This window comes from Roseinatronobacter bogoriensis DSM 18756, from assembly GCF_004366635.1.
Taxonomy (GTDB): Bacteria; Pseudomonadota; Alphaproteobacteria; order Rhodobacterales; family Rhodobacteraceae; genus Roseinatronobacter; species Roseinatronobacter bogoriensis.
In genome coordinates, this window is the sequence record NZ_SORN01000004.1 from 1 (window position 1) to 57,421 (window position 57,421).

The 57,421-nt window shown below is 58.3% G+C and carries 52 protein-coding genes, 1 tRNA gene and 1 riboswitch (1 of these 54 cut by a window edge); of the genes, 36 read left to right on the plus strand and 17 right to left on the minus strand.

The features are described 5' to 3' along the window. Positions 1–23: 23 nt before the first annotated feature. Both EV660_RS10185 and EV660_RS10190 read right to left on the minus strand, forming a co-directional pair. Positions 24–781, minus strand: a protein-coding gene (locus EV660_RS10185; protein ID WP_100319131.1) for an IS5 family transposase whose coding sequence is annotated in 2 segments (ribosomal slippage) — positions 24–460 and positions 460–781 — 759 coding nt in all. Because the reading frame shifts where the segments join, the coding sequence is not laid out codon by codon here. Positions 782–875: 94 nt separating this feature from the next. Then, on the minus strand, positions 876–1,781 hold the full coding sequence (locus tag EV660_RS10190) for a LysR family transcriptional regulator (protein ID WP_071482016.1): 906 nt from the start codon (positions 1,779–1,781) through the stop codon (positions 876–878). A gap of 88 nt (positions 1,782–1,869) precedes the next feature. Between EV660_RS10190 and metF the strand changes: the two genes are divergently transcribed. The 6 genes from metF to EV660_RS10220 all read left to right on the plus strand — a co-directional run bounded on the left by metF (position 1,870) and on the right by EV660_RS10220 (position 8,546). Further along, entirely contained in the window at positions 1,870–2,736 is an 867-nt protein-coding gene (gene metF / locus EV660_RS10195; RefSeq protein WP_071480386.1) for a methylenetetrahydrofolate reductase [NAD(P)H], read from the plus strand. Between the two features lie 56 nt (positions 2,737–2,792). Further along, positions 2,793–2,870, plus strand: a riboswitch (SAM riboswitch). Positions 2,871–2,930: 60 nt separating this feature from the next. Then, entirely contained in the window at positions 2,931–4,112 is a 1,182-nt protein-coding gene (gene metZ / locus EV660_RS10200; RefSeq protein WP_071480387.1) for an O-succinylhomoserine sulfhydrylase, read from the plus strand. Positions 4,113–4,194: 82 nt separating this feature from the next. Next, the gene (gene folE2, locus EV660_RS10205; RefSeq protein ID WP_071480388.1) at positions 4,195–5,286 is read left to right on the plus strand and encodes a GTP cyclohydrolase FolE2; all 1,092 of its coding nucleotides are present in this window, start codon (positions 4,195–4,197) and stop codon (positions 5,284–5,286) included. Positions 5,287–5,322: 36 nt separating this feature from the next. Further along, complete coding sequence (locus EV660_RS10210) at positions 5,323–6,279, plus strand: 1-phosphofructokinase family hexose kinase (RefSeq protein ID WP_071480389.1); 957 nt, start codon at positions 5,323–5,325, stop codon at positions 6,277–6,279. 33 nt (positions 6,280–6,312) lie between these two features. Further along, positions 6,313–7,761 carry a TrkH family potassium uptake protein gene (locus tag EV660_RS10215; protein ID WP_071480390.1) on the plus strand — a complete coding sequence of 483 codons (1,449 nt, stop codon included), beginning with the start codon at positions 6,313–6,315 and terminating at the stop codon, positions 7,759–7,761. Between the two features lie 44 nt (positions 7,762–7,805). Further along, a complete protein-coding gene (locus tag EV660_RS10220) occupies positions 7,806–8,546 on the plus strand; it encodes a glutamine amidotransferase (RefSeq protein ID WP_071480391.1) in 741 nt (246 codons plus the stop codon). Between the two features lie 54 nt (positions 8,547–8,600). Here EV660_RS10220 and EV660_RS10225 read toward each other — a convergent pair whose 3' ends face one another. Next, entirely contained in the window at positions 8,601–10,388 is a 1,788-nt protein-coding gene (locus tag EV660_RS10225; RefSeq protein ID WP_168800304.1) for a trypsin-like peptidase domain-containing protein, read from the minus strand. A gap of 138 nt (positions 10,389–10,526) precedes the next feature. Here EV660_RS10225 and EV660_RS10230 point away from each other — a divergent pair, with 138 nt between their 5' ends. The 8 genes from EV660_RS10230 to glmM all read left to right on the plus strand — a co-directional run bounded on the left by EV660_RS10230 (position 10,527) and on the right by glmM (position 21,804). Further along, entirely contained in the window at positions 10,527–11,468 is a 942-nt protein-coding gene (locus tag EV660_RS10230; RefSeq protein ID WP_071480392.1) for a glycine--tRNA ligase subunit alpha, read from the plus strand. Next, entirely contained in the window at positions 11,468–11,974 is a 507-nt protein-coding gene (locus EV660_RS10235; protein ID WP_071480393.1) for a DUF6446 family protein, read from the plus strand. Before EV660_RS10230 ends, EV660_RS10235 begins: the two co-directional genes overlap by 1 nt. Before the next feature lie 3 nt (positions 11,975–11,977). Further along, entirely contained in the window at positions 11,978–14,224 is a 2,247-nt protein-coding gene (glyS, locus tag EV660_RS10240; RefSeq protein WP_071480394.1) for a glycine--tRNA ligase subunit beta, read from the plus strand. 416 nt (positions 14,225–14,640) lie between these two features. Next, complete coding sequence (locus tag EV660_RS10245; protein ID WP_071482018.1) at positions 14,641–17,181, plus strand: putative PEP-binding protein; 2,541 nt, start codon at positions 14,641–14,643, stop codon at positions 17,179–17,181. A gap of 170 nt (positions 17,182–17,351) precedes the next feature. Continuing rightward, entirely contained in the window at positions 17,352–18,386 is a 1,035-nt protein-coding gene (locus EV660_RS10250; protein WP_071480395.1) for a cell wall hydrolase, read from the plus strand. Between the two features lie 102 nt (positions 18,387–18,488). Continuing rightward, the gene (locus EV660_RS10255) at positions 18,489–19,409 is read left to right on the plus strand and encodes a dihydroneopterin aldolase (protein ID WP_071480396.1); all 921 of its coding nucleotides are present in this window, start codon (positions 18,489–18,491) and stop codon (positions 19,407–19,409) included. Positions 19,410–19,447: 38 nt separating this feature from the next. Continuing rightward, positions 19,448–20,461 (plus strand): dihydropteroate synthase, encoded by a 1,014-nt coding sequence (folP, locus tag EV660_RS10260; RefSeq protein WP_071480397.1) that lies wholly within the window; start codon positions 19,448–19,450, stop codon positions 20,459–20,461. Beyond that, positions 20,461–21,804: a phosphoglucosamine mutase gene (glmM, locus tag EV660_RS10265; protein ID WP_071480398.1), complete on the plus strand. Its 1,344-nt coding sequence runs from the start codon at positions 20,461–20,463 to the stop codon at positions 21,802–21,804. The genes folP and glmM overlap by 1 nt, the downstream gene beginning before the upstream one ends. Positions 21,805–21,849: 45 nt before the next feature. On the opposite strand, the gene EV660_RS10270 is transcribed toward glmM, so the two are convergent. From EV660_RS10270 to puuE, 3 genes are all read right to left on the minus strand, one after another. After that, a complete protein-coding gene (locus EV660_RS10270; protein WP_071480399.1) occupies positions 21,850–23,268 on the minus strand; it encodes a uracil-xanthine permease family protein in 1,419 nt (472 codons plus the stop codon). Positions 23,269–23,356: 88 nt separating this feature from the next. Continuing rightward, the gene (locus EV660_RS10275; RefSeq protein ID WP_071482019.1) at positions 23,357–23,848 is read right to left on the minus strand and encodes an ureidoglycolate lyase; all 492 of its coding nucleotides are present in this window, start codon (positions 23,846–23,848) and stop codon (positions 23,357–23,359) included. A 61-nt stretch (positions 23,849–23,909) separates the two neighbouring features. After that, complete coding sequence (gene puuE, locus EV660_RS10280; protein ID WP_071482020.1) at positions 23,910–25,325, minus strand: allantoinase PuuE; 1,416 nt, start codon at positions 25,323–25,325, stop codon at positions 23,910–23,912. A 164-nt stretch (positions 25,326–25,489) separates the two neighbouring features. Between puuE and uraH the strand changes: the two genes are divergently transcribed. Continuing rightward, positions 25,490–25,846 carry a hydroxyisourate hydrolase gene (uraH, locus tag EV660_RS10285; RefSeq protein WP_071480400.1) on the plus strand — a complete coding sequence of 119 codons (357 nt, stop codon included), beginning with the start codon at positions 25,490–25,492 and terminating at the stop codon, positions 25,844–25,846. Here the strand turns inward: uraH and EV660_RS10290 are convergent. Continuing rightward, positions 25,831–26,766 (minus strand): LysR family transcriptional regulator, encoded by a 936-nt coding sequence (locus EV660_RS10290; RefSeq protein WP_071482021.1) that lies wholly within the window; start codon positions 26,764–26,766, stop codon positions 25,831–25,833. The genes uraH and EV660_RS10290 overlap by 16 nt on opposite strands. 107 nt (positions 26,767–26,873) lie before the next feature. Here EV660_RS10290 and EV660_RS10295 point away from each other — a divergent pair, with 107 nt between their 5' ends. Next, complete coding sequence (locus EV660_RS10295; RefSeq protein ID WP_071480401.1) at positions 26,874–28,103, plus strand: urate hydroxylase PuuD; 1,230 nt, start codon at positions 26,874–26,876, stop codon at positions 28,101–28,103. 126 nt (positions 28,104–28,229) lie between these two features. Here the strand turns inward: EV660_RS10295 and EV660_RS10300 are convergent, their stop codons facing one another. Continuing rightward, positions 28,230–29,828, minus strand: coding sequence for a phosphoenolpyruvate carboxykinase (locus tag EV660_RS10300; RefSeq protein WP_071480402.1), 1,599 nt, complete (start codon positions 29,826–29,828; stop codon positions 28,230–28,232). A gap of 347 nt (positions 29,829–30,175) precedes the next feature. Here EV660_RS10300 and EV660_RS10305 point away from each other — a divergent pair, with 347 nt between their 5' ends. From EV660_RS10305 to EV660_RS10335, 7 genes are all read left to right on the plus strand, one after another. Then, positions 30,176–30,874 (plus strand): response regulator transcription factor, encoded by a 699-nt coding sequence (locus EV660_RS10305; RefSeq protein ID WP_071480403.1) that lies wholly within the window; start codon positions 30,176–30,178, stop codon positions 30,872–30,874. A gap of 46 nt (positions 30,875–30,920) precedes the next feature. Further along, positions 30,921–32,585 (plus strand): sensor histidine kinase, encoded by a 1,665-nt coding sequence (locus tag EV660_RS10310; protein ID WP_232727390.1) that lies wholly within the window; start codon positions 30,921–30,923, stop codon positions 32,583–32,585. Further along, the gene (locus EV660_RS10315; protein ID WP_232727391.1) at positions 32,582–33,046 is read left to right on the plus strand and encodes an HPr kinase/phosphorylase; all 465 of its coding nucleotides are present in this window, start codon (positions 32,582–32,584) and stop codon (positions 33,044–33,046) included. The genes EV660_RS10310 and EV660_RS10315 overlap by 4 nt, the downstream gene beginning before the upstream one ends. Beyond that, positions 33,043–33,951: an RNase adapter RapZ gene (gene rapZ / locus EV660_RS10320; RefSeq protein WP_071480404.1), complete on the plus strand. Its 909-nt coding sequence runs from the start codon at positions 33,043–33,045 to the stop codon at positions 33,949–33,951. The genes EV660_RS10315 and rapZ overlap by 4 nt, the downstream gene beginning before the upstream one ends. Positions 33,952–33,960: 9 nt before the next feature. Next, positions 33,961–34,350: a PTS sugar transporter subunit IIA gene (locus tag EV660_RS10325; RefSeq protein WP_071480405.1), complete on the plus strand. Its 390-nt coding sequence runs from the start codon at positions 33,961–33,963 to the stop codon at positions 34,348–34,350. Between the two features lie 27 nt (positions 34,351–34,377). Further along, positions 34,378–34,647 carry an HPr family phosphocarrier protein gene (locus EV660_RS10330; protein ID WP_071480406.1) on the plus strand — a complete coding sequence of 90 codons (270 nt, stop codon included), beginning with the start codon at positions 34,378–34,380 and terminating at the stop codon, positions 34,645–34,647. Positions 34,648–34,865: 218 nt separating this feature from the next. Beyond that, positions 34,866–35,495, plus strand: coding sequence for an outer membrane protein (locus EV660_RS10335; RefSeq protein ID WP_100319132.1), 630 nt, complete (start codon positions 34,866–34,868; stop codon positions 35,493–35,495). A 76-nt stretch (positions 35,496–35,571) separates the two neighbouring features. Here the strand turns inward: EV660_RS10335 and EV660_RS10340 are convergent, their stop codons facing one another. The 3 genes from EV660_RS10340 to EV660_RS10350 are packed head-to-tail and all read right to left on the minus strand — an operon-like array spanning position 35,572 to position 37,885. Further along, the gene (locus tag EV660_RS10340) at positions 35,572–36,684 is read right to left on the minus strand and encodes a CaiB/BaiF CoA transferase family protein (RefSeq protein ID WP_071480408.1); all 1,113 of its coding nucleotides are present in this window, start codon (positions 36,682–36,684) and stop codon (positions 35,572–35,574) included. A 5-nt stretch (positions 36,685–36,689) separates the two neighbouring features. After that, positions 36,690–37,343 (minus strand): DsbA family protein, encoded by a 654-nt coding sequence (locus EV660_RS10345; RefSeq protein WP_071480409.1) that lies wholly within the window; start codon positions 37,341–37,343, stop codon positions 36,690–36,692. Further along, positions 37,340–37,885, minus strand: coding sequence for a DUF721 domain-containing protein (locus tag EV660_RS10350; protein ID WP_071480410.1), 546 nt, complete (start codon positions 37,883–37,885; stop codon positions 37,340–37,342). Before EV660_RS10350 ends, EV660_RS10345 begins: the two co-directional genes overlap by 4 nt. Positions 37,886–37,986: 101 nt before the next feature. Between EV660_RS10350 and mutY the strand changes: the two genes are divergently transcribed. From mutY to EV660_RS10370, 4 genes are all read left to right on the plus strand, one after another. Next, on the plus strand, positions 37,987–39,042 hold the full coding sequence (gene mutY / locus EV660_RS10355) for an A/G-specific adenine glycosylase (protein ID WP_071480411.1): 1,056 nt from the start codon (positions 37,987–37,989) through the stop codon (positions 39,040–39,042). Then, positions 39,039–39,539, plus strand: a complete 501-nt coding sequence (gene gloA / locus EV660_RS10360; protein WP_071480412.1) for a lactoylglutathione lyase — start codon at positions 39,039–39,041, stop codon at positions 39,537–39,539. Before mutY ends, gloA begins: the two co-directional genes overlap by 4 nt. A gap of 146 nt (positions 39,540–39,685) precedes the next feature. Then, positions 39,686–40,762 (plus strand): alkane 1-monooxygenase, encoded by a 1,077-nt coding sequence (locus tag EV660_RS10365; RefSeq protein ID WP_246028975.1) that lies wholly within the window; start codon positions 39,686–39,688, stop codon positions 40,760–40,762. A gap of 31 nt (positions 40,763–40,793) precedes the next feature. Then, a complete protein-coding gene (locus EV660_RS10370; protein WP_071480414.1) occupies positions 40,794–41,168 on the plus strand; it encodes a thiol-disulfide oxidoreductase DCC family protein in 375 nt (124 codons plus the stop codon). Between the two features lie 13 nt (positions 41,169–41,181). On the opposite strand, the gene EV660_RS10375 is transcribed toward EV660_RS10370, so the two are convergent. After that, positions 41,182–41,943 (minus strand): NAD kinase, encoded by a 762-nt coding sequence (locus tag EV660_RS10375; protein WP_071480415.1) that lies wholly within the window; start codon positions 41,941–41,943, stop codon positions 41,182–41,184. A gap of 209 nt (positions 41,944–42,152) precedes the next feature. On the opposite strand from EV660_RS10375, the gene glyA reads away from it, so the two are divergent. Beyond that, a complete protein-coding gene (gene glyA, locus EV660_RS10380) occupies positions 42,153–43,448 on the plus strand; it encodes a serine hydroxymethyltransferase (RefSeq protein ID WP_071480416.1) in 1,296 nt (431 codons plus the stop codon). Between the two features lie 162 nt (positions 43,449–43,610). Continuing rightward, a complete protein-coding gene (locus tag EV660_RS10385) occupies positions 43,611–44,375 on the plus strand; it encodes an alpha/beta fold hydrolase (RefSeq protein WP_071480417.1) in 765 nt (254 codons plus the stop codon). Positions 44,376–44,399: 24 nt separating this feature from the next. On the opposite strand, the gene EV660_RS10390 is transcribed toward EV660_RS10385, so the two are convergent. Then, a complete protein-coding gene (locus EV660_RS10390) occupies positions 44,400–44,582 on the minus strand; it encodes a hypothetical protein (RefSeq protein ID WP_071480418.1) in 183 nt (60 codons plus the stop codon). Between the two features lie 231 nt (positions 44,583–44,813). Here EV660_RS10390 and EV660_RS10395 point away from each other — a divergent pair, with 231 nt between their 5' ends. The 7 genes from EV660_RS10395 to EV660_RS10425 all read left to right on the plus strand — a co-directional run bounded on the left by EV660_RS10395 (position 44,814) and on the right by EV660_RS10425 (position 51,559). Then, on the plus strand, positions 44,814–45,041 hold the full coding sequence (locus EV660_RS10395; RefSeq protein WP_134013934.1) for a hypothetical protein: 228 nt from the start codon (positions 44,814–44,816) through the stop codon (positions 45,039–45,041). Between the two features lie 35 nt (positions 45,042–45,076). Continuing rightward, positions 45,077–45,152, plus strand: a tRNA-Val gene (locus tag EV660_RS10400). Between the two features lie 221 nt (positions 45,153–45,373). Further along, on the plus strand, positions 45,374–47,884 hold the full coding sequence (locus tag EV660_RS10405) for an ATP-binding protein (RefSeq protein WP_071480420.1): 2,511 nt from the start codon (positions 45,374–45,376) through the stop codon (positions 47,882–47,884). 214 nt (positions 47,885–48,098) lie between these two features. Further along, positions 48,099–49,502, plus strand: a complete 1,404-nt coding sequence (locus EV660_RS10410; protein WP_071480421.1) for a TadE/TadG family type IV pilus assembly protein — start codon at positions 48,099–48,101, stop codon at positions 49,500–49,502. An 8-nt stretch (positions 49,503–49,510) separates the two neighbouring features. Beyond that, positions 49,511–50,017: a TadE/TadG family type IV pilus assembly protein gene (locus EV660_RS10415; protein WP_157798922.1), complete on the plus strand. Its 507-nt coding sequence runs from the start codon at positions 49,511–49,513 to the stop codon at positions 50,015–50,017. Next, a complete protein-coding gene (locus EV660_RS10420) occupies positions 50,014–50,658 on the plus strand; it encodes a TadE/TadG family type IV pilus assembly protein (protein WP_071480423.1) in 645 nt (214 codons plus the stop codon). The genes EV660_RS10415 and EV660_RS10420 overlap by 4 nt, the downstream gene beginning before the upstream one ends. Positions 50,659–50,773: 115 nt before the next feature. Then, on the plus strand, positions 50,774–51,559 hold the full coding sequence (locus EV660_RS10425) for a Flp family type IVb pilin (RefSeq protein ID WP_071480424.1): 786 nt from the start codon (positions 50,774–50,776) through the stop codon (positions 51,557–51,559). 357 nt (positions 51,560–51,916) lie between these two features. Here EV660_RS10425 and EV660_RS10430 read toward each other — a convergent pair whose 3' ends face one another. The 4 genes in view from EV660_RS10430 to EV660_RS10445 are tightly spaced (each overlapping or abutting the next) and all read right to left on the minus strand, a layout consistent with a single transcriptional unit that may run on beyond the window. Further along, positions 51,917–53,779, minus strand: coding sequence for an acetyl-CoA hydrolase/transferase C-terminal domain-containing protein (locus EV660_RS10430; protein WP_084635090.1), 1,863 nt, complete (start codon positions 53,777–53,779; stop codon positions 51,917–51,919). Further along, on the minus strand, positions 53,772–55,850 hold the full coding sequence (locus EV660_RS10435) for a 3-hydroxyacyl-CoA dehydrogenase NAD-binding domain-containing protein (RefSeq protein WP_071480425.1): 2,079 nt from the start codon (positions 55,848–55,850) through the stop codon (positions 53,772–53,774). The genes EV660_RS10430 and EV660_RS10435 overlap by 8 nt, the downstream gene beginning before the upstream one ends. Continuing rightward, entirely contained in the window at positions 55,850–57,139 is a 1,290-nt protein-coding gene (locus tag EV660_RS10440) for an acetyl-CoA C-acetyltransferase (RefSeq protein ID WP_071480426.1), read from the minus strand. Before EV660_RS10440 ends, EV660_RS10435 begins: the two co-directional genes overlap by 1 nt. Further along, on the minus strand, positions 57,136–57,421 hold the end of the coding sequence (locus EV660_RS10445; protein WP_071480427.1) for an acyl-CoA dehydrogenase. Its footprint extends 1,979 nt past the window's final position; the window shows 286 of its 2,265 coding nt (coding positions 1,980–2,265); its start codon lies off the right edge, out of view — the gene reads right to left on this strand; the stop codon is at positions 57,136–57,138. Before EV660_RS10445 ends, EV660_RS10440 begins: the two co-directional genes overlap by 4 nt.

Consider the following 57,421-nt stretch of genomic DNA (forward strand, 5'->3'; position numbering starts at 1 on the left):
CTAGGCTCCAGACTCATTGATATTCAAAGCCAGAACAGCACGGTTGCGGCCAGCGCGACGGCTGAGAGGAACACCTTTGGGCATCTGTCATAGCGGGTTGCGATACGCCGCCAATCCTTGAGCCGCCCGAACATGATCTCGATCCGGTTGCGCCGCTTGTAGCGCCGTTTGTCGTATTTCACGGTCGTCTTTCGCGCTTTGCGGCCAGGGATGCAGGGTTTTATCTCCTTGTCTTTCAACGCATCTCTGAACCAATCAGCGTCATATCCTCGGTCTGCGATCAGCCAGTCGGCTTCTGGTAGGCTCCTGAGCAACGCCGCCGCGCCAGTGTAATCGCTGACTTGTCCGGCGGACAGGAAGAAGGTGATGGGGCGGCCAATCGCATCTGTCACAGCATGCAGCTTGGTGTTCATACCACCCTTGGTTCGCCCGATCAGGCGACCACGCCCCCCTTTTTTACCCGCAGGCTCGAAGCCGTGCGATGTGCCTTCAGATAGGTGGCGTCGATCATGATCGTCTTGGTCTCGGTCCCCTCTGCCGCCAGGCCCGCCATGATCCGGGCGAACACGCCCATATCGCTCCACCGCTTCCAACGGTTGTATAAGGTCTTGTGGGGGCCATATTCCTTGGGTGCATCACACCACCGCAACCCATTGCGATTGATGAAGATTATGCCGCTGAGCACGCGCCTGTCATCGACGCGCGGCTTGCCATGGCTCTTGGGGAAGAAGGGTTTCAGACGCTCCATTTGCGCGTCAGTCAGCCAGAAAAGATTGCTCATTGATCGGTCTCCTTGCGGAGCGTGAATCACGCCGCAAGGCTGAAATCAATGGGTCCTGAGCCTAGGGTAGCGGCACTACTCGGATACATGATGTTTACCCCCGCTGCAACTTCACCGGCTCTGTCCGCGCCAGCCGCAGCACATGGGCCATGAAGGGCTTGGACGAATCCTCATCCCGCACGGCCGCATATAGCCGCCGGGTCAGGCCGCCCTCGGTCAGTGGTTTGGTCACATAGTCGGAATGATAGCGGATATCGCGCAGCACCCAGTCGGGCAGAACCGCCACCCCGCGCCCGGAGGCCACCAGCAGCAGGATCACGGCGGTCAGTTCCACCTGCCGGATCGCGCGGGGTTCAACCTTGGCAGGGGTCAGCAGTTGGGTAAACACATCCAGCCGCGTGCGCTCCACCGGATAGGTGATCAGGGTCTGGTCGCGGAAATCAGTCGCCTCGATAAAAGGTTTTTGCGCCAAGGGGTTGGTGGCGGCAGCGACAAAGACCGGCTCATAGTCAAAAAGCGGCAGGAAGCTGACGCCATCCATTTCCTCCGGGTCGGATGAGATGACAAGGTCCACTTCCTCGCGGCGCAGGGCGGGCAGGGCATCAAAGGCCAGCCCAGGGCGGATATCGACATCCACATCGGGCCATGCCTTGCGAAACTGCTCCAACACCGGAAACAGCCAGTCAAAACAGGCGTGGCATTCAATGGCGATATGCAACCGGCCCGAACTGCCCTTGACCAGCCCGGTAAACTCTTCCTCCAGTGCTGCCACACGCGGCAGGATATCTTCAGCGGCGCGTAGCATTTTCAACCCGGCGGCTGAGAGTTTCAGGGGCTTTGAGCGGCGCACGAACAATTCCACCCCTGCCTGTTCCTCGATCCCCTTGACCTGATGCGACAGCGCCGATTGCGTCATGTTCAGCAAATCAGCCGCACGGGCAAGGCCGCCAGCTTCGTGTATCGCCTTGATTGTGCGCAGGTGGCGGAATTCGATATGCATGTCGCGCTCATAATGGTGTTGAAGATAATGAATTGGTTTCACATTCGCAGGCATGGCACAAGGGGCTATCAGAAATGGAGTCTGTTCAATGCCTGCACCGCGCGTGTCTTTCGAATTCTTCCCGCCCAAAACGTTGGAGGCCAGCTTTCGGCTATGGGACACAGTGCGTATGCTGGCGCCGCTCTCGCCGTCTTTTGTGTCGGTGACCTATGGGGCCGGGGGCACCACGCGGCAGTTGACGCATGAGGCGGTCACCACCATCGGCGCGCAATTCGGCCTGAATGTGGCCGCGCATCTGACCTGCGTGGACGCTACGCGCGACGAGACATTGGCGATTGCCGACAGCTATGCACAAGCGGGCGTGCGCGAGATTGTGGCTTTGCGTGGCGATGCACCGAAAGGGCAGGCAAGGTTCACGGCTAATGCGGATGGGTTTGCCAATTCCATAGAATTGATCGAGGCATTGTCCGCGACAGGTCATTTCAATCTGCGTGTGGGTGCCTATCCCGAACCGCACCCCGAAGCGGCTGATACTCTGGCCGATGTGCGCTGGCTCAAGCGCAAGTTTGCAGCAGGGGCCGATAGCGCGATCACACAGTTTTTCTTCGAAGCGGAGACGTTCTTGCGCTTCCGCGACACTTGCGCGCGCGAAGGGATTACCGGCCGGATCATCCCCGGTATCATTCCGATCGAAAACTGGTCGGGTATCCGCAAATTCGCCAAGGCCACAGGTGCAAGCGTGCCCGCATGGCTGGATGAAGCGTTCGAGAAAGCCACCCGCGACGGGCGCGAAGACTTGCTTGCCACAGCCTTGTGCACCGAGTTGTGTGACAAGCTGGTGCGTGAAGGGGTGGAAGATTTGCATTTCTACACCCTCAACCGCCCGCATCTGACCCGTGATGTGTGTCATGCTTTGGGGGTTGTGCCGCAAGTTTCGCTGGAGAAGGTCGCCTGAGCATCCTGCCCATTGACCAGCGGAAGAAAAAGCCTTAGCGCAATTCCTGTCGGTCAGATTTGACCCGTGGCGCTTTGTTACCGGATTGCGGGCCACGTTAAACACTCCGCTAAAGAGGTCAGGGCGCAACCCCCGGCCTCTCAGGAATGGTCCGGGGGTTTTCTTTTGGTCGGATGGACCGGGGCAGGGCAGACATGACGCAAGATTGGGGCAAGCGCACCAAAATGGTGCACCACGGCGCGCGGCGCAGCCAGTTTGGCGAAGTGGCCGAAGCAATTTATCTGACACAGGGCTTTGTCTATCCCGATGCTGAAGCTGCCGAGGCGCGGTTTCTCAAATCCGGCGCGGATGAATTCATCTATGCCCGCTATGGAAATCCGACAGTAGCAGTGTTCGAGGATCGTATTGCCGCGCTGGAAGGGACCGAAGATGCCTTCGCCACAGCCTCTGGCATGGCGGCGGTGTCTGGTGCGCTGACCGCGATGTTGCGGGCAGGCGATCACGTCGTCTCCTCGCGCGCGTTGTTCGGGTCGTGCCTGTATATTCTGGAAGAGGTTCTGAACCGCTATGGCGTCGAGGTCAGCTTTGTCGATGGGCTGGACCTCGATCAGTGGCGCGCGGCAATCCGGCCAGAGACAAGAGTGGTGTTCATGGAAACAGTCTCGAACCCCACTTTGGAAGTGATCGACCTGCGGTCTGTTGCCGCACTGGCCCACGACGTTGGCGCAACGGTCGTTGTTGACAATGTCTTTGCCACGCCGGTTTTCAGCCGCGCTGTCGAATTGGGCGCAGATGTCGTGATCTATTCCGCGACCAAGCATATCGACGGGCAGGGGCGGGCGCTGGGCGGTGTGATCTGCGGCACGCGCGAGTTTATTCGCGGCACGATAGAGCCCTATATGAAGCATACAGGCGGCGCGCTGTCGCCCTTCAACGCTTGGGTCATGCTGAACGGTATGACGACGCTGGATTTGCGTGTGCGCGCGCAGGCCGCGACAGCACAGGCCATCGCAGAAGCCTTTGAATCCGATCCACGGCTTGCCCGCGTTATCTATCCGGGGCTGCCTAATCATCCGCAACATGACATTGCCGCAACGCAAATGGACGGGTTTGGCACTGTTCTTGCGCTGGACATCAAGGCAGGCAAGGAGGCTGCGTTTCGGTTTCTGAACGCGCTGCAAGTGGCCGTGATTTCCAACAATCTGGGCGATGCGCGCAGCATTGTGACGCATCCGGCCACCACCACGCATCAGCGTTTGCCGGACGATCAGAAATTGGCGTTGGGCATAACGCCGGGTTTGATCCGCATGTCGGTTGGGTTGGAAGATGTGGCGGATCTGATTGATGACATTCGCGCGGCGCTCGATATGATCTGACCACGCGAGTCGCGCGTATAGATGTGGAAAAGCAAACACCTCTGCCTATATTCTTTTTGGCAGACAGGAAGGAAATCCCACAATGAATTTGCATGTCTCCAGCCTCGAGAAAACGCCAAGCCGTGAAGAGGCAGAGGCGGCGCTTGATGTGTTGCGCCGCTTCACCGATGCCGCACCAGTCACCGAGCGTGTGGAGATGGAGGCCGCAGTCACCAGTCTGATGCCCGCCGCAGGCTATCCGGTATTGAACCGTGACTACCCGTCTGAATTCGAGGTGGACAGCGCCTATAAGGATGGCTTGCCGGATTTGCAGAATGGCCCCGCAAGCCTGATTGTGGGGGCAAAAGCGCCCATCCAACATGTTGGCATTTCGAATTTCCGCCTGCCGATCCGCTATCATACGCGCGATAACGGCGATCTGACGCTGGAAACGTCCGTAACCGGGACGGTCAGTCTGGAAGCCGAGAAAAAAGGCATCAACATGAGCCGGATCATGCGCAGCTTCTACGCGCATGCTGAACGCACCTTCAGCGCGGATGTAATCCGCGCCGCGCTTGATAACTACAAGACTGATCTGGAAAGTTTTGATGCGCGCATCATGATGCGCTTCAGCTTCCCGATGAAAGTGCAGTCGCTGCGCTCTGGCCTGTCGGGCTATCAATATTACGATATCGCGCTGGAACTGGTGGATCAGGGCGGCGTGCGGCAGATGTTCATGCATCTTGATTACGTCTACTCCTCGACCTGTCCCTGTTCGCTGGAACTTAGCGAACATGCGCGCGCGACCCGTGGGCAATTGGCAACGCCGCATTCGCAGCGTTCGGTCGCGCGTATCTCTGTAGAAGTGCTTGAAGGCGAAAAACTGTGGTTTGAAGATTTGATTGATCTGTGCCGCATTGCCGTACCGACAGAGACGCAGGTGATGGTGAAACGCGAAGATGAACAGGCGTTTGCAGAATTGAACGCAGCCAATCCGATCTTTGTCGAAGATGCCGCGCGCAGCTTCTGTGCGCAGCTAGACGGCGACGTGCGTATTGGCGATTTCCGTGTCGTGGCCAGCCATCAGGAAAGCCTGCACAGCCATGATGCAGTCAGTGTACTGACGCGCGGCGCCAGTTTCGAGGCCGCATCGCTGGACCCGCGCCTGTTCAGCACCCTGTTTCACGTTGGCTGATCTTGCATCTGGCGCGGCCCTTGGTAGGGTCGCGCCATGACGTCGTCGCAAAGCCCTATTCTGACTGTCACGCTTAACCCCGCGCTGGATTTATCCGCGCGTATCCCGCGTATGGAGGCTGGTCCCAAACTGCGGTTGGCCGAGCCTGACTGGGAACCCGGCGGTGGTGGGGTCAATGTCGCAAGGGCCATTCATGCGCTAGGTGGCGATGTTCTGGCCTGGGTTGCCCTTGGTGGGGGCAGTGGGGAACAGCATTTACGCTTGCTTCATGACCAGCGTATTGCAACGCATGTTTTCGATGCGCCCTGTGATACGCGGCAAAGCTGGGCGATTACCGATGACAGTGGCCAGCAATACCGCCTGCAATTGCCCGGTGGCGTCTGGCCAGAAGCGGTGGTCGATGACGCGCGCGCAAGTATTGTGGCGCATGCCAAGGGGCTTGTAGTGGTATCAGGCAGCCAACCACCCGGAATGGATGCAGGTTTTGTGCAGGCTCTGGCGCAGGATCTGGGCGCAGCGCGGCTGATCGTGGACACATCCGGCCCCGCGCTTGCGCAACTGATCGAGCGGCCCTTACCCCATGCGCGGCCCCTTGTCTTGCGGCTGGATCAGGCCGAGGCGGAAGGGCTGGCCGGCCGCCCGCTGACAGATGCCACGGATACAACCGCTTTCGCGCGGCAACTGGTCCGTCGCGGCGTGGCGGAACATGTGTGTCTGGCGCGTGGCGCGGATGGGTCGGTCCTGGCAAGTGAGGGCGGGGCGATTCATTGCCGACCGCCAAAAGTCGAGGTGCAAAGCAAGGTGGGCGCGGGGGACAGTTTCACTGGTGTATTCACGCTGGCGCTGGCCCGCAGCGACGGCTTTTCCGAGGCATTGCGCCTTGGAACAGCAGCGGCGGCGGCAGCGGTGATGACAGCGGGTACGCAGCTTTGCCGCAAGGAAGATGTCACGCAACTGCGCGCGGCATGCACCCTGCATCAGATGGGCGCTTGACAGCCAACAAGTCACGGGCAAAGGCTGCAAGTCATGCTGGATATTCGACCCGTTGTACATCTGATCGGTTTGCTTGGCCTTGCGCTGGGTGTCTTGATGCTGGTCCCCGCCGCTGTCGACTGGCAGGCTGGCAATGCAAACTGGCACGCCTTTGCACGCACCAGTTTTGTCGTATGCATGATTGGCGGTCTGGCCGCGTTGACAACCCGCAACGGTCTGGATGCTGGTCTGGGGCGGCGTCAGTCCTTTTTGCTGACGGCCAGCCTTTGGGCCGTTCTGCCTGCGCTTGGGGCGGTTCCCTTCGCCTTGGGCGCGCCCAATGCAAACCTGACAAACGCCTATTTCGAGGCCATGTCCGGCATGACCACCACAGGCACGACGGTCTTCGTTGGGCTGGATGATCTGCCGCCCGGCGTTCTGATCTGGCGATCAATGCTGCAATGGCTGGGGGGGTTGGGGATTGTTATTGTGGCTCTGGTGTTTCTGCCGGTATTGCGTGTCGGCGGTATGCAGCATTTTCAGGCCGAAGCATTTGACACGATGGGCAAGGTTTTGCCGCGCGTCTATGACATTTCGGCCGGGTTGTTGCAGGTCTATTTCGGGCTGACCTTTGCAGCCATCGCAGCCTATATGGCGTTTGGCATGAGCGGCTTTGACGCAGTCAACCATGCCATGACGACCATCGCGACAGGCGGTTTTTCCACATCAGACCAGTCATTTGTCAAGTTTACGGGGCCGCTGGAATATGTCTCGGTGCTGTTTATGGTGCTGGCAGGCCTGCCTTTCATTCGGTTCATCCAGCTTCTGGGCGGGTCATGGGCTGCGGTGTGGAAGGATGTACAGGTCCGCGCCTTTCTGCGCTGGATTGGCTATTCGGTCGGCGCGGTGATTGCGTATCGTCTGATGACCAGTGATGCACATGTTCTCGATGTGCTGCGCGGGACGCTTTTCAATGTGGTGACGCTGTTCACCGGCACAGGCTATGGCAGCGACGATGTCGCGGCATGGGGGGATTTCCCCTTGCTTGTGGTTATTCTTGTGGGGTTTATCGGGGCCTGCACGGCCTCTACCGGGTGTTCGCTCAAGATATTTCGCTATCTTGTGTTGTTTGAAGCGATCCGCGCGCAGATGCAGCGTTTGCGCCGCCCGAATGAAGTGGTGGCTTTGCGCCTTGGGGGCAAGCGCCTTCAGCCGGATGTGATTTCTTCGGTTATCGTCATGTTCACGGTGTTTGTTGCAAGTTTCATCCTGCTTGCCGTTTCGCTTTCGCTGACCGGGCTGGAATTGCGCACCGCTATCACAGCCGCCTGGACCGCGATCTGCAATGTTGGTCCGGTATTCGGGCAGGAAGTGGGAGAAACCGGCGCGGTCGATGGCTTTCCAGTGGCCGCCAAATGGCTGATGATCTTTGGCATGTATCTGGGACGGCTGGAAATTCTGGCGGTGCTGGTGCTGCTGCTGCCGCGTTTCTGGCGGGGCTAAGCGCGTGCTTGCAGTTTTTGCTCTATTGATGGAGAGATTTTGAGATGAAACCATTTCTCGTGTTGCAATTGCGCCCCGAAATCGAGGCCGCAGACGAGGAATATGCAGCGATCCTGCGCCGGGCCAAGCTGGACGCAAGCAATGTGCAGCGTATGCGCTTGGATCAGGTGAATCTGCCGGATGATCTTGACCTCTCTGCACTGTCCGGGGTCATCGTAGGCGGCGGTCCGGGTTGTGTCAGTGATCCGCCCGAGACAAAAGACCCGACAGAGGCCCGCATCGAGGCGCAGATCCTGCGCCTTATGCCGCGCATTATTGCGCAAGGCGTGCCGTTTCTGGGTTGCTGCTATGGTATCGGTATCCTTGGGCGTCATCTGGATGCGCCCGTCTCGAAAGATGCTTATGGCGAAGCGATCGGTCCGATAACCTGTCAGCGCCGCCCCGAAAGCGCAGGGGATCCGTTGTTGGAGGGGGTGCCAGACAGGTTTACCGCGCTTGTCGGCCACAAAGAAGCGTTGGACGCACTGCCACAGGGGGCGACACATCTGCTTGAAGGGGCTCAGTGCCCGATCCAGATGCTGCGATACGGCGCGCGTGCCTATGCAACGCAGTTTCACCCCGAGGCCGACGGCGCAAGTTTTGCCCTGCGAATACGGGTTTACCGCGACAAAGGGTATTTTCACCCTGACGAGGCTGACGCCCTGACGTCGCTTTGTGCTGATGTACAGACCGAGATTTCAGGGCGGATTCTGGAAAATTTCACCCGCCATTTCGCGTCAGACTAAGGTTTTGGGGGGGCCGGGACAGGCCCGGCACCGCTTGATTAATGGCCGCTATGGTCAGTTCCAGCAGGATACAAGCACAGTCAGATCCCCGGCCATGCGTGTCAGCATTTCAGGCCCAACGATGACATCATCGCGCAACGTCCCGCTGGAGATATTGCTGGCGCGCAGAAATTCCTGAATGACCGCTGCGTTGACGGCAAAGTTCACATCCGATGGCAATTGCCGTGCATCATCTTGTGGCTGGCCCTGCAACAGGCCAATCACGGCCCCATTTGTGCCAAAGACCGGCCCGCCCAGATCGCCCTGCCGTATTTCGGCGCTCAGCATCATAGTTTCGGTTTCGCCATTCAGCCCCTGCATGGCCTCAATCCGGCCGAATGTCAGAACAGGGCGCGCCATCACATCCTCGAAAGAAAAGCCAGCGATTGTCACCTCGCTGCCCAGGGGCGTTTCACGATCATGAAACTGTGCAAAAGCCATCGGAACAAGAGGCGTTTCTGGTTGCAGGACCGCGATGCCCAATTCCTCGTCGCGCGCGACAACGCGGGCATTATATGCCTCGTCAATGGTGATGCGGCCACAATTGGCCACGGCGCTTGCGCTGGTCAAAACAGTTCCAGTTGCATCAATATAGAAACCAGAGCGCGAGAATTCGGGCCGCCTGACAGACAGCCCCGACAATAGGGCCGTGCGCTGGACAGTGCTGGGCTGGCCGGCACTTGCAGGCAGGCTGCCACTGAAGGTTGAGAAACTCGACTCCATCATCGGCAGAACGCGCTGCATCTGCCCGTCGCGTTCAGGTGTCCAGATCAGTGTGAAGCCCTTGACCTCTCCATTGCGGTATTGCGCAAAGCTGTGCGAGCGCAGATCGTCATTCTGCCCGGTCAAGACAAAAGAATTTTGCTGCCTTTCGCGCATTCCTTCCAGCGGCACGATTTCGAGGGTTTGCATGATCTCATACAGGCCAAATAGCGTGGCCTGAGTGCCGGACTGGCTGATCAGAAGTACCTGGACCCCACTTTCGTCGTTTTCTTCGAAATGGACGAAAGGCGTTTCACGGCGGTCAAAGCTGATCATCGCAAGGGGCAGGTCAATACTGATCCCGGCCTCTTCGTCGCGCCATGTTTCCATGCCAAGGGCGGCCAGTTCACTTTGGTGGCTTTCCAGCAGTTCTGCACGCTGCCGTGTGGTCAACACGCCAGTCTGTTCATACCCCCGGTCTTCTTGCCATGCGGTCATGGCGCGGCGTGTGCCCGGCCCGAAGGCGGCATCAATGCCCAGATTGTAAAACCCGAACCATTGCAGCGCGACCTGAATATCTGCGCGCGCATCGCGGTCCAGCGCCCGTTCTGCGGCTTGCGCTTCCCTCAGGGTTTCTTCTGGTTCGGGCTCCGGCGTTAATTCGGGTTCGGGTTCCAGAACTGTCAGTTGCTCTTCTTGTGCTTCGGGTGGGGCGACTTCCTCTGGCACTGTCGGTGCAGGCGTCATAACGGCCCCGCTCGTCGGGAAAATCTGTTCCAGATAATCAGAGCCGTTGCTGACAAAAGCATCTGCGGGAATCGCACCTTCGGCGCGCAATTGTCTGCGAACATTGAACGCATCAGCTTCGCTGTCGAACGGACCGACGCTAATGGCATACCAATCGCTGGGCAGACGAAACCCGCTGACATTGCCCAACTGCTGGTCGATCTGGGCCGCACGCTCTAGCGCGCCATCCAGATCGCGCTGCGCCTCGATCTGCACCCAGCGCTGCTCCTGAGCATGTGCGCCCATTCCCATGATCGACGCGATGACCGTCAGGCTCGCCGCCCAATATGCCATGCGGCCTGTCCCAAAAACCATGCGCATTTATCCTTTCCAAATTCACTTATGTGCCACATCCGCACAAGTGCCAGACGGGTTTGTCCGTTGACCCTGCGCAGCAGCTTGCCTATTGAGACGCAGCTTTAAGAAAAACTGCGCACAAAACAAGAGGCGGCCATGCACCAGCGGTCTGATTCCACATCACAAAAGCCCCAGTGCTTTCAGGAAATCATCCTGCGGCTGCAAACCTACTGGGCATCCAAAGGCTGCGCGATGCTGCAACCCTATGACATGGAAGTGGGCGCAGGCACGTTTCACCCCGCCACCACATTGCGCGCGCTGGGCAACAAGCCTTGGGCTGCGGCCTATGTCCAGCCTTCGCGCCGCCCCACAGATGGGCGCTATGGTGAAAACCCGAACCGCTTGCAGCATTACTATCAGTATCAGGTCATCATCAAACCCTCGCCCCCCGATCTGCAGGAACTCTATCTGGGCAGCCTGCGCGCCATCGGGATTGATGACAGCCTGCATGACATCCGCTTTGTCGAAGACGACTGGGAAAGCCCGACGCTGGGCGCATGGGGGCTGGGATGGGAGGTCTGGTGCGACGGGATGGAAGTGTCGCAATTCACCTATTTCCAGCAAGTCGGCGGGCATGACTGCCACCTCGTCTCTGGCGAATTGACCTATGGGCTGGAACGACTGGCGATGTATGTTCTAGGCGTCGATCATGTGATGGACATGCCGTTTAACGCACCAGATGCGCTGATCCCGCTCAGCTACGGGGATATTTTCCGCCAGACAGAGCAGGAATATTCGCGCCATAATTTCCATGCAGCCACCACTGAAATGCTGCTGCGCCATTTCGAGGATGCCGAGGCAGAGTGCCGACAGTTGCTGGATGTGCCCGCCGAAGACCCGGCCACGGGCAAGCGTATCATCATGGCGCATCCGGCCTATGATCAATGCATCAAGGCCAGCCATCTGTTCAACCTGCTGGATGCACGCGGAGTCATCTCGGTGACTGAACGCCAGGCCTATATTGGGCGCGTCCGGGCATTGGCCAAGCTGTGCGCCGATGCTTTCGTGCAGACCGAAGCGGGCGGGGTAGCCGCGTGATGGGGCGTATTCTGGTCAGCTTTTTGCTGCTTGCGACCCTCTTCGCAGGGCTAGGGACCTATTACTTTCAGGTCTATGCGTTCTATGACGAACTGCCCGAACAGCGCAGCATCCGCCTGACCCCAATCGGCGCAGCAGCGTCACAGGAGTTTGCGGTGCAGAATTTTCGCGGCATCGACTCTGACAGCTCGCCCATCCGTTACCGTGCCTGTTTCGACATCGACGTGGACCCCGCGCAACTGACACCATATTCCCGCGCCACGCCGCTGAACGCGCCGGGCTGGTTTGACTGTTTTGACGCAGGCACCCTGACCGAGGCGCTGCGCGACGGGCGCGCGCAGGCGGTCATGGGCGAGGCGAATATAAGCTATGGCATTGACCGCGTTGTTGTCCTGATGGATGGGCGCGGCTATGCGTGGCAACAGATAAACCCCTGCGGCGAGGCCCATTTTGATGGCGACCCTGTCCCCCAAGGCTGCCCGCCACCCCCAGAACGCAGAGAATGACCCATGGCTGACCTACTGATCGAGCTGTTTTCCGAAGAAATCCCCGCGCGTATGCAGGCAGGTGCATCTGACGCGCTCAAGCGGCTTGTGACCGATGGTCTGGTCGAAGCTGGCCTGACCTATGCCCATGCGCAGGCCTTCGCCACGCCTCGCCGCCTTGCGCTTGCGGTGCAAGGACTGACTGAGCATTCGCCCACCACGCGCGAAGAACGGCGCGGCCCGAAGGTGGGTGCACCTGAAAAGGCGGTTGAGGGATTCTTGCGCTCGACGGGCCTGAGCATGGATGATCTGGAAATCCGTGACGACAAGAAAGGTCAGGTCTATGTCGCAACTGTCGTAACCGAAGGGCGCGCGGCCCCGGCCATTGTGGCCGAGGTGCTGGAAGCGGCCATCCGCAATTTCCCTTGGCCCAAATCCATGCGCTGGGGGTCGGGCAGTTTGCGTTGGGTGCGGCCCCTGCATTCGATCCTGTGCATCCTCAGCCGAGAGGACGGGGCCGAAGTGGTGCCGCTTTCCGTGGACGGGATCACGGCAGGCGACACGACACGCGGCCATCGGTTCATGGCGCCGGATACGTTTTCTGTTGTCAATATAGAGGATTACGCGGCAAAGCTGAAGCGCGCCAAGGTCATTCTGGACCCGGTCGAGCGTGCGGATCATATCTGGAACGAGGCCAGCCAGATGGCCTTTGCCTCGGGCTTGGAACAGGTCGAGGATCGGGGCTTGCTGGCTGAGGTGGCAGGGTTGGTGGAGTGGCCCGTGGTGCTGCTGGGCCGAATTGACGCGCAATTTCTGGGCCTTCCGCCCGAAGTGCTGCAAACCTCTATGAAAGAGCATCAGAAATTCTTTTCGCTGCGTGACCCGAAAACCGGGCAGATCACGGGGTTTGTGACGGTCGCCAACCGCGAAACGGTGGATGGCGGCGCGACAATCCTTGCGGGCAATCAAAAGGTTCTGGCGGCGCGGCTTTCAGATGCAAAATTCTTTTGGGACAATGACTTGCGCACCATTGCTGATGTGGGGCTTGACGGTATGGGCGCGGGGCTGGCAGATGTGACCTTCCACAACAAGCTTGGCTCTCAGGCTGACCGCGTGGCGCGGGTTGAGGCGCTGGCGCGCGAGATCGCACCGCTGGTGGGCGCGGATACGGAGCAGGCCGGTTTGGCCGCGCGTGTCGTGAAATCGGACCTGCGGTCCGAAATGGTGGGCGAGTTTCCCGAATTGCAGGGGCTGATGGGCAGCTACTACGCGCGGGCGGCTGGCCTGCCCGAGGATGTGGCCCGCGCCTGTGTGGAACATTACCAACCGTTGGGGCCGTCGGACACCGTGCCGTCCACGCCTGTGTCGGTCGCCGTGGCGCTGGCCGATAAGATCGACACGCTGACCGGCTTCTGGGCGATTGATGAGAAGCCAACGGGGTCGAAAGACCCCTACGCGCTGCGGCGGGCGGCGCTGGGGGTTATTCGGTTGGTGTTGGGGAATGAGATCAGGATAGCACTAACACAACGCTCGTTTCTCGCGCTCGCCCCACACGTTGGTCGTATTGCCGCAGATCAAGACTTTGGTCCGCTCGAAGATATGCTCGGTGCTCTCGAGTCCACAATGGGCAGTGACTTCGTAGCGAAGTTCGCGACGGAGGTTTTTGAAGCCAAGAGCGCCGAACGAGGTTTCGGACAGAAACCAAGTGAAGATAGGGCCGACGTTAAGTTTGGTCTCGCGCTAACCGAGAATCTCCTCACCTTCTTCCACGACCGCCTCAAGGTTCACCTGCGCGACCAAGGCATCCGCCATGACGTGATCGACGCCTGTCTTGCCATGCCCGGCAATGATGACCTGACGCTGCTGGTCAAACGGGCCGAGGCGTTGAGTGCGTTCCTGAAAACCAGTGACGGGGAAAACCTGCTGCAAGGGTTCAAGCGCGCCAATAACATCCTGACGAAGGAAGAGGCCAGGGACGGGGTGGAATATTCCTTTGGTCCCGACCCCAAACTGGCCGAAACGGATGAGGAACGCGCGCTGTTCAAGGCCCTCGATCAGGCTGAGGCGGCGATCACCCCCGCCATGCAGGCCGAGGATTTCGCCGCCGCCATGACCGCAATGGCGGGCCTGCGCGCGCCAATTGATGCGTTTTTTGACGCGGTCCAGATTAATACAGACAACCAGATCGTGCGGCGCAACCGTCTGAACCTGCTGCACCGCATTCGCGCGACCTGTCTGCAAGTGGCCGATCTGACGCGGGTTGAAGGGTAGTGTTTGCTGCCTGATATACGATGCCCGACGACGACTAGGGGGCGTTGCAGTCTTTGACCAGCGCGGAGTCAAGGCCGAAGGCCGCCGCGCATCGCCGGGCTGCCCCCACGGCACGGCGATTGGGCTGCCCCAAGCGCTCAGATCAGATCTCGCAGGGGCTTGGCCAGCATAAAGCGCTACAGAGTAAACCTTGGATCGCCGCACCGCGGCCCGACGCTACGCGACTTTGCACCCAGCACCGCTATGTCCGCAAAGACAAGTAGAGGCGCCTCTCGTGAAAGCATCGGATAGGGCGCGGGAACCTCTCGTCATGTGGCAAACCAAGGGGCTTGGGGCAGGCGACTTGGCAGCGATAACAAATCCTTGAGTCTGTGGCGCTTTGGCCTATGCTGCGCCGCAGCCAGAAGGTGCCGTTAATGCCCAAATACCTGACCCTGACCGATTACGCCCAGATCACCGGCTCTGCCCCTATCAAGCGGCAGACACATGGCTGGCGGGCCAAGTGCCTGCAACGCCTTGTGCGGCTGGAAATGCCGGTGCCGCAAACCATCGCGCTGTCTTTTGCCGTGGTGCGCGAAATCGCAACCGGTGCGCAGATGAATCTGCGTCATTTGCTGGGGCATTTTCCGAAAGGGCAGCTTTTGTCTGTGCGCCCCAGTGCCGAGCATCCGCAATGGGGCGGGCCTGCGGCGATTCTGAATATCGGCATGAATGACGAGAAACACGCCGAAATCGCGGCAGCATATGGCGAGCCTGTGGCGACTGCGCTTTATTTGCGTTTCGTGCAATCCTATGCCGCGCATGTCGCCCATCTGGACCCCGACATGTTCGACGCGACAGAGCCGTGCTTGCCCGCGCTTCAGGCTGCCTTGCGCGATTACGAGGCCGAAACCGAAGAACCCTTTCCCCAATCGCCCGCGCAACAATTGGCGGATGTGCTGCGCTCTATGGCGCGGGCGTGGGAAGGGACATCAGCGCGGTTGCTGCGTCAGGCCAAGGGCGCACCGCTGCAAGCGGGCCTTGGGCTGGTGGTGCAGGCCATGGCGGGCGGCATTGGCGCAGGCGAAAGCGGGGCAGGGCTGATCCGCTTCATTGACGCGGAAACAGGTATGCCGCAGGTGACGGGCCGGTTCAAGTCGCGCGGCGTGCATGGGCAGGAGGCGATGAAAAACGGCGCGGATGTGCTGTATCTGACCCGTGACAAGCGCGGGCCGTCACTGGAAGAGCGCTGTCCCGAAGCCTTTGCAGAGCTTTTGCGCCATGGCGAATATGCGCGGCGTCGTTTGCGCGAGGAGATGGAGATCGAATTCACCCTTGATGATGGCAAGCTGTGGGTGCTCGATGCGGTAACGGTGCAAAGGTCGTCCCGCGCTTCGGTTCGGGTGGCGGTTGATCTGGCGAATGAGGGGATCATCGAACGCGACGAGGCGCTGATGCGGATCCAGCCCAAGGCATTGAGCGACCTTTTGCACCGTCAGGTGGATGCACGCGCGCGCACCGAAGTGTTTGTGCGCGGTATTGCGGCCAGTCCGGGGGCGGCCATCGGGCGGGTCGTCTTTTCCTCGACCGCGGCGCAGGCTTGCGCATCGCGTGACGAGCCGTGCATTCTTGTGCGGCGTGAAACAACGCCAGAGGATATTCGCGGCATGCATTCAGCGCAGGCCGTGCTGACCGAACGCGGCGGAATGACCAGCCACGCGGCGGTTATTGGTCGCGGGCTTGGCGTGCCTTGTGTGGTCGGTGCTTCGGGGATGCAGATCGACGAGCGGCGCAAGACCGTGCAGGCAGCCGGGCACACCTTGGCCGAAGGCGATATGCTGACAGTTGATGGCACCAATGGTGTCGTGTTGATCGGCGAGGTGCCCTTGCTGGAGCCTGCATTGGATGACCGCTTCACCACTTTGCTGGATTGGGCTGATGCGCGCTGTGACATAGGTATTCGTGCCAATGCCGACACGCCCGCCGATGCGCGCATCGCGCGCGGGTTCAAGGCACAGGGAATCGGGCTGTGCCGCACGGAACACATGTTCTTTGAGGATGACCGTCTGACGCTGATGCGTGAGATGATTTTTGCAGACACATCCGAAGATCGGCAAGATTCGCTGGAGCGGCTGTTGCCGATGCAACGTGCCGATTTCATTGATCTGTTCGAGATCATGCAGGGCCAGCCGGTATGCATCCGGTTGTTTGACCCGCCCTTGCACGAGTTTTTGCCGCATTCGAGAGAGGGGATGCGCTTTCTGGCCGATGCGCTGGACAAACCGCTATCCGAGATCACACGCCGCGCCGAGGCGCTGTCAGAATTCAACCCGATGCTGGGCATGCGCGGGGTCCGGCTTGGGGTGACCATTCCGGAAATCTATGAGATGCAGGCGCGCGCGATTTTCGAAGCGACTGTTGAAGTGTCGCGCCGCGCCACGCCGATTGCACCCGAGATCATGATCCCTTTGGTCTCGGCCATGCGCGAGGTGGAGTTGATCAAGTCGCGCATCGACGCCATCGCAGCAACTGTCCGGTCGCGCATGGGGGTGGATTTCGAGTATCGGATCGGCGTCATGGTCGAAACGCCCCGGGCCGCGCTTCGGGCGGGTGACATTGCCTTGCATGCCTCATTTCTGTCTTTCGGCACCAATGATCTGACACAAATGACCTATGGCTTGTCGCGTGACGATGCGGGGCGCTTCATGTCCGATTACGTGCAACAAGGTGTTTTCCCCGAAGACCCGTTTCGCACGCTTGATCTGGATGGTGTGGGCGAGCTGCTGACACTGGGTGCGGCGCGTGGCCGTAAGGCGCGCGAAGAACTGACATTGTCGATATGTGGCGAGCATGGCGGCAACCCGGAATCGATTCGGTTCTGCAGGGAACTTGGGTTCGATTATGTCTCTTGTTCGCCGTTTCGCGTGCCTGTTGCGCGCCTGGCCGCCGCGCAACTCGTCATTGAAGAGCTTGGTTGAGCCCTGAAACCAAACGGTTTTTTGAAAGTATCGGCAAGAACAAGCCAATGCGTTACCCATGCGACAGCCCCGATGATGGACCTTTTGCGACATTTCAGCTAAGTACGCTCGCGGAAATGTGAGAAGAAAAGTTAGGAGCAGGCGCAAAGTTGGTCGCCGTGCTTGATTGTATGATGAAATTTAAGGCACCCTCAGCGCATGGGCAGAACGCCCGCGACTTGGATAGCGCTTGGCGCAAGCTGTCATCTTGGGCTGCGCGCTTCAACACAACACATGGTCGGGTAGGGGTGTTTTCGGTTTGCGTCATAGGGGCGCTGACACTGCCGCTAAGTGTTGGATCGCAGGCGCAGGATGCGACCTTGAGTGAGGATGTGCAATCGAAGCTGGTCCTTGCATCTGTGCAGCATTCCAACCCCGTCATACGCAATTCCGTTATAACCGATGTTGCGCCCCCGCGCAGCCCCAGTGTGGTGCAGGCCGCCTTGACGTTGCGGGTCGCGCGCCCGGAACCTGCGCCACAACGGCCAGACGGATTGACCAAAGCTAAGGGAAATAGACTCGATTCAACCGACATCGCAGACACGCTGTCGAATTCGCCCCGCCCAAGACCCCGCGATGAAGCGGCTTTTGCAACGCTTTCATTGCTGGATGTTCGGGTGTCGACACAAGGTGCGGGGATCGCGAGCCCCAGCTTGGATCGGTTGCTTGCCCCACTTGCATCTGCGCGGCCCAAGCTGCGCCCGGCGTCCATCGAACGCCGCGTTGTCCAGTATAGTGACAGATGGCTGCGCACCCTAGATCTGCGCCCGCTGGATGAAGAAAAAGCCTGCCTTGCGACAGCGATCTACCACGAGGCGCGCGGCGAAAGCCTGCGGGGCCAATTCGCCGTGGCAGAGGTAATCCTGAACCGTGTCGACTCGCGCAAGTTCCCGAATTCCGTCTGTGCTGTTGTCTATCAGGGGGTTCGCGAAGGCCGCTTTGGGGGCTGCCAGTTCAGTTTTGCATGTGATGGCAATTCGGAAGCCATGCCAAACCGGGGTGCCGCATCCCGCGCGAAGCGGATTGCACAGGTCATGGTGGATGGCGGGCATCGCGGGCTGACGCAGGGCGCGCTGTATTTCCATACGACAGCTGTAAACCCGGCATGGGCCAACCGGTTCACGCAGACCACGCATATCGGCGCACATCTGTTCTATCGCGGCTGATCCGCCAGCGCATGTCGTATCCCGGCATCGCTATGGCGCGATTGCGCGTTGTGTTGCGCGATCAAGGCGGTAAAAGGGGCCATCCGCGCCGAGAGAGACTGCATGACCTCTGATATACGACTGGCCTTTGCCCATCCTGAAGCCCGCGCCGAAGCCTCTGCGCCTGCTGATCCGCGTGACCGGATTAGCGTACGTGACCATGTTGTGCCTGTCGAGATAGGTGCGTTTCAGGCTGAAAGAGGGCACACGCAGCGCGTGCGCTTCAATGTGGTCGTGGAATTGCGCCCGCATCCGGCCCCGGTTGAGGATGATGTGGACAGGATCCTGTCCTATGACCGGATCACAGAGGCGATCGCCGCTGAACTGGCCGCCGAACGCCTGAATCTGTTGGAAACGCTGGCTGAACGTATCGCAGAGCGTGTCTTGCTGGAACCTCAGGCGATGCGGGCCTTTGTGCGTGTGGAAAAGCTGGACCGTGGCCCCGGTGCGCTGGGGGTCGAGATCGTTCGTAATCGTGCGGCCCAGCCCTTGCGTGCGCTGGATACCAAGGGTGTAGAGACTGCGGTGCACCCTCTGGTCGTGTATCTGGATAATGTCACGATTGATGCGCCTGATCTTGCCGCAAGGCTTGACGGGCTGTTGGCGCAGGGGTTGCCTGTCATTCTGTGTGTCGGAATGCCGCCCCAGTCTGTTGCCGCGACAGGCCATGCGGCTGTGCAACGCCGCATCAACCTGCTGGCGATTGAACAGAACGCGTGGCGGCTGGCGGCGAAGGATCCGCGCTGTGTTGTTGTGTCCAGCCGTACCGAGATTGACTGGGCCATGAAGCAGGGCCAGATGATCGTATGGGCACCGTCAAAACTGATCCTCGATTCCACAGACAGCCCTGATGGCCCGGCGCAAGACGGTCTGGCCCTTGCGCTTTGGCTGGCAGAACATGTTGCCGCCGCAAAATTGTTGATGCCCGAGGGGCTTCGTACGCCCCCCGGCAGCCATGTGCCGCAAGAGTATTTGCCGCGCTAAGGCTTGCGTGACGTGCGCGCTTTGGGCAAAGAGCGGGCATGACATACCATTTACCAATTTTGCGCCCCGCCGCGCTTGCTTCGTCTGAAATGCCTGCCCTGCGCGGGCAGCATGGCCTTTGTATCGCCGCGATGGCGGAAATCACGCGCGATGGCGATTGGATCGAACGTGGCTTTGAGGCCGCGCAGGACAGCGCGCTTTTGACAGGTCTTCCGCCGCTATGCGGCCTGAACCTTGCGCAGCCAAGGATCATGGGCATCGTGAATGTAACACCTGACAGTTTTTCCGATGGCGGAAAATTTCACAGCTTTGACAACGCACGCGCACAGGCGCGCCGTCTGGTCGAAGATGGGGCCGATATTCTTGACATCGGGGGCGAGTCGACGCGCCCCGGCGCTGAAGAGGTTCCCATCGAGGAAGAGATCGCGCGCACCGCGCCGCTGATCCGGGCCTTGCGCGCCGACGGGTTGCGTGTTCCCATTTCGATAGATACGCGCAAGGCCGCTGTCGCGGCAGCTGCACTGGATGCGGGCGCTGATCTTGTGAATGATGTTTCAGCCCTGACATGGGATTGTGACATGGGGCGCGTTGTGGCTGAAGCGGGTGTGCCCCTTTGCCTGATGCATGCCCAGGGCACCCCCCAGACCATGCAAAACAACCCTGAATACAATGATGTAAGGCTGGATGTGTATGACTGGCTGGAACAGGCCATCCACCGCGCAGAAGCGTCAGGGGTGGACCCTGCCAAGGTCATTGTTGATCCCGGAATCGGCTTTGGCAAGACGCTTGAGCATAATCTTGCATTGCTACAATCATTGGCGCTGCTTCATCAGACCGGATGTGCTATCCTTTTAGGTGCGTCGCGCAAGCGGTTTATCGGCACGCTTAGCGGGGTCGAGGCTGCTGCTGATCGGGTCGCGGGGTCTGTTGCTGTGGCTATGCTTGGTGCAGGGCAGGGCGCGCAGATCTTGCGGGTTCACGACGTGGCAGAGACACGGCAGGCGTTGTCAGTTTGGCAGGCGCTCAATAACAAGATAGATGAGGTGCAGTGATGACACGCAAGCTCTTTGGCACGGACGGGGTCCGCGGTACTGCCAATACCTATCCTATGACCGCCGAGATGGCGTTGAAGCTGGGGGCTGCAGCAGGCCGCCACTTCCGGCGCGACGGCTCGAACGGGCACCGCGTGGTGATCGGCAAGGACACGCGCTTGTCAGGTTACATGATCGAAACTGCACTTACAGCGGGCCTGACCTCAACCGGTATGAATGTGCTGCTTCTGGGGCCAGTTCCGACCCCGGCGGTGGGCTATCTGACCCGTTCGATGCGGGCAGATCTGGGGATAATGATTTCAGCCAGTCATAATGCGCATCAAGATAACGGCATAAAATTCTTCGGCCCTGACGGGTTCAAACTGTCAGATGCGGATGAAGAGGCCATCGAAAAGATTACCGAGGGCGAGATCGCTCCGGCGCAGCCTGCCAATATCGGGCGGGCCAAGCGCATCGACGATGCGGGCGGGCGCTATGTCGAATATGCCAAGACCACGCTAATCCGCGGCACCCAGTTGAACGGGCTGCGCATTGTGCTGGATTGCGCGAATGGTGCGGCCCATCGCGTGGCCCCGCAATTGCTTTGGGAATTGGGCGCGGATGTTATCCCGATTGGCACCAGCCCGAATGGTCTGAACATCAATCTGGACTGCGGATCGACCCATCCGCGCACCTGCGCGGCCAAGGTGCTGGAAACAGGTGCAGATCTGGGCATCACGCTGGACGGCGATGCTGACCGCGTGATCCTGATTGATGAGCGCGGGCAGATCGCAGATGGCGACCAGATCATGGCGCTTTTCGCCCGCCGCTGGGCCGAGGCTGACCGTCTGCGCGATGGTGTGCTTGTGGCCACGGTCATGTCTAATCTGGGCCTAGAAAACTTTCTGCAAGGGCATGGCCTGCGGATGGAACGCACCGCAGTCGGGGACCGTCATGTGGTCGAGCGGATGCGTCAGGGCGGCTGGAACCTTGGCGGTGAACAGTCCGGTCACATTGTGATGACCGATTACGCCACCACGGGCGATGGCATGATCGCCGCATTGCAGTTTCTGGCCGCGATGGTCGAGACAGACAGGCCTGCCTCCATGCTGACCCGCAGTTTCGAGCCTGTGCCGCAAATGCTGAAAAACCTGCGTTATGCGCCGGGTGTGGACCTTCTGTCCAAGGTCGAAGTGCAGACAGCGATTGAGGATGCAAAATCGCGGCTGAATGGGCGTGGTCGCTTGTTGATCCGCAAATCCGGTACTGAACCTCTGGTTCGCGTCATGGCAGAATGTGATGATGAAAGCCTGCTGAACGATGTGGTGAATGGCATCATCGCCGAAATGGAAGCTGTCGCCTGAGGGGCACGCGGGACAAAGCTTGCACTGTCCCGCATAACCCTGTGCTTAATGGCTGGGTCCATCAGGTGCAGACCCATTCCCCTGCGCACCATTGGCTGCTTTCTGCGAAGCCTCACCCACCAGATCGCGCGGCAGGATCAGGTTCAAGACGATTGCGATGGCGGCAGCAGGCAGAATGCCTGATGTCAGCAACACCCGCGGGGTATCAGACAGGTGTTGCAGGGCTGTCGGTTCCAGTTGCAGGCCCAGCCCCAAGGATAGCGCAATTGCAAAGATCACCATATTGCGGCGGTTCCACAGCACATCTGACAGCATTGAGATGCCTGCCGCAACCACCATGCCGAACATCACGATGACTCCGCCGCCTAACACTTCGATCGGGATGGTGGAAATGACCGCGCCGACTTTGGGAAACAGGCCCGCAAGGATCAGGAAAAGGGCGCCTATGGTGACGACATGGCGGCTCATGACACCGGTCATGGCGATCAGCCCGACATTCTGGCTGAAGCTTGTATTGGGCAGCGCGCCGAAAAGGCCCGATACGGCAGTGCCAATGCCGTCGGCATAGGTCGCACCCTCGATCTCGCGCTCGGTGGCTTCGCGTCCGGCGCCGCCTTTGGTAATGCCCGAGACATCGCCCACAGTCTCAACCGCCGAGACGAACGCCATCGCACAGAAACCGATGATCGCGGCGGCCGTAAATTCCAGCCCGAAATGCAGCGGGTTGGGCAAGGCAAAGGGCGCGGCCGTCCTAATGGCGTCGAAACTGACCATGCCAAGGGCATAGGCGACAACATAGCCTGCCATCAGACCCAGCAGCACGGCAGAGACAGACAGCATCCCACGCGCAAAGAATTTCAGGCCCAGCGTCACAAATATCACCACCAGCGCGACTGACCAGCTTTGCAAATTGCCAAATTGGTCGGTGCCCATTGCCGGGACCCCGCCCGCCGCATATTGCACACCCACCCGCACCAAGGCGAGGCCGATCATCGTGACCACAAGCCCGGTTACCAGCGGCGGCAGCGCAAAGCGGATGCGCCCGATCACTGTGCCAAGTGCGGCATGAAACAGCCCGCCGACCAATATACCGCCCATGACAGCGGCCATCGCATCAACCCCTTTGCCGGCAACAAGCGGGATCATGATGGGGATGAAGGCAAAGGATGTGCCCTGAACGATGGGCAGGCCAGCCCCGACAGGGCCAAAGGTGATTGTCTGCAACAGCGTTGCGACCCCTGCAAAGAACATCGACATTTGCAACATGTAGATCAGGTTGGGAAAGTCGGGTGAACCAGAACCGAAGCCAAACCCTGCCGCCCCCGCGACGATGATGGCAGGTGTCACATTGGAGACGAACATCGCCAAAACATGCTGCACACCCAACGGCACCGCCTTGTAGAGCGGTGGGGTATAGTTTGGATCGCGCAACTGTGCGGGGGTACCCAAAGTCGAGTCTGCCATTCTCTCGTTCCTCTCGATAGACAGCAAAACACATTCGCCCAAGGGCGTGGTTTTCGGCTGTGTGTCCTTGCAGGGGCCGCTCTCCTCCTCAGCGCGGCCCCTGCACTTTCCATGGGGTATCGAACCAGTATTCCTGCAAGTTCGGCGTACTCCCGATCCGGTCGATCACAGCGAACCGTCCCGGGCTCGCAAGCGGGGTCAGGACGCCATGCCAGATGTTACGATGAAAATTCAGCGCCTGCGCCCCGTTTGTGATGAAGGCACGCGGTGTGCCGGGCTGCGTGCCCAAATCTTCAGCGACGATGACCAGAAACGGGTGCTCATGCATCGGTATAAAGGCCTGCGAGCCATCGGGGTGACGCTCGACCATTTCCAGCAGGTAGGGCAGGGCGCGGGGCTGTGCGTCAAAAACCGAGATGCCCGCACGACCACCGGCCCCGAAATCCAGCCGTGCGCGGTCATGAAACCGGCCACAAAGCCCCTGATTGATCAGTTTGTCAGGCGCGCCCGCAACGTCCAGCACATCACCGAAAGGCGCGAACGCCTCTGGGGTCAGGGGGGTGGCGGTCAGGGTCTGCATCACGTCTGGCTCCGGTTTGTGTGGCGGCGTGGGATTGAGTATTTTGGGCAAGAAAATGCGATCAGGGCAGGATTTCCTTCAGCCGCAATTCGGCAATGCGTTCGACTTGTCGGCAGGCCGTGGCGAATTCGGTTTCCGTGTCATTGGCAAGACGGGCCTGAAACGCGCTGAGGATCGTGGCCTTGGTGTTGTCACGGACGGCGATGATAAAGGGAAAGCCGTGCTTGTCGACATAGGCCGTGTTCAGGCTTTGAAACAGGGCACGTTCGTCATCGGTCAATGCATCCAGCCCCGCGCTGGCTTGTTCTTGCGTGGATTCGGCTGTCAGGCGTTTTGCGGCAGCCAGCTTTCCGGCGAGGTCAGGATGCGCGCGCAGGACGGCCAAGCGGTCCTCCTGCGGTGCTGATCGGAACACCCTTGCCAGTGCATTGGCAAGCCCTGTGGCGCTGTCATGCGCTGGGCCAAGTTCCAGATCAAAGGCGCGTTCGGCGACCCATTGGGAATGTTCATAGATGCCACCGAAACGGGTTACGAAATCCTCTTTGCCCATCTGGCTGGGACGAGGGAGGCGCTGGTGAGGATGGGTCTTTGCCCAGTGTTGCGCAATGTCGATGCGCCGCGCAAACCAGACCCCGTCATGCGCCTGCGCATGATCCAGAAAGCGCATCAGTCCTGCGATCTTGCCCGGACGCCCGATCAGGCGGCAATGCAGCCCGATCGACAACATCTTGGGCGCGCCAGCCTCGCCTTCGGCATAGAGCACGTCGAAAGCATCCTTGAGATAGGTTTCGAAATCCGCACCTGTCACCCAGCCCGGCGCGGTGGCAAAGCGCATGTCATTGGCTTCCAGCGTGTAGGGTAGGATCAACTGGTCGCGCGGTCCGAATTCCATCCAATGCGGCAGGTCATCGTCATATGTATCAGAAATCCAGTCAAACTGCCCCGTCTCTGCGGCGAGGCGCACAGTGTTGAGTGAGGCGCGCCCCGTATACCAGCCGCGCGGAGGGGTGCCCAAAACCTCTGTGTGCAGGCGGATCGCTTCTGCAATCGCAGCGCGCTCTTCTGCCTCAGGCATGTCACGATGCTCTATCCATTTCAGGCCGTGGCTGGCCACCTCCCAATCGGCCGCTTTCATTGCGGCGACCTGTTCTGGATTGCGGGCCAATGCCGTTGCCACACCGTAAATCGTAACCGGCAGGTTCCGCGCTGTGAACAGCCGGTGCAGCCGCCAGAAGCCTGCGCGCGCGCCATAGTCATAGATCGATTCCATGTTCCAGTGGCGCTGGCCGGGCCAGGGGGCCGCGCCCGGAATGTCAGACAGAAACCCCTCGGAGGCCGCGTCGCCATGCAACAGGCAATTCTCGCCGCCCTCTTCGTAGTTCAGCACCAGCGAGATGGCGAGCTTTGCGCCATTTGGCCAAGCGGCATGGGGTGGCGTCGCGCCATAACCAGTCAGGTTGCGGGGGTAGCGTTTCACAAGGACCTCCGGTGTGTCGGTTTGATTATGTGATAAAGCAGAATAATCATTTCCGCTTTCTGTCAATTTTTGAAAGACCTCAAGTCAACTGAAGGTGCAAGGGGCTGGCATGTCGTTGACTTGCGCTGCAAGATTGGGCGAACTGTATCTTGAAGGAGAGTGTCATGACAGGTTTCCTGACGACCCATGTTCTGGACACTGCGCGCGGGTTGCCCGCAGCGGGGTTGAAGGTCACGCTGTATCGTTTGACGGGCAACACGCGCGAAGAATTGGCGCAGTATGTGACCAATGCAGACGGACGCACGGACGCGCCTATCTTGCCGCAGGACAAATTCGCCACCGGTAAGTATGAACTGCTGTTTGCTGCCGGGGATTACCTGCGCGCGACGGGGCAGGCGGGGGTGGATCCATTGTTTCTGGATGAGGTCCCGATTCGTTTTGGGATCAATGACCCTGACAGCCATTATCATGTTCCGCTTTTGCTATCGCCCTTCGGCTTTTCTACCTATCGCGGCAGTTGAGCAAGTCGCGCCTCCGCGTCTGCCAACGCGGATTTGATACGCGCCGCGATGAAATCGGTGAATATCGTCACCTTCGGGTCGCGCAAGCGCCGGTGCGGCGTCAACGAGGCCAGTGTCACCGGCACCGGGGGGGTCGCGGTTGCGACAGGCACCAAAGTGCCCGACAGCAGATGATCTACGACTTCGAAGACCGGTTTCATGATGATTCCCCGCCCGGCGAGTGCCCAGGTGGTCAGCACATCGCCGTCATCGGATTCGAATGGTCCTGAAATCTTGAAGCGCTGTGGTCCTTCCGGTGTCTGCAACCGCCACTGAAACTCTCGCGCGCCGGGAAAGCGCAGGTTCAGGCAATCATGACGGTCGCGCAGCAAATCCTCACCGTTCTCGGGCAGGCCACGCTGCGCGATATAATCGGGTGCGGCACACAGGATGCGCGGGCATTCTGCAATAACCCGCATTTTCAGCGCCGAATCTTCCAGCGGGCCGAGGTGAAACGCGACATCCAGCCCCTCGGTGGTCACATCGATACTACGGTCCGACAGGCGCAAGCGCAGCTCGATTTCGGGGTTTTCATCCTTGAACACCGGCACATGCGGGGCAATCAGCCGCCGGCCTATGCCCAGGGGGGCTGCCACAAACAACATGCCGCGCGGTTGTGCTGTGGCATGGGTCAAGGCACCCTCTGCCTCTGCCACTGCATCAAGGATTTTCAGAGCACCATCGTAGAACAACTGACCGTTCGACGTGGGTTTGAGTGATCGCGTGGTGCGGTTGAACAACCGCACACCAAGATGCTTTTCCAACTCTGCAATCCGGGCCGATGCCACGGCAGGAGATGTGCGCTGGTCGCGCGCCGCTGCCGACATGCTGCCCAATTCATGCACACGCACAAACATTCTGACATTGCTAAGATAGGCCATGATGATTTTCAGGATGAAATTGAAACTGCTGGGTGTTTTCATGGATTAACAGAAAGTGGTGCGCCAGTATAGGGTGATGCAACACGCGTAGAACAAGGGTGAATAGAATGTTGGAACTGGCTGTCTGGGGGGCATGGGCCGAATTCGCAGTGCGCTGGTTACATGTCATAACGGCGATTGCATGGATCGGGTCCAGTTTTTACTTCATTGCGCTCGATCTGGGCCTGCGCAAATCACCGGACCTGCCCAAAGGGGCCTATGGTGAAGAATGGCAGGTGCATGGCGGCGGGTTTTATCACATTCAGAAATACCTGGTCGCGCCCGACCGGCTGCCTGAACATCTGATCTGGCACAAATGGCAAAGCTATGTCACCTGGTTGTCAGGCTTCGCCCTGCTGGCATTGGTCTATTATGTCGGTGCAGAATTCTACCTGATCGACTCCTCTCGTATGGACCTTGCAGTATGGCAGGCCATAGCCATCTCCATTGCCTCGCTTGCTGTGGGCTGGGTCATCTATGATGGCCTGTGCAAATCGCGCTTTGGCGAAGACAATACCCGCCTGATGGTGCTGTTATTCGTGCTGCTGGTCATCATGTCATGGGGCTACACGCAAGTTTTCACCGGGCGTGCGGCCTTGCTGCATCTGGGCGCTTTTACGGCCACGATCATGTCGGCCAATGTCTTCATGATCATCATCCCAAATCAGAAGATTGTGGTGGCTGATCTGCGCGCGGGCCGCGTGCCCGATGCGAAATATGGCAAGATTGCCAAGCAACGATCAACCCATAACAACTACCTCACCCTGCCTGTCATTTTCCTGATGCTGTCCAACCACTACCCGCTGGCTTTCGCGTCAGAATTCAACTGGCTTATCGCAGGGCTAGTCTTTCTCATGGGGGTGACGATCCGGCATTTCTTTAACACCCTGCATATGGGGGGGGGCTATAAGTGGTGGACATGGGGTGCCACAACCGCACTCTTTGTCGCTATCATTCTGTTCTCGACCTTGGGTCAGACTCGCAGTGACGATGAAGACCTTGCCAGCTTGCCCCCGTCAGTTTTGCGCTTTGCCGAGGATGCACAGTTCGAAGATGTCTATTGGACTGTGGTCGGCCATTGCTCCATGTGCCATGCTGAAGAACCGCTCTGGCCGGGGCTGCACTGGGCCCCGAAAGGCGTGAAGCTAGAGACAGAGGTGCAGGTCGCGCGCGCGGCGCAAACAATCTACCTGCAATCGGGCATCAGCCATGCCATGCCGCCCGGCAGCACTGTCCTGATGGATGCCGAAGCCCGACAGGAGATTGCCGAGTGGTATCGTCGTGTCACGGGATCGTAACATTTTCTTGCTGAAAATACTCTGGGGGAGACCCGCGAAGCGGGCCGGGGGCAACGCCCCCCATCACATAGAACTTGAAAGCCCCGCCTGCAAAGGCGGGGCTTTCGCTATCTGATCAAGCGGGGCTCACCCAATGGCCGCGCGCTTGATCTCGTCATCAATGAAGGGAACATATTGCGCGAAATTTTCTGCAAACATGGCCACAAGCTTTGCGGCCTGATGATCATAAGCCGCAGGGTCGGCCCAGGTCCGGCGCGGGTCAAGCAGGACATCTGCCACGCCCGGCACGGCGACAGGCACATCAAAGCCAAAATTCGGGTCGCGGCGGAATTCGGCGTTTTTCAGAGAACCGTCCAGCGCCGCACTCAGCAGTGCGCGTGTCGCCTTGATCGGCATACGGGAACCGGTTCCATAGGCGCCACCGGTCCAGCCCGTGTTGACCAGCCAGCACTCTGCCCCGAATTTGGCAATCTTTTCTTGTAGCAGCTTGCCATAGACTTCAGGGCGGCGCGGCATGAAGGGGGCGCCAAAACAGGTCGAGAAGGTCGGCTGAGGCTCGGTCACGCCCTGTTCTGTGCCTGCCACTTTTGAGGTGAAGCCCGAGAGGAAATGATACATTGCCTGCGCCGGGGTCAGCCGCGCGATGGGGGGCAGCACGCCGAATGCGTCACATGTCAGCATGATGATATTCTTCGGCACACCGCCCAGCGATGTGGCCGAGGCGTTCGAAATCGCGTCCAGCGGATAGGCAACCCGTGTATTTGCCGTCAGGCTGTCATCTGTGAAGTCCAGTTCCAGCGTATCGGGGTCATAGACCATATTCTCGACGACGCTGCCAAAGCGGCTGGTCGTGGCATAGATTTCAGGCTCGGCCTCGGGGTCCAGATTGATGGTCTTTGCATAACAGCCGCCTTCGAAGTTGAAGATACCTGTCTCGGACCAGCCATGTTCGTCATCCCCGATCAGGGTCCGCGCTGGGTCAGCCGAGAGGGTGGTCTTCCCGGTCCCTGAGAGGCCAAAAAACACTGCCGTGTCATTCGCATCATCCAGACCATGATTTGCCGAGCAATGCATCGGCATGATGCCTTTCTCCGGCAGCAGATAGTTCAACAGCGTGAAAACCGACTTCTTGTTCTCGCCAGCATAGGCAGTATTGGCAATCAGGATCAATTTGCGTGACAGATTCAGCGCGATCACGGTTTCCGAGCGGCAGCCGTGGCGTGCGGGATCAGCCTTGAAGCTGGGGCAGTTGATAATGGTGAATTCTGGGTCGAATGTTGCCAGTTCTTCGGCCTCGGGGCGGCGCAAAAGGTGGCGGATAAACAAGCCGTGCCAGGCCAGTTCGGTCACAACGCGCACATCCAGCCGGTGTTCGGCGTCTGCACCGCCATACAGGTCTTGTACGAAAACTTCCTGACCCTTCACATGCTCCAGCATGTCAGCATAAAGGCAGTCAAAGGCATCTGGGCTCATCGGGGCGTTGTTGTCCCACCAGATCTTGTCTTCGACATCGGCGCTGCGCACGACGAACTTGTCTTTGGGGGATCGGCCGGTATGTGTGCCAGTTGAGGCGAGGAATGCACCGCCCAGACCCAGCCGTCCTTCCCCGCGCTTCAGCGCTGCTTCTATCAAAGCTGGCTCCAGCAGGTTGTAATGTGCCTGCGAAACGCCTGTAATGCCTTGATCTTCAAGGCGTTTATTCGGGTTCACTCGTGGTGTAGTCATTTTTCACTGCTCCATGTGGCACATGATCCGTGGTTCGCACCGGGTTACGTACGGACGCGTACAACAGGCGTGACCCGCAAAGCCATGCGCCCTTGCCCTGCCTATAACACCACGATTGTGGCAAAGCATAGGCTCCTTTGGCGCAGTTAGCGCAATCAGCGGTGCGTTAGCGCAACATTCATAAATAGCTGAGATAGTAAGTGTTGCTATTTGGCATGACACGCACCGAATCATCTGCCGCCTTCGTTGTCAGATGCTGTTTTTTGTTGCTTCTTTAGGGGGTTTGCGGGATTGTATGGCAAAAATATGGCGAAAATGCCTGACAGAGCAGTGAAAAGGACAGTCACATGTCTAAAATAGCATTAGTTGATGACGACAGAAATATTTTGACATCTGTATCCATCTGCCTCGAAGCGGAAGGCTTTGAGGTTGAGACGTATAATGACGGGCAGGCCGCGTTTGATGCGTTCAGCCGCAAGATGCCTGACATGGCGGTTCTGGACATGAAGATGCCGCGCATGGACGGGATGGAGCTTTTGCAACGGGTGCGGCAGAAATCGCAGATGCCCATTATTTTCCTGACCTCCAAGGATGATGAAATTGACGAGGTTCTGGGCCTTCGAATGGGGGCAGATGATTATGTGACAAAGCCCTTTTCGCAGCGCTTGCTGGTAGAACGAATTCGCGCGCTTTTGCGGCGCAAACAGGCCAATGAAGCCGGGCCTGACGCCTCTGAAGAGGCAAAGATCATGGTGCGGGGCCAGTTGACGATGGACCCGCTTCGCCATCAGGTGAAGTGGAAAGGTGATGATGTGACGCTGACGGTCACGGAGTTCCTGTTGCTGCAAGCGCTTGCGCAGCGTCCTGGCGTCGTCAAGTCGCGCGATCAGTTGATGGATGTGGCATATGAAGACCAAGTCTATGTCGATGATCGCACGATAGACAGTCATATCAAGCGCTTGCGCAAGAAGATGCGCAATGCTGACCCAGAGTTTTCATCGATCGAAACCCTGTATGGGATTGGTTACAAGTATAACGAAGCCTGACAAAAGATCAGGCGCAGTCGTCCCAAAGTATATAGCGGGTGAACAGGTGCAGACCGAGGCTAAGGCAGCGAGAGCTGATATCCTTATTGGTGACGATTGGGTCGGACCGGGTGATGCTGTCGAGACCGAGGTGCGCGCGTCGCGCGCGCGTCGCGGGTTTCTTAGCATTTCCAGTTCCCCCTTGGCGCGTAAGATTGCCCTGTTCAATCTTGTGGCGCTTGTGGTGCTGATCCTGGGAATACTGTTTACCAATCCGTTCCGGGATTCGCTGCTGGATCAGCAGGCGCAAATGTTGGGCAGCACAGTTCAGATGGTGGCTGACATCGTATCGGTCAGCGATGACCTGGATGCGACGCGCGACTTATTGGCGAACAGGCTGACATTCGACCAGCGCTTTGAGATGATCATCGTGAATTCTGATGGGCAGGTGACGGCGCGGATGGCCGGAACCGAGTATTCCGGTAACGAGCGGTTTGCTGAACGCGCTACCCCGATCAGTGATGTGCTGGGGGCGATCTGGTCGGGAATGTCTTTTCTGACCCGAACCCAGCCTGCGTTGCCAGTCGAAGAGGCGTTTGCACTTGTCGCGCAGTCAATGTTTGACCGTAATCAGGCTGGGGAATGGGCCAGTTACACCTACCGCGACGCCACAGATGGCATGTGGATTGCCGCAAGCGCGCCGGTGATGCACGAAGGAGAGTTTCGCGGTGCGGTGTTCTTGCGCCGCAGTTCGGAAGATACCGCGTTGATGATGCGCATCGAGCGCGAGCAGACCTTACAGTTCTTTCTGATTGCCGTCATGGTCTCTATCGGGTTGAGCCTCGTTCTTGCATCGACCATCGCAAATCCACTTGCTGACCTGGCCATGGCTGCCGAATTGGGCAAGCGCCGGGATGCCCGCAAGACTGCGCCCGGCGCGCGTGTGCGCATCCCTGATCTTTCGGGCCGCCCGGATGAGATTGGCGATCTGTCACGCGCCATGCGGGGCATCGTCAATGCCTTGTATGATCGTGTCGAAGCGAATGAGCGTTTCGCGGCAGATGTGTCGCATGAAATCAAGAACCCTCTGGCGTCTTTGCGTTCGGCCGTGGGCAGTTTGCGCATGGCAAAGCGCGAAGATCACATCAATCGCTTGCTTGATGTGATCGAGCATGATGTACGCAGGCTGGACCGTTTGGTTTCCGACACGTCCAATGCGTCGAGGCTGGATTCCGAACTGGTCAAGGAAGAGCAGGAAGAATTCGATCTGGTCAAGTTGCTGGATAACCTGTGCGAACACCTCTCTCATGAAGCGCGCGAGAAAGGGGTCGAATTCATCAAGATCCTGCCCGAGGGGCCGGTGATGGTAACGGGTCTGGAAGGGCGGCTGGCGCAAGTGATTGTCAATCTGATCACGAATGCGATCTCGTTTTGCAATGAGGGTGATGCCGTCCGCGTCTGGGCGCGCCAGCGCCATGACCGGATATTGGTTGTGGTCGAAGATACTGGCCCCGGCATTCCTGAGAATGCCTTGAAGAAAGTGTTCAAGCGCTTCTACTCGGAACGTCCGCCACAGCAATTTGGCAATCATTCGGGCCTTGGTCTGGCCATCTCGAAGCAGATTATTGAAGCCCATCAAGGTGTGATCTGGGCAGAGAATATCCGTGCACAAGATGCACCCGATGACAGTCCGTCGCTCGGTGCGCGGTTTGTGGTGGGCTTGCCGTTGTGACGCTGGTCATCGCGGCAGACCGGATTCACTCTTCCGCCGTTGCATTCGAGGTAGAGGGGCAATCCGCTGGCGTGCTTATCCTTGGCCGGTCCGGTTCCGGAAAGTCAGAGCTGGCGCTGGAACTGATGGCAATTGGCGCGGTGCTGGTGTCGGATGACCAGACATTGTTGCGACGCGATGGCGCCTCGATCATTGCGCAAGCGCCCCCAACTATTCGCGGTCTGATCGAGATGCGCGGCCTTGGCATATTGCGGGCCAGAGTGCTGGATACGGCAAAGCTGGTCGCTGTCGTCAATCTGGACGAAACCGAGGCGCAACGCCTGCCAGAGCGCGTGTTTGCAGACGTGCTAGGTGTGCAGTTGCCCTGTCTTCGCAACTGCGCGAGCAGCGCTTTCCCTGCAGGGCTAAAGCAATACATCCTTTCGCAAGTGTTGCAGTATGGGCAAGGCGCCGGACCATGACGGATGCAGCGATTCAAGACAGTGACCTTGCACAGCTGGTTTTGCTGACTGGCCCATCCGGGGCAGGGCGGAGTACTGCGCTAAAGGCGCTGGAAGATATCGGCTTTGAAGCAATAGACAATATGCCCATTTCGCTCGTCCGCCCCCTTGTGGCAGCGCCGCTGGAACGGCCACTGGCCTTGGTGCTGGACCCGCGCAATCGTGATTTCTCCGTCGATGCCTTGTTGGCACTGGTGGGCGATCTGCAATCGTTGGGCCGCGTCAATCTTGATCTGGTTTTCCTTGATTGCCCGGTTCCGGTTCTGATCCGGCGGTTTTCGGAAACACGCAGACGTCATCCGCTAAGCCCGGACGGGACAGCGCGCGAAGGAATAGAGTTTGAGGCGCGGTTGCTTGCGCCGGTGCGCTTGCGGGCAGATGTGCTGATCGACACCGAAGCTTTGACCCCGCATGACCTGCGTGCGCGCATGCATGGCCTGTTCGATGACCGCGCTGGCCAATCCATGCGTGTGCAAATCGAGTCGTTTTCCTACAAGCGGGGTATTCCGGCGGGGGTTGATCTTGTCTTTGACTGCCGCTTTCTGAAAAACCCCCATTGGCAGGCCGACCTGCGCAGGCTTGATGGGCGCGATGCCCGTGTTGCGGGTTTTGTCTCGGCAGATCATCGCTTTGACGGATTTTTCCGCCGGATTCACGAATTGGTAGAAAGCTTGCTGCCCGAATACGCGCATGAGGGGAAATCACAGCTTACAATCGGGTTTGGCTGTACAGGGGGGCAACACAGATCGGTTGCAACCGCAGAAAAACTGGCAATTGCGCTTGCGCAGACGAAGTGGCAGGTGTCTAAACGACACAGAGAATTGGAACGTATCGCGACGCAGGTCGCGATTGCAGAAAACGAATAAGGTCTGTTCGTGATCGGGATCGTGATTGTAGCGCATGGTGGACTGGCGCGAGAGTATCTCGCAGCGATTGAGCATGTGATCGGCAAGCAAGACGGTATCGCAGCCATTTCCATAGAATATGATCATGACCGCAGTTCCAAGCAGGCCGAGATTTCTGCCGCCGCAGACAGGGTGGACAGGGGCGCTGGGGTTGTCGTGGTCACCGATATGTTCGGTGGTTCGCCATCCAATCTGTCATTGCCCGCCTGTGCCGGCGCTGATCGCAGGATTATCTACGGTGCAAATCTTCCCATGCTGATAAAGCTGGCAAAATCGCGTGGGTTGGATTTGCAGACAGCAACCTCTGCGGCCTTGGAGGCTGGACGCAAATATATCAATTCCATCGAGGTAGGCCGCTGAGGCACGTAAACAGGGTTAAGGCGTTAGATGACAGAGTTTGATCTTGAGATAATCAATGAAAAAGGACTGCATGCGCGCGCCTCGGCAAAGTTTGTGGAAGTTGTCGAGGCACATGATGCGCGCGCGGAGGTCATGAAAGACGGGATGAGCGTGCCAGGTGATTCAATCATGGGTTTATTAATGCTCGCGGCGTCATGCGGAACCACCATCCGGGTAAAGACAACGGGTGTGCAGGAATCGGAATTGGCCGCTGCCTTGCGAGTGCTGGTTGAAGGCCGCTTCGGCGAGAGCATGTAATCGCGCATTTACCTTGTTTATAAGGCGCAGACGCTAACGATTTATCACATCGGCGTCATGCAGGGTACCGAATCAAGTTTTCTCATGTCACCAGACGGAACCATCGCGCATGGGTTTCGTTATGGCTATGAGCGACTGTCATTCAGGCGCTTTAAGACCAATGGCGAAATTGATTGAACGATCAGGTTCGCGCTCTGGTAGAAAAAAGGAACGAACACATGAGACTATATCCGATCTTCGCAAGCACAGCAGTTGCCGGGCTTGTCGCAACCGGAGCTGTGGCAGGAGACATGTCGAAAACAGGCCCTTCGGTGCAGGAGCCCGTCGTCTCGACACCAGCCCCGCCAGCAGCGCCCGCGCGCTTTAACTGGACCGGCGGATATGCTGGTGCAGGTATTGGCTACGGCGAGATGAATTTCCGTGGTGACGGCAGCTCCAGCGATGCAGTAGCTTCGCTGTTTGCGGGTTACCGCCAAGATCTGGGCAATGTCGTATTGGGTGGTGAAGCCCTGTTCATGCCCGCCCTGTTCGGGCGTCCGACATTGCCTGGTGAAGGTGACCGGGTTGAAGGCGGCGGCGCGCTGCTGTTCACGGCCGGTGTCCCCATCTCTGCCGATTCACGCACGCTTGCCTATGCAGGTGTCGGCCCTTCGATGGTGCGCACCAGCGGGAGTGACGGGTCCGAAAACTCTTTCGGTGGCACAGCAGCTATCGGTCTGGACCACATGCTGACCGACAACATCATGCTGCGCGGTTCGGTGAACTATTCTGCCATCAACAATGTCGGGCAGGATAATGTGAACACCCGGACACTCGGCGCAGGCATTGGCGTCGGCTTCAAGTTCTAAGACATCTTGCCGCCAGATTTTGGCGGCTGTTAAGTCAGAAACGGCCCTTGCCTTCGCAGGGGCCGTTTTTTTCGCGCTAGTTGTCTTCGCCAAGTGACGGGGCGGGTTTGCTGGGCCTTTCGGGATGCGCGGAGAAGTTGAAGGGCGAGCGTACACCTTTCAGCCCATCCATGTTCAACTCCAGCCCCCGTGCGATAACCTGAGGGTCGGCGAAAACCTCGGCCATGTCGTTTATCGGGCCAGCAGGTACGCCCTGTGCCTCGCAGGCGGCAAGCAGGTCTACTTTGGCCCATTTGCTGGTTTCATCGCCGATCAATCTGGACAGCGTGTTCCGGTTGCGAACGCGTACAGGGTTGGTGCAATAGTCTGGATCATCAGCAAGCTGTTCCAGCGCCAGAATTCCGCAAAGGCGGCGATACTGGGTGTCATTGCCCGTGGCGATAATGATGTGGCCGTCACGGCAGGGCACCACCTGATATGGGGCAAGGTTCGGGTGATAGTTGCCCAGACGAGTTGGTGCTGTGCCCGTCGCAAGATAGTTCATCGCCTGATTTGCCATGATCGCGACAGCGCTATCCATCAGTGCAAGATCAATATGCTGTCCCATTCCGGTACGCGCCCGTTCATGCAGGGCGGCCAGTATCGCGGTGCTGGCATAAATGCCGGTAACGATATCTGTTACCGCGACACCGACCTTGTGTGGCATCCCGTCAGCCGGCCCGGTGACCGACATCAGGCCGGACATTCCCTGAATGATATAATCATAGCCCGCACGATGCGCATAGGGACCGGTCTGTCCAAAGCCGGTGATCGAGCAGTAGATCAGCCCGGGATTGATTGCAGAGAGGCTGGCATAATCCAGCCCATACTTGGCCAATCCGCCCACTTTGAAATTCTCGATCAGCACATCGGCATTTGCGACAAGATCAAGGGTTTTCTGGCGCCCCTCTGCTGTGCGGAAATCAGCCGTGACAGACGATTTGCCGCGATTTGCAGAATGGAAATAGGCCGCTTCCTGCACCCCATCCCGGTCTATAAAGGGTGGCCCCCAACGGCGCGTATCATCGCCTTCGGGGGCCTCGATCTTGATGACCTCTGCGCCCAGATCCGCCAGGGTCTGGCCAGCCCAAGGCCCAGCCAGAATGCGCGCCAGTTCAATGACGCGGACGCCCTTCAAAGGCCCTGACATGGTGCTTAGTTCCCCAGTTTCTCGTTCAGAATCCGCTCGAATTCGGCATAGGGCATGTTGCCGTAGGACTGACCGTTGATAATGAAGCTTGGGGTGGAACGGATGCCGTAGGTTTCGGCATTCGCTTGGTAGAATTCGGTCAGTTCCAGTGCCTTGTCTGCGTCTTCAAGGCAGGCGTTCAACTGGGCATCGTCCATTCCCGCCTGTCGGCCAAGGCGACGCAGGTTATTTGCAACCTGCACCGGGTCGTTTGATCCTGCCCAAGTGCTCTGGGTTTCATAGATCAAATCCAGCATTCCGTGATAGCGCTCTTCCCCGCCGCAGCGGGCGACCATCGCGGCCCACAGGCCATAGCGGTCAAAATACACTTCGCGCTTCAGATACAGAATCTCGCCTGTATCAATGAAGTTTTCCTTGATCTGCTGGAAGGGGCCCTGATTGAAGGTGGCGCAATGCGGGCAAGTCAGCGAAGAATACTCCACCATCACGACAGAAGCTTCCTGATTGCCGAGGGGCATGTCCAGCGGGTGAATCTGATGTTCTTCCATGACTGCGCTGGCGGCGATCGGCTCGGATGTGCCGGTTTGTGTGGTATACCACCACCCCCCAGCGCCCAAAGCGGCCACAACGGCAAGGGCGGGCACGAGTGTCTTGTTCATGTGTAGTTTCCTTTTGTGTTCTGCGCCTTCGATAAGACATTGCAGGCCAGTCGTTCAAGGGCAGTGCGCAAACTGTCATCCTGCACGCCAGCCGCAGTTGCGGCGGCATCTTGCCGGATTTCAGGGGCAATCGGGCGCGTCCGTTTGGGCGGAGCGTGCGCGAATTCGGCTTGTCCGTCTGCAAAGCCGGATGCAGCAGTCTGGGTCAGGGTAATCCGGGCGATGGCATTGTATCCGTAGCAGGCATTCACCTTTTCGCGCAGTGCAGGCAGTTGCATCTGCAACATTGGCCCCGCTGCCCCGGTGGTCAGCAGGGTCAGATTGGCCCCAAGGCCCCCTTTGCCATAGCTGATCTTTACGGGACGACTGATCCGGGCGATGTCCGCGCCCGCAATCTCTTCCCAATGTGTCAGCAGGCGCGACACTGCAAAGCCGCGCGACTCGCCCGCCTTGCGGATTTGCGTGTCCATCAGCTTTGACGCAGTTTCAAACCCGCGCGCGCGGCGCGAGGGTGGCGTATAGGGGGCAGATTTCTTTGCCATATTGTAGTGCCAGCCCTTGCAGTGATTGGTGTGTAGTTTACCCTTTGGCACTGGCAAATCCAGTGGGTCGGCGTAGATTTCATCAGGGTAAAGCGTAACACATGCGTGACGGGTGCGACACTCAGATATCTGACAAGTTGATGGCGTGGTATGATCGACATGCCAGGGACTTGCCTTGGCGCGTGCCGCCAGGCAGCACTCAAATGCCTGACCCGTATCGAATCTGGCTGTCGGAAGTAATGCTGCAACAAACCACTGTGGCGGCTGTAAAGGCGTATTTTCATCGCTTTACAGAGCGCTGGCCCACAGTGCAGGCACTTGCGGCGGCGCGTGATGAGGATGTGATGGCTGAATGGGCTGGGCTTGGCTATTACGCCCGGGCGCGCAACCTGCTGAAATGTGCGCGCGAAGTGGCGCGCATCGGGGAATTTCCGCGCAGCCGTGAAGGGCTGCAAGCTTTACCCGGTATCGGGCCATATACCTCGGCGGCGATTGCGGCCATTGCATTTGAACAACCTGAAACTGTGCTGGATGGCAATGTCGAGCGCGTGATGGCGCGGCTGTTTGATGAACACACACCCTTGCCACAGGCCAAGCCCATCCTGACCGAATATGCCGCCAGCTTGACCCCACAGCACCGGCCCGGCGATCATGCGCAAGCGGTGATGGATCTGGGCGCCACGATCTGCACGCCGCGCAACCCGGCTTGCGGCATCTGTCCGGTCATGGTGCATTGTGCGGCGCGCGTGGCGGGCACCGCGCCAGCCCTGCCGCGCAAAACCCGAAAACCCGCAAAGCCGGTGCGGTTGGGTATTGCCTATCTTGGCCGGCGGGTCGATGGCGCATGGCTGATGGAACGGCGCCCGCCGCAGGGGCTGCTGGGCGGCATGTTGGGCTGGCCGGGCAGTGACTGGACCGAAGCCACACCAGCAGACATCCCCCCGCAAAAAGGCGAATGGCACGCCTTGCCCGAAGAGGTGCGCCATACTTTCACGCATTTTCATTTGCGCCTAAGTCTGCGCGTGGCGCATCTGCCGTTATCGGCCACAGGAAATTTCATCCCGGCCAGTGAATTCAACCCCGCTGACCTGCCCACGGTGATGCGCAAGGCGCATAAATTGGCAACAGCACATCTTGACCTATCGGAGGCATCATGACCGACGCATCAAGCGCGACCGACAATTACGTTCTGACCCACACAATGCTGCGCATCAAAGATCCCGCGCGGTCGCTGGAATTCTACCAGCAGGTGCTGGGCTTTCGGTTGCTCAGCAAGCTGGATTTCGAAGAGGCGCGCTTCTCGCTGTATTTCCTGCAACCGCGTGGGCATTCGGACAGCGCGGATGGCACGTTAGAACATACATTCAGCCGCATGGGCCTTTTGGAACTGACCCATAACTGGGGCAGTGAAGACGATGACACGCAGATGCATTCCGGCAATTCGACGCCCAAGGGCTTTGGCCATATCTGTCTGGCTGTCCCCGATATTGCCGCCGCCTGTGCTCGGTTCGAAGAGATGGGGGTTCAGTTCCAGAAACGGCTGGGTGAAGGGGGGATGAAAGAGATCGCATTCATTCTCGATCCCGATGGGTATTGGATCGAGATTGTTCAGCCCTCGCTGATGGATGGGCTGCTTGCGAAATTCAAAGCGTAAAACTGTCGCAGTCGTGCCATGCTGCCTTTGGTCACACAATAGGTTATCTGTAATACCGTGTTGTAACGTTGGAGCGGCGTGTCGTGTCGTCAGATCAATTTCATAAACTAGCTTCCGCCTTGCCCTTCTGGGTTTCCTTAGGGTTCTTGCCGCTTATCGCGCTGTCAGTTGCTTTGGGCGGGTGGTGGTTCATTCTGCCTGTCGCCTATGGCTGGTGGGCGTTTACCCTGATTGATTTCATCACCGGGCTGAGTGACGATAACCCCGACACGGAAACACCGCTGAAAGACCTGTTCTGGTATCGGTTCATCACACTGATCTGGTTTCCGATACAGATCGTGACGATCTTCACGGTAATCTGGTGGCTGACAACGCGCGCGCAGCTCAACTGGTGGGAAGATCTGGGCATCATGTTCGGTGTGGGGGTCATGTCGGGGGTGATCGGTATCGTCTATTCGCATGAATTGATGCACCAGAAAACCCGGCACGAGCGATGGCTGGCGGATCTGATTCTGGCAACGGTCCTTTACAGTCATTTCCGCTCAGAACATCTGCATGTGCACCACCGCTATGTCGGCACCCCCCGCGACCCTGTGACTGCGCGCTACAATGAGGGGTTCATTGCGTATTTCATGCGTGTGCTGCGCGACTGCCCGCCATCTGCCTTTCGCGCCGAGGCCGCGATGCTGGCGCGCAAGGGCCTGCCCTGGTGGCACAGGACCAACCCGTTCTGGCGCTATGGCGCTTTGCAGCTGGGCATGCTGGCGCTGGCGGTTGCCATTGGTGGCGGCTGGGGGCTGGCTTTGTTCATCTGGCAAAGCTTCGTGGCCTTCTGGCAGTTGGAATTGACCAATTACATCGAACACTATGGCCTGACGCGCAGGCACCTTGGCGATGGCAAATATGAACCCGTGCGGCCCCATCACAGTTGGAATGCCTCACACAAGGCATCCAACTGGTTGATGATAAACCTGCAGCGCCATTCCGACCATCACTACAAACCTGAACGCCGCTTTCCGCTGTTGCAGACATATGACGCGAATGCCGCGCCGCAACTTCCTTTTGGGTACCCTGCATTGACGACACTGGCGATGTTCCCGCCGCTGTTTCGTCGTTACATGAACCCGAAGGTGCGCGAATGGCGGCGGCAATTCTACCCCGATATCGAGGATTGGTCCGACTATACCCAGCACCGCACGCCAATGCCCAAAGGCGCGTCTTGAGTTACAAGGCGCACGCGCTACCTGTCCGACCATGGCACAGCAGTTGGAAATTCTGTATAATGGGCGCTGTCCGATCTGTTCGGCAGAGATTGCGCAATATCGCCGACAAGCCGAACACGCGCATGCGCCGGTTCAGTTTATCGACCTTCATGAAGCAACGCTGGCGCATTGGGGGCTAAGCGCGGATCAGGCGACGCGGCGTTTCCATGCGCGCAAGGATGGGCAGATCATTTCCGGCTTTCCGGCGTTTCTGGCGCTGTGGCGCGAATTGCCGCGCATGCGCTGGCTGGCGCGCGTGCTGGAATTGCCTGTGCTGCGACAGATGGCGGATTTCGGGTATAACAATCTTGCCGCCCCGCTTCTGTACTGGATGCATAAGCGCCGTGAATCCCGCAAGGCAGGATAGGCGAGGGGGCTGCTCAGACAAATTGCTCGCGGATCAGGCGCTCTTCCAAACCATGTCCAGGATCGAAAAGCAGTTTATGCGCAACATCGCGTGCTGATGAAATATCCACCCGCACGACATTGCGCACTGATCGGCTGTCGGCATCTGCCATGACCGGGCGGCGCTCTGGGTCCAGAATTTCAAACCGGACATGCGAGGCTTTGGGCAAAAGCGCGCCGCGCCAGCGTCTGGGGCGAAAGGCCGCAACAGGCGTCAGCGCCAGCACATCCGCGCCGATGGGCAGGATTGGGCCATGTGCGGAGTAATTATAGGCGGTGGATCCGGCAGGTGTGCTGACCATCGCCCCATCGCAAACCAGTTCATCCAGACGCTGCTTGCCATCGACAATGATCCGCAGCTTCGCAGCCTGCGCGCCTTGACGCAACAGCGAGACTTCGTTGATCGCCAAGGCCTCTGACACGGTTCCATCGCTGCGCGTGGCTTTCATGCGCAACGGGTTGAGCACAGCCATTTCAGCCTTGTCCAGCCGCTCGACCAGCCCCTCAACCTGATAGGTATTCATCAAAAAGCCAACGGTCCCGCGATTCATGCCATAGACGGGTGTATCAAGGTGCTGGGTGGCGTGCAGGGTCTGCAACATGAAGCCATCGCCGCCAAGCGCAATGATCACATCCGCCTCTTCCGCTGCCACAGTCATGTGGCGCCATGTCAATGCGGCCAGCGCTTCTTGGGCGTCCGGTGCGGCACTGGCCAGAAATGCAAGCCTTGGCGGCATGATCCCTCCTGCTTCGATCAGCCCTTTCTCGCCTGCAACCTCAGGCTTGGCAAGTCCGTTCCGATGTGCGCCATTCGGGGCTGATCGGGAACTTATTCGCGAATACGGTCGCCCTGCCAAGGCAGAATGACGCAAACAAGCCTTTGCGCCATGCACGAGATGCGCTAATTGAGCGGCAAGTCATTTTTCCAGACCCCGGAGATTGCCCCATGGACCAGACCACCAGAGATACCGGTTTCTTCACTGAAGCAGTGGAAAGCCGCGACCCCGAACTCTTCGCCGCCATGCGCGCCGAACTTGGCCGCCAGCGCGATGAGATCGAATTGATCGCGTCTGAGAACATCGTTTCCAAGGCCGTCATGGAAGCGCAGGGTTCTGTTCTGACCAATAAATACGCCGAAGGCTATCCGGGGCGGCGCTATTACGGCGGCTGCCAATATGTCGATGTTGCGGAAAATCTGGCAATCAGCCGCGCGTGCGAGTTGTTCAAATGTGGCTTCGCCAATGTGCAGCCCAATTCCGGTTCTCAGGCCAATCAGGGTGTGTTTACCGCACTGCTGAAACCCGGCGACACTATTCTGGGCATGTCACTGGATGCAGGCGGCCACCTGACGCATGGGGCCAAGCCCAACCAGTCGGGCAAATGGTTCAACGCGGTGCAATATGGTGTGCGCCGTGAAGATCTGGAAATCGACTATGACCAGATCGCCGAACTGGCGAAGGAACATCAGCCCAAAATGCTGATCGCGGGCGGTTCTGCCATTCCGCGGATCATAGATTTCGCCCGCATGCGCGAGATTGCGGATTCGGTTGGCGCATATCTGCTGGTTGATATGGCCCATTTCGCAGGGTTGGTTGCGGCAGGGCTGTACCCCTCGCCGTTTCCACATGCGCATGTTGCGACAACGACCACACACAAGACGCTGCGCGGGCCACGCGGTGGCATGATCCTAACAGATGACGAAGCACTGGCGAAGAAGTTCAATTCTGCCATCTTCCCCGGTATTCAGGGCGGGCCATTGATGCATGTGATCGCCGCCAAGGCCGTGGCCTTTGGCGAGGCGTTGCGTCCCGGATTCCGCGACTATCAGAAACAGGTCATCGCCAATGCAAAAGCGCTGGCGGACCAGTTGGAAAAAGGCGGGTTGGCCACTGTCACAGGTGGCACGGACACCCACCTTCTGTTGGTCGATTTGCGGCCAAAGGGTGTGAAAGGGAACGCGACTGAAAAAGCACTTGGCCGCGCGCATATCACCTGCAACAAGAACGGTATCCCGTTCGATTCCGAAAGCCCGACAGTCACCAGCGGGATTAGGCTTGGCACGCCCGCAGGGACGACCCGCGGGTTTGGTGAAGCCGAGTTTCGCCAGATTGCGGACTGGATCGTTGCGGTTGTCGATGGTCTGGCGGCGCATGGCGAGGATGGCAACGCTGAGGTCGAAGCGCGCGTAAAAGCCGAGGTTGCAGAGCTCTGCGCCCGTTTCCCGATTTATCCTGAGCTTTGAGCTGAGTTCGGGACTGCCTGTGCTCTCGTTCACGGCAGCAAGGAAAAAGGGGGGCTGTCTGCCCCCCCTCGCCAGCCCCGCAAGGGGGCTGGCTTCACCCCCCGAGAGTATTTTGCGCAAGAAAATGAGCGCAAAATGGCTGAAAAAAGAAGGGGCAGGGGCATGAAGCTGAATCTGCTGCGCCACGGTGCGCCGACTGAACTACCCAAATTGCTGATCGTACACGGGCTTTTCGGCTCTGCCCGTAATTGGGGGGCAATTGCGAAACGCTTGTCTGATAGCCGCGAAGTGATTTGCGTGGATATGCGCAATCATGGCGAAAGCCCTTGGGCCGATACTCATGGCTATGAGGATCTGGCGGCGGACCTGGCCGAAGTTGTGGCGCAGGAAGGCGGTAGGCTGGATGTGCTGGGCCATTCGATGGGGGGCAAAGCGGCCATGTTGTTGGCTTTGCAACACCCGGGTCTGGTATCGCGGGTGTTGGTGGCTGATATTGCGCCGGTTGCTTATGCACATAGCCAGACTCATCTGATCGAAGCGATGCGCGCCATGCGACTGTCACAGATCAAAACCCGGGCAGAGGCTGATGCGGAGTTGGCCCGCCGCGTCTCGACCCCATCGGTTCGGGCATTTCTGCTTCAATCGCTGGATTTGCGTTCCAATCCTGCGCGGTGGCGGCTAAACCTTGATGTTCTTGAGCGCGAGATGGACCGGATCACTGGCTGGCCAGAGGTCGAAGGCAAGTTTGAAGGCCCGGCGCTTTTCTTGAGCGGTGCCTTGTCAGATTATGTGCAGACCAGCCACAGGCCAGCAATCAAGGCGCTGTTCCCTGAGGCGAAATTTGCCCGTTTACCGAATGCCGGGCATTGGCTGCATGCAGAAGCGCCGCGCCCGTTCGAGGCGACAGCGCGCATGTGGTTCGCCTGAATGCGGCGACACCCGTCGGCTTGATCAGGCGTTGAGCAATTTGCGCGCAATGATCCAGCTTGCGATAACGCCAATCACAGTGCCACCTGCGGCCCATGCCAGAATTGGGTGTAATGTGTCCTGACCGATCGTCAGTGCGATTATGACGCCAATCCCGGCACAGGTCACACCGGTAATAGAAAAGACAAGTAGGAAAAGACGGGCCATTATATCCTCCGACACACAGAATTTCTGCTTCTAGTCAGACGCCGCGTCTGATTTCCTTGATCCAGGACAAATCGTGGCGGGCTGCGGCGCTGCGTCACACTGCAACCTTGCGCGCAACACGCCTGCATCCCCTTCGATTGTTTCAGGGCGCAGTCTACATCCGGTTTCTGACGCTGCTGCCTGCGCCATCGCACAGATGATCTGGCCACTCTCTTGCCCATATGCGAAGCTGTGGCGGATGATTTCAACCTTGTCCTGCCTCTTCCAGATAGTGACTTTTATCCCCTCAAATTCGGCTCTGAAATGTCCCCCTCCCCGCATGCCGGGCGAGGGAGAGTCACAAGCGACAAGCAAAATAACAACTGCCAGAAGAGAGAGGCGCATCTTTTTACCCTGAAGGCAAAGGATGAAGCGGAAGTTAATGCAAGAACAATCAATATCCGTGCATTCTCGTATTGAACTGCATTTCAAAACTGGTTATGCGTCGCGCCACAGGGTGATTAGCTCAGTTGGTAGAGCGCTTCGTTTACACCGAAGATGTCGGGAGTTCGAGTCTCTCATCACCCACCAGTTTAAGCAATGTCTGTTGAGTATTTCGCTTGCAAGCAGGTCATGACAGGGTGCCTGCGCCGGTAGCTTTTTTATGTTACGCGACTTAGACCACGTCGCAATCGAACAGTTAAATATCGCAATTTGCGACAATCTGGATTACTAAAAATTGTAAACTCTCGTTCGGGAGAGCGCATGTCTGTCAATTCATACCCGGTTTCAATCGGTTTGCAGTCCTGAAGATGATCCAGAATCTTAAACGGATCAAAGAGGTTTTGTGGCACAAAGCCAATATCCCCGCGCTTCTGGCGTTGGTGGTTGTGGTTGCAGGATGGGCTGTCGCTGAGACGCAGGCGCGTAATAATTACATCCAGGCCCAAAGGGCGACGATTGCGGCGCAAGTGGCTGTTTTACGCGCAGATCTGGAAGCTACGGTCAATGGGCCGATCCAACTGGTTCGAGGGTTAATCGCCGCCATCGAGACTGAACCTGACATGGATCAGACCCGCTTTGCCGAACTCGCCACCAGATTGATTGAGGGTCAGCAGTTGCTGCGGAATCTGGCTGCCGCACCGGATATGGTGATCCGGTACATGTACCCGATAGAAGGAAATGAACAAGCGATCGGGCTTGATTACAACACTGTACCCGAGCAGCGCGACGCGGCCTTGCGCGCGCGTGACCTGGGCGATCTGGTCGTGGCGGGGCCGGTTGATCTGGTGCAGGGGGGGCGCGGGTTCATCGGGCGATTTCCGGTTTATGTGCCCAACAGTTCAGGGGGACGGGACTTTTGGGGGCTGGTCTCGGCAGTGATGGATGTTGAGGTTTTGTATGCGCAGGCTGGACTGGATGATCTTCTGCCCTTTTCAGTCACACTAACGGGCAAAGATGCGACGGGCGTGGATGGGGCCACTTTCTTCGGGCCACTATTGGCACCACAAGATGCGCCAGTGATCTCGAATGTGCAACTGCCGACAGGTTCGTGGCAAATTGCAGCGCTGCCACTTGGGGGCTGGCAGACGCAGCACCCCGATATATGGGGTTTGCGTGCGCTTCTGACTTTGGCTGCGGGATTGATCCTCGTGCCCAGTATCGCGATGGGCAGATCCATGCAGGCGCGGCAACGCGCCATTTCCGATGTCGAAGACGCTTATTCTGTCCTGCAACGCCAGATGCATGATTTGGAAGCTGTGCGTGCCGCGCAGGCAGTAACAGAGCAGCGCTTGCGTGATAGCCTTGATCAGCAGCGTGAAATCACCAACCGGTTTCAAGATGTGGCCGATATCAGCCGCTCCTGGGTCTGGGAACAAGACGCGAAGATGCGGTTTACCTATATTTCTGAGTCGTTCATCCGCATCACCAAAGTCCCGGCAGATGCCATTCTGGGCCGCACAAGGAAGGAATTATATACTGATCGACCTGAGACAAAGCAGAGCGCGGACTGGCAGGAACTTGAACGGCGCGTGGCACTGCGCGAGGCATTTGTGGGGTTTCTCTACCGCGTGGTGACACCGGATGGCAGTGATTTGTGGTTCCAGATTTCTGGGACACCGATCTTTGACGCAGATGGCAGGTTTTGCGGGTATCGCGGTGCCGGTATGGATGTCACAGCAATGCAAAATGCCCGCGCCCAAGCCGAAAGGGCAAACCGTGCCAAGACGTTATTTCTGGCTAATATGAGTCATGAAATTCGGACGCCCTTGAATGGTGTTTTGGGCATGGCAGAAACGTTGCGCGATGAGTTGGCAGAGCCCTCACACCGACGGATGGCCGAGATGATCCTTAGCAGTGGTGAGGGATTGTCGCAGGTGCTTAATGATATCCTCGACATTGCCAAGATCGAATCTGGCAAGATCCAGCTTGATGATGTGGATTTTGATCCAGAGAAGCTGGTGACGGAGGTAGTGGCGCTGCATCGACCCTGTTGCGCCGAGAAGAACTTGAAGTTGAACCTTGAGGTGCTGTCATCCGGCGCGCCGAGGCTCCGGGGCGACCCTCATCGAGTGGGACAGATTATTCACAATCTTCTAGGCAATGCGGTTAAGTTTACCGATCTGGGTGAAATAACCGTAACTTTACGCATCGCCTCGACGGGTCAGATGGAAATCGTGGTGTGCGATACCGGCATCGGGATGAGCGCAGAGCAGCAGAGCCTTGTTTTCGAGGATTTTTCGCAGGCTGACGGTTCTATCAGCCGCAGGTTCGGCGGGACAGGGCTGGGTCTGTCGATTGTCCGGCGGCTTGTGTCATTGATGCATGGCAAGATAGAGGTTTCTTCAGAGTTGGGTGTTGGAACACAGGTTTTGGTGTCGCTGCCGCTGCCGCTGTCACAGGATGCATCCCCGACGAAGCTAACGGCCACGACCGACCTGACTGGCCTAAAGGTGTTGATCGCCGATGATATGCCGACCAATCAGCTTGTGGCGAAGGCGCTGCTTAAAGATACCGGTGCAATTATCACGAGTGTTGAAAATGGCGCGCAAGCGGTGGATGCTTGGATCGCGAACCAGTTCGATGTCATGCTGCTGGATATATCAATGCCAGTGATGGACGGTCCATCAGCCCTGTCTGAAATTAAACGGCTTGCCAAGACCCGCGAACTGCCGCCTCCGCCTGCGCTTGCCTTCACGGCCAATGTGATGCTTCACCAGGTTGCAGAATATCGCGCGGTCGGCTTCGCGGGCTGCATCGCCAAACCACTTCGCAAAGCTGAACTTGTCGCGCAGATCGCGGCTGCGGCAGGGCGGATATAGTCGCAAATACAATAGACCGTCTTTCTGAAAGTCGCATCAGCGCAGGCTCACGTGTGATTTTGCAATAGTTAAGACACGAGTCAGTCCCATTTTTGCCTTAATGATTGTGTTTTATCACAGGCTAATTGGCTGCGTGATACTCGGACTCCAAGACCTGCGAACACGGGGTCGCGCCTCTCCAGCCATTTATTGGATCGACAAGGAGTGGTCTGAAATGCTGCGCATAAAGATGCAAAAAGCTTTCTCCGCAATGCGCTTCTGGCGTTCAGAAGGCGGCGCGATGCTGATCTTCGGATTGTTTGTATTCATAATCATTTTGCTGGTGTCGGGCTTGGCTGTTGATTTCATGCGATATGAGAACAACAGGGTTCGTGTTCAGGCGACAGCAGATCGCGCGACACTTGCTGCGGCCACCCTTCGTGAAACAGGTGATCGCAAGGCGCTGGTCGAAGACTATTTCGAAAAAGCTGGTTTGTCGGCTTACCTCCACTCGGTTGATGTTGAAGAGGCACTGAACGCCGCAAGCGTGACAGTGCGGACCACGCCGGGGGTGAACACTCTTTTCATGCGCTGGGCCGGTGTTGACCAGCTTTCCAGTGCAGAGATCAGTTCCGCGCGCGAGGAGGTGACCAATATCGAGATTGTCATGGTGCTGGATATATCCGGCTCCATGCGGTGGTCAGATAGTCATGGGATGCCGCGGATCACCCGGTTGCGTGGTGCTGCCAAGAATTTCGTCAGCACTGTTCTGAATGATGATGCGCCCGAAGCGATCACCATCTCGATCGTGCCATATGCGGGCACCGTGAACCCGGGAAGGGAAGTGTTCGAACTGCTGGGTGGGAACGCCTGGCATGATTATTCGCATTGCCCGGATCTGCCCAGAAGCGCCTTTGGGTCTACCGCCTTGCCAGACGCCAGTTCAATGCCACAGGCGCCCCATTTCATGTACTGGCCGACAGACACGGGGATGGATTGGGGCTGGTGCCCGATCGAGGCCAATTCCATCCTGTATCACAGCAGCTCGAAAGAAGATTTGCATGAATATCTTGACAATTTGCGTCTCCACGACGGAACCGGCACGCATTATGGAATGCGTTGGGGTGCCGCCTTGCTTGACCCGTCAAGCCAGTGGCTGACAACAGCACTTGCGGCAAGTGGAACAGTGGATAGCGCATATATAGGCCGCCCCGCTCCATGGGACGATCCCGATACCCTTAAGGTCGTAGTCTTGATGACGGATGGCATGATCACCGAGCAGTTCCGTCCAAGACGGCCAGGCAGCAGTATTTTCGGACGCGATGGCATTGAGCCCACAGAGGAGGAGCAGGATAAACTGAACAGCCTGCACATTACTCACCAGTCGCTCAGCAGTTATCGGCAGCGAATCACTACCCAAGGCCAGAATTCGGCGGACTTCGACACAGCCTGCGAATTGTCCAAACAACGTGAGGTCATCATCTACACCATCGCCTTTGAGACCAACACCCAAGGCCAGAACGAAATGCGGGAATGTGCAAGTGGCTCGGGTCGCTATTTCAACGCTGTCGGACTAGAGCTTGACGCGGCCTTCGCTGCGATTGCGACTTCGATACAATCCCTGAGACTGACGCAATGAGGCGGGTCATGTCGTTTCTGCGCGGTGCTGATGGCTCTGCGACGGTCGAATTTGCGATCCTGTTTCCAATCGTGATCTCGATGCTGATCATGGGGGCTGAAGCCGGCTATACAGCCTTGCAGCGGATTGCGTTGGAACGTGCCGTCGACATTGCCGTGCGCGATGTGCGGCTTGGAAAAGTTGAAGAAGGCACAACTCATAACCAATTCCGCGAGCGTGTCTGCGAGCGTGCGATTTTGCTGTCAAGCTGCGAAGAGCGACTGCTTCTCGAAATGCGGACCATCAATACCCAGACCTGGAATTTTCCAAGCGAGTTGAATGCCTGCATCGACCTTGCCGCTAATATCACGCCTGTCACGCCGTTCAGCCTCGGGGCGGGCGAGAGCGTGATGTATGTGCGCGCCTGCTACCTGGTCAGCCCGATTTTTCCCACCACAGCTTTGGGGCTGCAACTTCCATTGGATAACGCAGGCATGTTTGCCCTGCGCGCAACAACGGGGTTCGTGAACGAATGATGCATCGCATTTCACATTCCATCCGGCTGTTTTTCAAGGCTTTGCATCGCAAGGCCTGGCAGTCGGAGCATGGCTCGATCAGCGTGGAAACTGTCATCATCCTGCCAGTGGTGGCATGGGCGCTTATGGCGTCGTTCACGTTCACAGATGCGTTCCGCCATCAGACGACGCTACAAAAATCAGTCTATACCGCTGCCGACCTTGTTTCCCGGGCATCGGGCACCGCATTGACACCAGAGTATCTCAACGGTGTGTACAGCTTCATGCTGCGCATCAATGATACGCCGCTGGATGTTCATCTGCGTATCACACTGATCGGTTGGGATAACGCAGAAGAAGAGTATCGCGTTATCTGGAGCTATGCGGACCAGGGGAATACAGCCACCGTGCTCGACGATACGGTTCTGAATGCAGCCTATGGCGCTCAGATCCCGAAAATCAGTGTTGGTGAAACCCTGCTTCTGACCGAAGGTTTACTGAAATACGAGCCACCGTTTCGCGTTGGTTTGCAGGCGCGAGACTTGACCGAGACAGCCTTGACCCGCCCGCGTTTCGCACCGGGCATCACTTTTCTTGACCCGAATGCCCCACCGCCACCAGAGGCATGGTGCGAATTCGTCGTCGATGCCTGCGGTATGTAGCGCGTCGAAACTGCTTTTGGTGCGCATTGTTCAAGCGCACCAGATCCTTGTCTGAAAACCTACGCCCAGCGCGTTTACTGAAACGGAAAACCAAATGACCTCTTCGATGTTAACCATGATTTCAAGATCGCCCGACTGCGCAATCAGGTTCTTACGTGACGAAGATGGCGCGATCACAGTTGACTTCGTTGTGCTTACTGCCGCGATTGTGGCCTTGGGGTCGCTTGCTGTGGGGGTGGTCAACGGTGGCACAACTGAACTAAGCGCCACGATTGACCGGGAGCTTAGCCACCCCGGCCAGATGCCGACTGGCACTGGTGGGGCGGGTGATACTGGTGGCGGTGGTGGTGCATGGCCGGGCGACACAGACCCTACAGGTGGATATAACGACATGCCGCCAATGGATGGGACGGAGGGTGAGGATCATACCGAGGCTGACGGCGGCGATGAGGGAAGCGCACCCGGCAATGACGGTGGTCCGGTCGCCGACAATACGGAGGGTGACGACACAGAAACTGGCCCTGCTGAAGATGATCCGGTCGATACGGGCGAGGCCGATGAAAGCGATGGTGGAGGGGGCAATTCGCCGGGCAATGGCGGCAACCAGAATGCCGAGGTCGATTTCACGTTTGAGGATTTGCAGCTTGGCTGTCATTGGGGCGAGCGTGCCGTTTCCCGCTGGTTGGACTTTGATCTGAGCAGACCCACGCCGTATGTCGTGTCTGGTCCCGGCAACCCTACGGCCCAGAACCACGGTGGTCAGCAAAGCCACAGGGGGGCTGTGCAGTGGGGTACAAATATTCAGGTAGACATCCCCCCGCCGGGACAAACCTATGTCGTCTTCATGGAAGTTGGGGACCGCATTGGCAGCTTGACCGTCAGTCGTGACCAGTGTGGCTGAGATGGTCAACGCAGCCTGAAGAGAAGATATTCAGTGACCGGTTCGAGGGACTTTGCGAACTTTGACCGGCGCGGAATCAAGGCCGAAGGCCGCCGCGCATCGCCGGGCCGCCCGCACGGCACGGCGATTTGGCTACCACCAGCGCATAGATTTGATCTTACACGGATTTGGCCAGCATAAAGTGCTGCAGAGTAAACCTTGGGTCGCCGCACCGCGGCCCGGCGCTGCACGGCTTTGCATCCGGTCTCAATATGTCTGCTTCTCGCGCAAAGTCGACTTGTATCACTTGTGGTGCGAGCTTGCATCGTGCGCAAAAGGCCAAATGTCATCCGCTGAACAATTGCACATGGTAAGCGGTTACTCTTGAACGCTCACATCTGCTTCCTGTCCTCGCAACGCCCCGCGCAAAGCAAGCGCCGACAGACGCGGTTTCAAGCCCTGTGCCCGCGCCAGTCCCATGCGTTCCAGCGCGGCTTGTTCCCGTTGTCCCGGCGTCCCACGCAGACCTTTCAGCATCAGCGAAAGAAGGGCAGGGGGCCAGGTGCTGGCGTGGCGCAGATCGGCCAGTGCAGGTAAAAGATGCTGCTCGATCGGCGTGAAATCCGTGCCCAATGGAAAGGATGGCAGGGCGCGCGCGCGATGGGGGGCAAGCCATGATTTAAGCGCTTGTGGTGTATTATTGCGCGCGCTATCGGGCAGGCGGTAGCTGTCGGGCAGTTTGCCCGATGCCTTGGCCTTACGCTCCAACTCTATCTGAAACCGGCTGTCAGCTATTTCCAGAAGGGCAGCGATCGTGTCCGCGTCACTTTTGCCGCGCAAATCAGCAATGCCATATTCCGTGACCACGATATCGCGAAGGTGCCGTGGAATTGTAACGTGACCATAGGAAAACCGGATATTCGAACTCAGCCCGGAACTTCCTTGTCGTGTTGCAGGTAATGTGATGATCGCGCGGGCGTCTTGCAGCGCAAAGGTTTGGGTGACGAAATTGAACTGCCCGCCAACGCCGCTGACGACCTGACCATCCTCGGTTCCATCCGAAACCACTGCGCCCAGAAGCGTTACCATCATGGCCGAATTGATGAACCGGGCATGCTGACGGGCTGCGCGTTTGGCCGCTTCGTCGCCCAGTAGGGAATTGGTGAAAGACACAGGGATCATGGCAATGCGAGCGCGGTCCTTTGCGGGCAAGTCCTTCAGCCGCTTGTAAAAATCGCGACTATCCAGAAAAAAACCCGCATGAATGGCGATACCGTCCACCTTTCGGCGGATGATTCCGCGCTCGAACAGGGCTAGCAGGCCATCGACCAGCATCTCGGTCACACTGTAGAGGCCTGTCTGAAAAGGCCCGGTTTCATTGAAGCAGGCAGCACGGGGAAAGGGGCAACTGTCCCATATCGGGCCAATCTTTGCCTCCTGCCGCAGGGTCAGGGCATGGGCAATCGCATCGCCGATCTGGCCGATCCCGATCTGCAAGGTGCCCCCATCGCGGATAAGCCGCGATGTGTGCAATGCAATGGCATGATCTTGCAAGGATACAGGTTGTTTGACGACCGAGAACAGTTCATGCGGTGGCGTATCGGGTGTTTGCAGCGTGTCGCATTCGGACAGGTCAATCTCTGCGCTTCCCGGCATGAAGGGAAGATCGTCATGCACCTGCCCGACAAATACAAACTCTGCCTTGCCCTGTTTTCTAAGGTGTAGCAGGTCGCTGGTGATGTCCGGGTTGCATGACAGGCTCAGACGGCCCTCATCATGCGCAAGCAATTGTAAAACAAGGTTTGGTTGTTGTTCCAGCAAGACATCCAGCGCATGGGTATAATTGGCAGAGACATAATTCTGCTGGGCCTGCGGCACCTTGACCCAGTTCGGGGATTGCACAAAAAACTCGGTGACTTGGATATTGTCAGGCAAGGTGCCATCGCGCAGCATGCTTGCATAGTCGATCTGTGGGTAATCGCCAAATAGCCGGTCCAGCGCTGGGGCCAAGAACCGGCGTTCCATGTCCGAGGACGGGTCCGGGCGCTCAAGTGTCAGGGCCGTAAAAATCTGTAACTGGATTGATGGGTCGTCACAGGCCCTTTGCACAAGTGCATTTACAAGGGTGACGGGCTTTCCCAGCCCAAGTGGCAAGGCCACGCGCAGATCACGCCCGACATTGTTCAGTATCCAGTCAATTACTGGCGCTTCGCTGGTGAAATGCGCGGTGGACTCAGGCATGTTTGTCCCAATAGGCATCTGGTCCAAACCGCGCGCCATGTGCCTGTTCAAGTTCTGACAAGCGCGCGCGGATGCCAGCCACTCCCCGCGCATGGGCATAATTCATCGGCCCGCCACGGAACGGCGCGAAGCCTGTGGCAAAGATCATTGCGGCATCCAGTTCCTCTTCACTTTCGACCACATCCTTGCGCAAGCATTCGGCGCAGGCGTTCAACATGGGCAGGATCAGACGGTCTGTCAGATCAACATCTAGGGCCGCATCTGACGACGGTTTTGGCGGGCCATCTGACCAGTCATAAAAGCCGCGACCGGTTTTTTGCCCCAGTTCTCCGGCCTCGACCTTGTCGCGCAGCAGATCGGGGATTCTGGCAATCGGGCGTTCAATAGACGCGTTCAGGCTTTCAGCGACATCAAGGCAAATATCCAGCCCCACCTGATCGGCCAGTGTGACGGGTCCCATTGGCATACCGAACTGCAACGCGGCCTGATCAATCCGCTCTTTTGCAACGCCTTCATCCATCAGCAACAAGGCTTCCAGCAGATAAGGCATGAGCGCGCGATTAACCAGAAAGCCGGGCGCGTCACTCACGGCGACCGGCAGCCGGTTGATGGCTGCACAAAACGCCATCAGTTGCGCGCTTGTTTCCCTGCTTGTGGTGTCATGGCGGACCAGTTCAATCAGGGGCACCTTGCTGACGGGATTGAAGAAATGTAGCCCTGCAAAGCGCGTCTTGTCCGCGACATGCGTGCGCAGTTCCGACAGTTGCAGGCTGGATGTATTGGTTGCCAGAATTGCGTGCGGGTTCATCTTCTGGCTCAGCTCGGTAAATATCTTGGCTTTTGCCTCCGTATTTTCTGGCCCCGCCTCGATGACAAGGTCGGCATTGCGCAGACCATAGCCTCTCGGGTCAGGCATGAGGCGGTCCAACGTGTCGCGCGTGGCGCGCCTGTCCTTGTGGTTGTCTGCGCAAATCCGGGTGGCGCGATAAATCATTTTGCCAAGCGCGTCATTGTCGGGGTCGGAGACAGAAACTCGCTTGCCCTGCATGGCACACCATGCCGCAATTTCCGCCCCCATATTGCCTGAGCCAACGATATGGACGCGCTCAATGGTGCAAGCGGTCTTGGCGGTCTGTTTCAATCGCTGGCGCAGCTTGAAAGCGCGGATCAGGTTCTTGCTGGTCTCGGTCTGCAACAGCTTGGCGAATGACGCAATCTCGGCGGTTTGCATGGCAGCGGGGTCATTGCCATGCTCCACCCAGTTGTCAATCAGCGCGTAAGGGGCGGGGTAATGCGCTTTCGGTGCCTTTTTCTGCACTTCGCGCCGCATTTTTTCACCCGCCAGCGAGCGCGCTGTTGAAAGGGTGAATGCCTTGCTCAACATACCGCGTGACTGTTGCGCAACGCTGCCGTTTGAAATTGCACGGACCGCAGCACCGATATGGCGTTCTTCGACCACCATATCAGCGATGCCCAGATCCTTTGCGCGTTTGGTATGCGCGGTTTTGCCCGTCAGCATCATCTGCATGGCCTGAACCGGGTCGATCAATTCTGGCAGACGCCATGTGCCGCCTAACCCCGGATGCAAGCCCAACTGCACCTCTGGCAATCCGAAAGACGCCCCGTCTACCGCGATGCGGAAATCGCAGGCGAGGGCGAGTTCAAACCCCGCCCCAAGTGCCGCGCCGTGAATGACGGCCACGCTTGGGCAGGACAGCCCTTCCAGTCGCTTCAGAACAGTGTGTGCTTCGGTCAGCAGGGTTTTGGCCTGATCGGCCTCCATATCGCCAAGGGCATGGATATCAGCGCCAGCCGCAAAGCCCGCTGCCTTGCCGGATCGCAGGACCAGCACACGCGGGGGCTGCGCTACAATCCCATCTAGATGGGTATCCAACTCGCGCAAAACCGTGTCCGAAATGGTATTCACCGATGCATCAGGGCAATCGAGGACCAGCCAGCCGATTTGATCGTCATCAACCCCGTAGCGCCATGCGCCATCGCCAAGGGCACCCGTCGTGCCGCCCAGTTCCAGTACCGATGGTTTCAGAAATTCTGCCAAAGTCATCGTCATTACACCGCCTCCAGAAGCATTGCGCCACCTTGCCCGCCGCCGATGCATTCGGTTGCAACGCCCCGTTTCATGCCGTGTTTTCTCAATGAATTGGCAAGATGCAGCACAATACGGTTGCCGCTTGTCCCGACCGGGTGGCCAAGCGAGATGGCACCACCGTGTATGTTCAGTTTGTCGCGCGGGATCGTGCCAAAGCTGTCGTCCAGCCCCAGCACCTCGTGACAGAAGGTTTCATCCTGCCACGCGGCAAGGCAGGCCAGAACCTGCGCCGCGAATGCTTCGTTGATTTCCCACAGGTCAATATCTGCGCTGCCAAACCCATGTCGCGACAATAGTGGCGTTGCGGACATGACCGGCCCCAGCCCCATCACCGAAGGGTCCAGTGCGGCCCATTCGCTGCCTACCAGCCGGGCGATTGGCGTTAATTTGTGTTTCTCGACCGCCTCGGCCGAAGCCAGAATGCACCAAGACGCACCATCCGTTACTTGTGAGGCATTGCCTGCTGTCACCTGCCCGTATGGTTTTTCGAAAACCGGGTTCAACTTGCCAAGCTGCTCGACTGAGCTTTGCGGGCGTACGCCGTCATCCTTGTGGTAGGCCCTGCCGTCGCGGTCAAAGGCGGGCATGACCTCTTCTTCCAAGGTGCCGTCCTGTTGTGCGGCGGCAAGGCGGCTGTGGCTTTCTGTGGCATAGGTGTCGGCCATGGTGCGGGTAACCCCGAAATGATGCGCCAGAAGTTCCGCCGTTTGGCCCATGCTCAAGTCGGTGATCGGGTCGGTCAACCCGCGCTCCAGCCCGATAACGGGCTTCAGGTGTCGTGGCCTGATCTGAAGGGCATTGCGTGCCGTTGACACGGGGCCGGTCGCCGCCCGCATCCCGCCAAGCCAATCCACAGCATCATCGCGCAGCACAAGAGGGGCGTGGCTTAGTGCTTCTGCGCCGCCTGCAAGGATCATTTCTGCCGACCCTTCCCGGATTGTACGAAAAGCCGTGTCGATGGATTGCATCCCCGACCCGCAATTGATCTGCACTGTAAAAGACACCATCGCCTCGCCCATGCCCAGCCGCAACGCGGCCACGCGGGCGGGATTCATTTCATCCGCGATGACATTGACGCAGCCAAGAATGACCATGTCGAATGCGTCTGCTGCAAATGGCTGGCGCGCCAACAGGGGCCGCCCACATTGCACCGCCAGATCGACAGGGGTGAAGGGGCCGCGTTTGCCGCGAACCTTCAGAAAAGGGGTGCGTGTTCCGTCGATCAGATAGACGTCTTTTGATGTGCTCATTCTGCGGCCTCCGATTTCGGGCTTGAATGCGCTTCACTGTCGCGCGCGGGCAGAAGCGCGGCAAATTCCTCGGCCGAGAAATCATCGACTGCGATTACTCGCGCAACAGACTGTGCCAGCGCATCCAGCTCTGCCTTCTCAGCTTGTGTCAGCAATCCGGTCTCAAGGGCCTGTCCGGGCGACATGCTTAATTCCCGAAGGCGCTTGCGCAATTCATCGGTTGCGATTGTCTTGTCATAAGCATCGTTCAGTGCCGCGATCCCCGCGCTTTGCCCCGGTCCT

What these genes read in the sequence shown, in the direction of transcription:
- EV660_RS10190 (WP_071482016.1), bottom strand. Translation starts at nt 1,781, where the DNA reads ATGCATATCGAATTCCGCCACCTGCGCACAATCAAGGCGATACACGAA.
- metF (WP_071480386.1), top strand. Translation starts at nt 1,870, where the DNA reads ATGCCTGCACCGCGCGTGTCTTTCGAATTCTTCCCGCCCAAAACGTTG.
- metZ (WP_071480387.1), top strand. Translation starts at nt 2,931, where the DNA reads ATGACGCAAGATTGGGGCAAGCGCACCAAAATGGTGCACCACGGCGCG.
- folE2 (WP_071480388.1), top strand. Translation starts at nt 4,195, where the DNA reads ATGAATTTGCATGTCTCCAGCCTCGAGAAAACGCCAAGCCGTGAAGAG.
- EV660_RS10210 (WP_071480389.1), top strand. Translation starts at nt 5,323, where the DNA reads ATGACGTCGTCGCAAAGCCCTATTCTGACTGTCACGCTTAACCCCGCG.
- EV660_RS10215 (WP_071480390.1), top strand. Translation starts at nt 6,313, where the DNA reads ATGCTGGATATTCGACCCGTTGTACATCTGATCGGTTTGCTTGGCCTT.
- EV660_RS10220 (WP_071480391.1), top strand. Translation starts at nt 7,806, where the DNA reads ATGAAACCATTTCTCGTGTTGCAATTGCGCCCCGAAATCGAGGCCGCA.
- EV660_RS10225 (WP_168800304.1), bottom strand. Translation starts at nt 10,388, where the DNA reads ATGGTTTTTGGGACAGGCCGCATGGCATATTGGGCGGCGAGCCTGACG.
- EV660_RS10230 (WP_071480392.1), top strand. Translation starts at nt 10,527, where the DNA reads ATGCACCAGCGGTCTGATTCCACATCACAAAAGCCCCAGTGCTTTCAG.
- EV660_RS10235 (WP_071480393.1), top strand. Translation starts at nt 11,468, where the DNA reads ATGGGGCGTATTCTGGTCAGCTTTTTGCTGCTTGCGACCCTCTTCGCA.
- glyS (WP_071480394.1), top strand. Translation starts at nt 11,978, where the DNA reads ATGGCTGACCTACTGATCGAGCTGTTTTCCGAAGAAATCCCCGCGCGT.
- EV660_RS10245 (WP_071482018.1), top strand. Translation starts at nt 14,641, where the DNA reads ATGCCCAAATACCTGACCCTGACCGATTACGCCCAGATCACCGGCTCT.
- EV660_RS10250 (WP_071480395.1), top strand. Translation starts at nt 17,352, where the DNA reads ATGATGAAATTTAAGGCACCCTCAGCGCATGGGCAGAACGCCCGCGAC.
- EV660_RS10255 (WP_071480396.1), top strand. Translation starts at nt 18,489, where the DNA reads ATGACCTCTGATATACGACTGGCCTTTGCCCATCCTGAAGCCCGCGCC.
- folP (WP_071480397.1), top strand. Translation starts at nt 19,448, where the DNA reads ATGACATACCATTTACCAATTTTGCGCCCCGCCGCGCTTGCTTCGTCT.
- glmM (WP_071480398.1), top strand. Translation starts at nt 20,461, where the DNA reads ATGACACGCAAGCTCTTTGGCACGGACGGGGTCCGCGGTACTGCCAAT.
- EV660_RS10270 (WP_071480399.1), bottom strand. Translation starts at nt 23,268, where the DNA reads ATGGCAGACTCGACTTTGGGTACCCCCGCACAGTTGCGCGATCCAAAC.
- EV660_RS10275 (WP_071482019.1), bottom strand. Translation starts at nt 23,848, where the DNA reads ATGCAGACCCTGACCGCCACCCCCCTGACCCCAGAGGCGTTCGCGCCT.
- uraH (WP_071480400.1), top strand. Translation starts at nt 25,490, where the DNA reads ATGACAGGTTTCCTGACGACCCATGTTCTGGACACTGCGCGCGGGTTG.
- EV660_RS10290 (WP_071482021.1), bottom strand. Translation starts at nt 26,766, where the DNA reads ATGGCCTATCTTAGCAATGTCAGAATGTTTGTGCGTGTGCATGAATTG.
- EV660_RS10295 (WP_071480401.1), top strand. Translation starts at nt 26,874, where the DNA reads ATGTTGGAACTGGCTGTCTGGGGGGCATGGGCCGAATTCGCAGTGCGC.
- EV660_RS10300 (WP_071480402.1), bottom strand. Translation starts at nt 29,828, where the DNA reads ATGACTACACCACGAGTGAACCCGAATAAACGCCTTGAAGATCAAGGC.
- EV660_RS10305 (WP_071480403.1), top strand. Translation starts at nt 30,176, where the DNA reads ATGTCTAAAATAGCATTAGTTGATGACGACAGAAATATTTTGACATCT.
- rapZ (WP_071480404.1), top strand. Translation starts at nt 33,043, where the DNA reads ATGACGGATGCAGCGATTCAAGACAGTGACCTTGCACAGCTGGTTTTG.
- EV660_RS10330 (WP_071480406.1), top strand. Translation starts at nt 34,378, where the DNA reads ATGACAGAGTTTGATCTTGAGATAATCAATGAAAAAGGACTGCATGCG.
- EV660_RS10335 (WP_100319132.1), top strand. Translation starts at nt 34,866, where the DNA reads ATGAGACTATATCCGATCTTCGCAAGCACAGCAGTTGCCGGGCTTGTC.
- EV660_RS10340 (WP_071480408.1), bottom strand. Translation starts at nt 36,684, where the DNA reads ATGTCAGGGCCTTTGAAGGGCGTCCGCGTCATTGAACTGGCGCGCATT.
- EV660_RS10345 (WP_071480409.1), bottom strand. Translation starts at nt 37,343, where the DNA reads ATGAACAAGACACTCGTGCCCGCCCTTGCCGTTGTGGCCGCTTTGGGC.
- EV660_RS10350 (WP_071480410.1), bottom strand. Translation starts at nt 37,885, where the DNA reads ATGGCAAAGAAATCTGCCCCCTATACGCCACCCTCGCGCCGCGCGCGC.
- mutY (WP_071480411.1), top strand. Translation starts at nt 37,987, where the DNA reads ATGCGTGACGGGTGCGACACTCAGATATCTGACAAGTTGATGGCGTGG.
- gloA (WP_071480412.1), top strand. Translation starts at nt 39,039, where the DNA reads ATGACCGACGCATCAAGCGCGACCGACAATTACGTTCTGACCCACACA.
- EV660_RS10370 (WP_071480414.1), top strand. Translation starts at nt 40,794, where the DNA reads ATGGCACAGCAGTTGGAAATTCTGTATAATGGGCGCTGTCCGATCTGT.
- EV660_RS10375 (WP_071480415.1), bottom strand. Translation starts at nt 41,943, where the DNA reads ATGCCGCCAAGGCTTGCATTTCTGGCCAGTGCCGCACCGGACGCCCAA.
- glyA (WP_071480416.1), top strand. Translation starts at nt 42,153, where the DNA reads ATGGACCAGACCACCAGAGATACCGGTTTCTTCACTGAAGCAGTGGAA.
- EV660_RS10385 (WP_071480417.1), top strand. Translation starts at nt 43,611, where the DNA reads ATGAAGCTGAATCTGCTGCGCCACGGTGCGCCGACTGAACTACCCAAA.
- EV660_RS10390 (WP_071480418.1), bottom strand. Translation starts at nt 44,582, where the DNA reads ATGGCCCGTCTTTTCCTACTTGTCTTTTCTATTACCGGTGTGACCTGT.
- EV660_RS10405 (WP_071480420.1), top strand. Translation starts at nt 45,374, where the DNA reads ATGATCCAGAATCTTAAACGGATCAAAGAGGTTTTGTGGCACAAAGCC.
- EV660_RS10410 (WP_071480421.1), top strand. Translation starts at nt 48,099, where the DNA reads ATGCTGCGCATAAAGATGCAAAAAGCTTTCTCCGCAATGCGCTTCTGG.
- EV660_RS10415 (WP_157798922.1), top strand. Translation starts at nt 49,511, where the DNA reads ATGTCGTTTCTGCGCGGTGCTGATGGCTCTGCGACGGTCGAATTTGCG.
- EV660_RS10420 (WP_071480423.1), top strand. Translation starts at nt 50,014, where the DNA reads ATGATGCATCGCATTTCACATTCCATCCGGCTGTTTTTCAAGGCTTTG.
- EV660_RS10425 (WP_071480424.1), top strand. Translation starts at nt 50,774, where the DNA reads ATGATTTCAAGATCGCCCGACTGCGCAATCAGGTTCTTACGTGACGAA.
- EV660_RS10430 (WP_084635090.1), bottom strand. Translation starts at nt 53,779, where the DNA reads ATGCCTGAGTCCACCGCGCATTTCACCAGCGAAGCGCCAGTAATTGAC.
- EV660_RS10435 (WP_071480425.1), bottom strand. Translation starts at nt 55,850, where the DNA reads ATGACGATGACTTTGGCAGAATTTCTGAAACCATCGGTACTGGAACTG.
- EV660_RS10440 (WP_071480426.1), bottom strand. Translation starts at nt 57,139, where the DNA reads ATGAGCACATCAAAAGACGTCTATCTGATCGACGGAACACGCACCCCT.